The following is a 51,342-nucleotide window of genomic DNA, read 5'->3' on the forward strand; positions in this document are numbered from 1 at the left end:
CACCGTGGTCCGGGTGCTCTGCGGCCGCCCTCGTGCCCGTACGGTGACCACATGGTGACCTCGAGAGGGCCGCGCGGGGCGTACGCGGCCTGCGCCCTGAGTGAAGGCGCAGTGATCGCGTAGCAAATGGCCTAGAGCCGCTCTCGGCGCCGACGTTGGTGCCCGTCTGCGATGCCATAGTTGTGCATATCTATGGTCGCCAGATGCTCTCTCGCAGACCTTCCCGCAGCTGCAGTACTGCGGCCGGTGTACGGTCGCGCGCATGAATGTGCTCGTGCTCTGGGACGTCGACCACACGCTCATCGAGAACTCCGGAGTCAGCAAGGAGACGTACGCCGGCGCGTTCGAACTCCTCGTCGGCGACCCAGCACAGCACCGAGCCAAGACCGGCGGGCGCACCGATCCGGAGATCCTCGGTGACCTGCTCGCCGACCACGGGTACGACCCCTCCACCTTTAGCCATGCCCAGATGGCCGAGGCCCTGACCGAATCACTGAAGGCGCGGCGCTCGGCCCTCGTCGAGCGTGGCTACGCGCTGCCCGGCGGGCGGGCCGCGATCGACGCGCTCGCCAAGGTCACCGGCGTGACACAGTCGGTACTGACTGGGAACGTGAAGGCGAACGCCGTCGGCAAGCTCGAACCCTTCGGCCTGGACCGCGGCCTCGACTGGGACTGTGGCGGGTTCGGCTTCGATGCGCCCAGGCGCTGGGATCTCGTCGGAGTCGCTCAGCAGCGCGCGTCGGCGAAGTATGACGTCGACTTCATCGAGCTCAACACAGTCCTGATCGGTGACACCATCAACGACGTCCTCGCCGGCCAGCGAGGCGGGGCGAGAGTCATCGCGGTGGCCACCGGCAGCGACAGCATGGACGAGCTGCGCGACGCCGGCGCCGCCATGGTCCTGCCCGGCCTCGAGGACACGGCGGCCGTCGTCGAGGCGCTCACGAAGGTGGTCACGCCTGACGCCCTATGACATCGGGCGGGAGGTCTCCCAGACGCGCTCGAAGCTGCGCTCGTAGGTCTCGAACATGTCGTGACCTGGCATGCGGCGGAGGTGAAGGATTGGCGCGATGTAGCCGTACGCGCCGTAGATGTGCTGGTTGATGAGCATCTGGTCGTCGAAGACGAAGATGCTGTTGTAGAGCGTCGTGGTGTGCTGGCGGAAGTCGATTCCCGGCTCGCCGAGCAGCGGCCGGTAGTAGGCGATGGCCATCCGGATCCGGCCGGGGATCGCGTCGTAGAGTCGTTCCTCCACACCGCGAAGCTCGGCCTCGGGGCTGTCGGGGTCGCCGAGGAGGATCCGCACCCGCACGCCGGCGGCCGCCTTCTTCCGCAGGATCTCGATCGCGACGGGGTTCTCCTCGGGCAGGAACAGGCTCGCGTTGGCCAGCAGCCAGATATCGCGCTGCGCCGACGTGAGCAGGTTCAGCCAGAGCTCCTTCGGCGTGTCGGCGCGGTGGGCGTAGAGCGCGACGACCTCCGGGGCGATCGCGTCGGAGTGCTCGACCTGGACATCCCATAGCTGACTCTGCTCGCAGCCGAGCAGCGCCGCGACGGCCGCGCGGCGGCGTGGGTGCGGCGTTCGCCCCTGAGCGATCCATCGCTCAACGGTCTTGGGGTCGACGTCGATCTCGTAGGCCAGTCGAACCTGGCTGACGCCGGCGCTTCTCATGGCGGCCGCCAGCCGCTCGTTGCGCATGGGGACGTTTGTAGCACGAAAATGTCCCCGGTTATGCCGATGTCGCGTCCCCGTGTGTCCAGTGAAGTCGGGGGTGGCCCTGGTCGAGGCGACCGAACGCGTTTCGGTTGGGGCCGTCAATCTTCCGACGACGAGGGCCGAGCGATGAACATAGCGCGGGACACCGCATCACGACCTGGCCGGCCGCGGCATACCCCGGACCGCTCCGAGTTGGCCCCTCGTGAGCAGATCCTCGACGCGGCCGCCCGCCTGTTCACCGGCAGTGGTTTCGCGGCAACGTCGACGCGCGAGATCGCAGACGAGGTCGGGATCCGGCAGGCATCGCTCTACTACCACTTCGCCGGGAAGGACGAGATCCTCGGCGAGCTCCTGGAGAAGACCGTCCGTCCGACGCTCGACAGCCTCGACGACCTCGCCCAGGTCGCGGGGCCCGAGGCGCGGCTCTACACGCTGGCGTACCGCGACGCCCAGGTGCTCGCGGAACTGCCCCACAACATCGGGGCACTGCCGACACATCCGGACGTCACCAGCACTGACGTCTGCGACGAGTACCAGGCAGCCCGCCAGCAGTTGCGACGGGCCTACGGAGCGCTCGCAGCCGCGTGCGCCTCCGACGCTGTGAATGGCTCGATCAGCCAGAGACAGCTCGGCGAGCTCATCATCCAGCAGGTCGAGGGCGTGGTTCGCACTCGGGCGGCCGACAACGACGTCACACCCATGGAACTGCACGCCGTGGCCGCGACTTGCCTTCGCATCTGCGGGGTCCCCGAGGACCGGGCCAAGGAGGCTACTCGAACATGTGTTCTATGATCGCTGAGTGGAGAACTGGTACCCGATCGAGCCACGTCTCGTCTGGATCCTGCGCCGCGGAGTCACCCCTCTCCCCGCCTGGCCCGGCCTCCTGGTCGGCTGGCAGCACATCGACGGCAAGCCGTCTGCGTTGTCGTGGAAGGGGCTGGTCACCTTCTCTCGCTACGCCGACCAGCCTCCGGAACTGAAGTGGTTTTTTCCCTGCGACCTGCGCAAGGTCGCCGAGGAGCCGCCGATGTGCGGCGGAGGGAACTATCCCGAGCCAGGGCCGTGGACGTTCCGGTAGCTCAGGCTTCCTCTGGCGTAGATCTGCCCCGGCGTGGGCAGGTGCCGCCAGATTGGAAGAGGCGGCCCCTCCCAGTCACTTGATGGGAGGGGCCGCCGCATCTAGACGGTCTGGATCGTCACGCCGTCGAAGTAGCGCAGGGTCGGCATCAACGACGTCTCGGTCGTCAGGTGCGGGACCGTGACGTCGACCGTGTCCTCGAGGGCGGTCGTCGTGTCGGTGACCGTGACGCGCCACACCGCGTCGGTGTCGGCTGGCTGAGGAACCCACCACTTCCCCTCGCTGATCAGAGTCGGAACCCCCGAGTCGGGCGGACCGGACAGCAACTCGATGGCGAAGTCGAGGGCCGATCCAGTAGAGGCGGAGGCGTCGATGATCGCGGTGCCAGCGGTGGCCGCGGCGGACGCGTTGGGCGGGGTGGCCGGGTTGAACGGGCCGAGCCAGTCGGTATCCGCGGATGCGAGCGCGGCACGGCAGTTGTCGATGTCGAGCCCAGATGCCCACCCGGACGTGCTCAGGGGTGCATCGATACGGGCCTGCGCGATCGGCTGGTCCCCGGAGTTGACGGCCGAGGACGACCAGGTGTGGAAGACCGACCCATCCGCGTTGTAGATGGTCATCGCCAGGTACCCGTTGGTGGTTGTCGTCCCTGGCGCGGAGGACAACTCGAACGTGTAGGACGCCCCCGGGGTGAGCGCAGGGGACGTGGAGGCGGTGATGCCGGCGTTGGTGCGGTCGTTGATCCGCACGGTGCCGTCGGTGCGGATCGTGAGGAACGCGGAGGCCAGGGACGCCGAGCGCAGCTCGAGGATCGGCACCGCTGCCGAGGGGTTTCCCGGGAACGACTTGATCCGGGCTGAGACAAACGCGTACGGCCCAGTGCCGCTCATGTCCCAGCGCAGGTAGGAGGCGCTGGTGCCGCTGGAGTTGAAGTGGCATCCGAGGGTGCCGAGCACAGCGGCGGAGGCGAGATAGGTGATCGCGCTGTTGCCGGCCGCCCCGACGGAGGCGTTGTTGAAGAGGATGAAGGAGAACGCGTCACCAGACGTGCCACCAGAGTTTGCGACGGTGATGTTCCCGCCGGCGGTGCCGCCCTCGAAGGTGTTGAGCCTGCTCAGCTCGACGGTCATGTCGTCTCCTAGCCGTTGGTGAACGGGACAGCTGCGCCGGTGTCGCCGGCCTCGGGGTCCCAGAGGGTGTTGTCGGCGAAGGTCGCCAGGGTGTTGGCTGCGGACCGGATGATGTAGGGCCCGGTGCCTGCACCGGTGAGGACGTTGTCCCAGAGGTAGACGCCGTCGCTGACGCCGCGGATAAAGAACCGATTGCGGCGTACGGCGAAGGACGCGAACTGCTGGGTGGGCCTGGCGGAGTTGTAGGCCATGTTGAGGGAGGCGGCGCCGCCCGCGATGAAGTTGTCCTCGATGGTCCAGTTCTCCAGCCGGTTGTCGGCGCTGTCGTCGACCTCCTGCTTGAGCATCAGACCGGCGTTTGCGAAGTCTTCGCCGGCGTTCCTGCCGAGCCCGTCAGCGGTGGTCGGTCGGCCGCCGAGGTTGCCGGCGTTGTCGGGTCCGTCGAAGCCCCAGTCGAGGTAGCCGGCGGTGTTGCGGATCCCGCCGATCATGCTGCCGCGGATGGTGACGTTCTTGCCCGTGTGCGCCTGGATGGCGTCGGCGTGCGGCTGGCCCCCGGACATCCCGGTCCAGTTGTTGACGAACGCGGCGCGGTGGATCCAGCAGCGGTCGATGTCGGTGAACTGTGCCGCCCGGGCGGTGATGGTGGGCGCGACGTGGCTGACTCCATCGGCGACGTTGGTGATCTCGCACCAGCGAGCCTCGAAGTCGCCTCCGTGGATGCCGACCGCGTCGACGTACCGGTAGGTGCGGCCGCGCTGGGTGAGCCAGGCGTCTGGGTCGATGCGGCAGTTCTCCAGGACAAAGTGCCTCGAGTTGCCATACGCGCGGATGATGCCGCGCGGGTTGTTCTGCTCGAGCGTGGTGGAGGTCGAGGACGGATCGGCTCCACGGAAGATGCAGTTGCGGAACGTGACGCCGGTCGCGATGACGTAGACCTGTCCCCAGAACTCGTACCCGTCGAACGTGGCATTGGCCTCGCTGATGGTGATGCGGCCTGATGCGCCGGCCTCGACCTGGGCGAACTGGGTTCCCGGCAGGGGGCCGGTGGTGGCCGCGCCTGGGATGTAGGCGCCGCGCACGAGCTGGTTGCGGTCGGGGACGACGTCGGCGCCGCCTGCCCCGTAGAAAGGGCTGATGACGCCGGAGGTGAAGCGGTAGCCGGTGATCGTCATGTCAGGCCTCGATCAGGAACCACCAGTCGCCCTCGACGAGGTCGACGAGCGGCGGGTTGGCGGTCAGGAACCCTCGGAACCGGCCAACCGGTGCGCCCGAGAGGATCGGCTGCAGCTGCTCCGCTGCGGCGGCGACGGAGGCGGCCACGCCTGCGGGGGTGACGGCGCGGGTGGCGTCGGTGCCGGCCGTGGTCTCAGCGGTGGTTGCGAGCTCCACGGTTCCGGCCGCGGCGGTTGTCGCGTCCGCGAGGGCTGCAGTCACCTCCTCGGCGGTGCGGTCCGTGGAGAGGTCCAGGCCGGCGAAGATCTGGGTCTTCAGGACCGCCGCAGTGGTGTCCACCTTCTCGCCGAGCGCGGCGGCCAGTCCCTCGACCTCCGCGACGTCAGGGACCCAGTCGCCCGCCTTGGCGTCATCCGGCCCGGTGCCGACGGCCAGATCGGTCGCGCCGATCGCGTTACGCGCTGCCAACGCATCGGTGGCGGTGACCAGGGCTACACCGACAGCGGTCGCGTCGGTGATGTCGCCAGCGGACACCGGGCCACCGGTGCCGCCACCCGTGATAGCGCCGATCGGGATCAGGGTTGCCATGCGAGCCTCCTAGGGCGCGATCTTGTAGAGGAACCAGGGGTCAGCGGCGACGTCGAGTAGGAACTCGTTCGGACGCGCGGCGGGCGGGATCGCGGTCCCTTCCACGATCCACGTCACGGGCTGGGCCGCGGCGTTGACGGCGGTCTGCTGCATCGCTGCCTGGGCGAGAGTGATCGAGTCGCCGGGGACGCCGGTGAACGCGATCGTGAACGGCCGCCACTTGGCCGCCGGGTCGCCAGATGGCGACAGGTTCGCGACCCACCGCCACCCGGTGTAGTCGAGGGCGGCCTGGTTCGGGGCGATGAGTCGCACCCCAGGTGCGGCCGGTGTCGGCTCGCCTGGAACCGGCTGAGAGCCGTCATCGGGGCCGTAGAGCACGCCGTTGATGAGCCTGCACACGACCGAGCGGGGGTAGACGATGGTCTCCGAGATCGGCGCGACGACGTACGGTCGCTGGGGCGGCAACCCCTCAGGGGTGATGACGATGGTCGCCTCGGCGACGACCGCATCGGGCTGGTTGCCGAAATCGACCGAGTCGGCGAGGCCCTCGACGACCGATCCGGTCAGGGTGAGGAACCCGACCTCTGCGGGAAGGTCCGCCATCTACACGTCACCTCGGCGAACGTCGTCGTTGCCCAGCTTGGCGCTGAGTTCCGCGGCCGCGTCGGCCGCTCTGGTGAGGGTGCTGGAGAAGTTGTCGTCCACGTGCACCGTGACCTGGCTGTTCTTCCGAGCCGGCCGTGCCTCCCGCTGTGCGGCCGCGAGGGCGTCAACCTTGGTGTGCAGATCCTTCAGGTCGGTGACAGCTGCGAGCGGGATGCGTACGACGCCCTGGGGGTCGTCGTCCTTGAGCCAGGCGGGGATCAGGCCGCGGTCCTCGAGGAGGTTCCACGCCCGGGTGATGCCGGCACAGACGGCGAGGATCTCCACGATCTGGGCCGAGGTCGCCTGGTCGGCCGGAAGCAGCCCGAGCACGATGGGGGCGCCGATCGCGAACCCGAGCACGAGCTGTACGACCGTGCGGATGGTGCGCTTGTTGAAGATGAGGACGAGCTTGTGGATGAAGGCGATGAGCTTCTGCATGGGTGCAGTCCTCCCGTTACGGGCGCGGCCGGTGGTCGCCGGCCGCGCGAGAGAGCCGGCCACGGGATCGTGGACGGCGGAACGGCTTGAGCGCCGTGTAGAGCCAGAGCACATCGCGCCAGATCTCGCGGGCGCGGTTCATCAGATCTCGAAGTCGAAGATCTTGAAGTCGTGTGTGTCCGAGCCCTGGCGGTCCAGGTTTGCGGAACCGACCTTCTTGGCTCCCTTAAACGCGACCATGTCGGGCGCCTTGCCGTCGACCACGGCACCAGCGGGGCCCGCGACCCGGTCCATGACCGTGGCGAACGTCTCGTTGTAGTCACCGCCGGCGACGGCAGGGTTCGAGGATGCCTTGATCCAGGCGGCGACGGCCGCGTTGAACTCCGCCACGGCGTCGCGGCCGAACGGGCCGTGGACGTCGAGGAGGTCCAGGTCCTTGCCCTCTACCGAGATCGTGACCGCCAGCGGTGCGCGGGGGTCGTGCATGGCCCCGACCTTGGGGCCCTTCCACGTCTCGGACAGGTCAAGGAGCTCTCGGAGCCCCACTGCGACATCGTTGCGGACGAGCACGGTGTTGCTCGACGTCTCGATGACGTGGTCCTCGTGCAGGCGCTTCGGGCGGAACTGGATGGCGCGGTAGCCGGGGATGCTCCATTTGCCGTACATCTGGGCGGTCTCCTGGAGCAGGACCGCGTGCGGCCGGTGCTTCGCGAGCAGCGCAGAGTAGGTGCGGTTGACCTCGGAGACGGCGCGCCTGACGTAGACGTTGTGGATCCCGATCCGGGCCTTGACCTTGGCGGGCGGCTGCGGTGGCGCCGGGTCGGTCGCCTGCGGGCCGACGAAGTTCCCAGCGAGGCCGAGCGCCTTCAGGGACTTCATGTCCGGCGTGGTCGTCCGGCCAGTGCCGCCCTTCTTGCGCTCGTGCGCGGCCCAGGCGTTCATAGTCTTCTCGCCGCAGTAGCCGTCGATCGTGATGCCGAGCGCCTTCTGGATCAGGCCAATGCCGTTGTAGCGGGCGATCTTCCCCTCGCGCAGTCCGGCGACGATCTGGAACTGCTGCTGGATGATGTCCAGGTCGGACTTGACCGCGGGGTTCGGCTTCCAGGCCGGAGCGGCCGGACGGGTGAGCGTGCCGTTGCGGATCTTGTCAGCGACGCGCTTGACGGTCGCCGCGTTGGCGATGATCTCGAAGTGCATCTCATCGGCCCGGTTCCTGAAGTCACCTCCCCAGCGGACGACGCCCTCCAGGTCCCTGAGGATCGCGCGAATCCGCTCGGCCTGCTTGCTGCTGAAGGTGCCGCGCTTGCCCAGTACGTGGGCCGGAGCGTTGAAGTCCTGGGCCGTGGCCGAGGCGTGGTTGCTGATCGTGGACGTTGAGCCGCGTACGTTCCGCTTTGCCCAGCCCCAGGACCAGTCCTTACGGATACGCTCGACCTCGGTGTCGAAACGCTTGCCAAGGTAGGTGAAGATGACGTCGACGTCGCCCGGACGCACGCGGCCGGTGATGTACGGGGTTGTGGCGGCCGGCGCGGAGTCGAAGACCGTCCAGCCGTTCTGCGAGCGGGCCATCACTCGTCACCCGCGTCTGGCTGCTGGTCACCCTCCGGCTCGACGCCGTCCCAGTCGGGCATCTCGGGAGCGTCTGGGTCGGCAATCGGGTAGAAGGGTGGGTCCAGGTTCTCGCGCTCGATCTGCTCTTCGGTCATGGATCCTCCTGGGGATGCTCGGGATGCAGCTCGACCCCCGCGCGCATCCCTTCGCGTGGGGGTCGAGATCGGGGGTAGGCTGGGGAATCCAGTCGGAGGGTCGCGAACCTCTGGCAAGGCCCGAGTCCACGCACACCTGCGCGGACAGCGGAACCGGCGTCCCAGAGCGGCGCCCTGCAACGACCAGGCGACGGCGTCGGGCCGCCACTAACTCTCAGGTGGGGTTAGCCGACGCCACCGGCCGGGAAGCACTCGATGGTCTGCGTCGAGCCGTCGGAGTAGGTGAAGGTGAAGCGGCCGGTGCCCTGCTCGCAGGCGACGGACTCGACGGAGCGGCCGTCCTGGCCTCGGCAGTTCCCGGCTCCGCAGTACGCGGCGAGCCGGTCGTCGATCTGCTGGTCGGTCGGCCCAGGCCCCCGGCATCCGTCCTCGCCGCAGTGCCGCGCGATCGCCGCGTCGATCTGCCGTGCGACCGCGGCGTCGATCTGCTCGGGCGTAGCATCCTCGCCGTCTTCGCCGTCCTTCGGGGGCTTGGCGTCCTCGCCTCGGCAGTCGCCGCAGATCGCCCTGAGCGTGGTCTTGACCTGCGCGTCGGTCGGACGGCAGGCGGACCGTGAGCCTGCACAGATCACCGACACCGCGGTGTTCACCTGGGCCTGCGTCGGGCCGAGGGGAGGGATCGGGGCGGCTGGTTCGCCCGGTTCGACGACAGGCTTGCCGCCGAGCCTCTTGACCTGCTCGGCAAGTGCGATCGAGGCCCTCATCTGCTCGGCGGAGGTCTGCTGCTGTTCGTCGAGCCGCTTGCTCAGTTTGGCGCGGTCTGCCTCGAGGTTGGCGATGGCACGATCGTCGGCTTCGCTGTCGCTAGAGAGTCTCCATAGCCAGACCAGCATGCCGACAACCACAGCGCCGGCCAGGATCCCGACGAAGATCCAGGCCCAGCGGACGGTGCGGTCGCTGATGTTGGGCGGGGTCGCGGGGAACAGTCTCATCGGTTCACTTCCAGACGAGTGCGGCGATAGCGAGAGCGATAGTGAGGACCCAGCCGATGACTGCGATCGCGACGGCCACCGACGTCGAGCGTCGCCAGGACTGGTCGGTCTCGTTCTTCCGCTTCAGGTCGACGATGTCACCCTTGATCTCGTCGAGCTCGACGCGGGTCACCTCGCGATGGGCGTCGTAGGTCTCTTTGCGCACGAAGTCGTTGCGCAGCTGAATGGTGATGTCGGTCAGCTGGGTGGTGATGTCTGCGAGCCGGCGGACCAGTTCACCCAGGGTCGGAGCATCGGTCATGGCGGACCTTCCGGGCATGGGCCCCGACGGGTCGCGACGGGGTCGTGTGGATCCGCGGCAGGGTGTCTGGGCATCAGGCCCAGACACCCCACCAGCGGATGGGGTAAGTGCCGTCCGGCGCGTTCGCGCCATTGGTCACCTGGCGCAGCGAGACGGTCAGCGTCGTGGCGGTGTACTCCGGCACGAACGCGACGTAGAACGACGAGGTGTAGACAGCGGCGGCCGCGAACAGGGGCGCGGTGCTCTTGCCGTGCGTGATCGTCCCCGACCCGTTCGAGATCGTGACGGTCGCCGATCCTGCGATGGGTCCGCCGCTTCGCCCGTCCCAGCTCATGCCGCGGCTCCCGCCTGCTCGATGATGGACTCGAGGTCGCGCTGCGGTGCCCCGACCGGCGTGATCAGCACCTTGCCCTCGTCGACCGTCCAGCGGGACTGGTCGCCAGTGATCACCGGCGAGGCGTTGAGCCCGGCCGGGTCGTGCTGGCCGCGGAGACGGAACCGGTGGGACGCGGTCACCATGGCCAGGTTGGGGTGGCCGATGATCTGGTTCCGGGTGACCTCGAAGGACCCCAGGAGCCCGACCTGCGCCGCGGCCTCGTCGAGGATGATCTGGGCGGTCGCGGTCGCCTTGGCGGCGGTGATGGGCCCGCGGTTGGTCAGGTCGACCTTCTTCACAGGCCGTGCAGAGCCGACGACGACGGTCTTGCGCACCCCGCCTGCGTTCTTGTCGACGTAGCGCGCGACGATCGTTCCGGCGAGCTTCTCCTCGGAGGTGCCGATGCGGTCTCCATCGGCGAGCACAACGTCCCAGAATCCAGCGGCCGGCGTCATTCCCTTGCGGTGCAGCGGCTCATGGATGATGGCGCGCGGGTCGATGGTCCAGTAGCGGCCGGTGTCCTCGCCGTGGGCGGCGAGGAGATCGTCGAGGGAGTTGAGATTGTCGGTCGTGTCACCCTCCACCAGCGGCGCAGACGAGATGGAGAACGCTCGGGCCCAGTTGAGCCAGCCCCTGGTGATGCCGTTGTCGATGGCAACGTTCGGAGTGCTGGTCGTTTCGCCGGCCGCGGTCAGGCATGGGACCGTCTCGGCCTGCCTGCACAGGCCCTCGGCGACGAAGTCGCCGGAGCCAGGGTCGGGCTCAAGGAGGGTGCCCCGCCAGATGGGGCGAGGCCCCAGCCATGCTGCGACGGGAGCGCCGGCGATGAGGTCACGGTGGCGCCGCTTGGAGGTCATGCCCCACGTCATCTCCCAGGATCCGCCCCACAGGCGGTGGTCGATCACGAGATCGCCCCAGGGCCCGAGCCCGGAGAGCCAGGTGGTTCCGACGCGAATCTGCGGGGTCACGCCGCCTCCTCCTGGATCTCGATCGGGGCGGCGTACACATCCCATCTCGGGAAGTACTCGAGCTCTGCGGACAGGTTGGGGCTGCTGGTCAGGGTGGCGATGTAGATCGTCAGGTCTCCGTCACGCGGGTCGACCTTGTGGGCCGACCAGCCGATGACGTCGCCGCTGACGTCGCGGGCGGTGATGTCGCCCGGGCTCGGCTCATGCTCGGCCAGGTAGGTCTGCACCGGACGATCAGCGGACGCCGGCGTGACAGTGAGGCGGTGGAGCGGCGAGACGGGCTCGACCACGGTGAGGTCGCCCTTGTCGGTGTCGAAGATCCAGCTTTCGTCGAGGTTCCAGGCGCCGCCACCGGTGACCCACAGCTGCAGCCGCACCTTCGCGGAGGCGTCTCCGGAAGTGAGCACGTTCATGGTCGGCAAGCTCAGCAGCCCGATCTCCGTGATGCGCTCTCCCGTGCCGCTGCCGTACGTCGTCGCTGCGGCCTTGATGACCCGGCTGCCGGTGTGGATGGTCGTCTCGGTGGCCCCGTCGAGCACCGTGACCGCGCGCCAGTTCAACGTGTAGCCGCTGCCCGACGTCAGCCCAGCAGCCGTCAGGCGTGCCGCCAGGAGATAGGAGGCGGCGGGCAGATCGGCGGCGTCGAGCTCCCACGTGACCGCCGCGTCCTGTGTTGTGGCGAGCGCCTCGGTGAAGCCCGAGATGTTCGATGCCGCCGCGTTCACAGCAGACGTTCCGGCGGTGCGCCGCGAACGTAGCGCCGGGTCGAACGCGAGCGCGGACGGGCGGGTGTAGAGCAGGACCATGCGACCGAGATCGGCCGTGTTCTCCACCGTGATCGCAGCCTCAGCAGGCATCGTGCCGTACGCCTTGGCCTGGAAATCTCCGCTGCGGCCGGTTCCGGTCAGCGGCAGCCCGGTGGAGGTGTCGACCTGGTCGACCTCGAGCGTCGCCGACTGGCTCGACGCCGAGCCTGCGTTGGTCGAGAGCGAGAATGCGGTGATCGAGTCGGCCTGGACCGGGAAGTAGGCGTCGAACGCGGAGCCGGAGCGGATGACCAGCCGGGGCGCGATCGCCGGGGCGAACCCAACGCCGGGGACCGTCACGTTCAGGCTCAGCGAGCCCGCCCACGTGCCCCGCAGCCGCAGGTAGTCGGCCGTCGACAGGTCGATCCCGCCCGCGCGAGACACCGACAGCGGGCGGCCGCCATACCCGGTGACGCGGATCTTGCCGCCCGAGGTCGTCACCGGTGCCGGGGTGAGGGCGTAGGAGATCGAGCGACCGACAGCGCCAGACCACACGTACTCGGTGGTCGACTCGAGCACCTCGAGGTCGCCGTCGAAGACCGATCCCGTCCAGGTCGACTCCAGCTCGACGTGGACGTCCCTCAGGCTGGAGTACGCCGATCCCGACGAGCCGCTGTACTGAGCGAACGGGAAGACGTTCATCGTGACCGCACCAGCTGGGGCGGTCCGCGCCGTCGACAGGGTCCGCCAGGAGCCGTCGACGCCCAGGCCGACCGTGAGGACGTTGCTGGCGTCCGACCCGATCTGTGCGCCGGCGGCGTTGTACCAGCGGATCAGCACCCCGAGCGCGGTCGTCGGGATCGCCTGGTAGATCCGCATGTGGATCCGGTAGGACGAGCCGGCGACGACCTGCATCGGGGTCAGGTAGTTCACGTGCGAGCGGCCGGCGTCACGGTCGCTGACCGCCCACCGCATGCCGTTGGAGTCCCACACGACGCGGTCCGTGTTTGCGCCCTTGCCCCAGCCCTGGATGCCGTACCTGAACGATCCGTTGGTGATCAGGTTGATCCGGGAGACCCGCTTGGTTCCCGTCGTCCAGCCGGTGGTCGCCGAGCAGTTGTCGATGCCGTTGACCGTGGGTGCGACGGCCGCGATCGCGACCGCAGGCATGGACACCAGCTCAGCCGACCGGGAGAACGGCTTGCACCACAGCGACACCAGGTAGGAGCGACGCGGCCGGTTCTCCTCGAAGTCGTCGAACTGGTGGTCCCAGGTCGCGACCAGCACGTCCCACACCGTCGGCGGGGCGGTGCCGTCCGGCGGGATGTACGTGAGCGACTTCATCGTCTCCCGCCGCAGCACCTTCACAAGCTCTGCGGCGCCGATGGCAAGCGCCGCCGAGTCGACGCCGGTGATCCGCAGGTGCAGCTGGACCTCATTGCCCTCCCACCCGGTCACCTCGTAGCTGGCGCCGTTGTACTGGGCGGCCGTCACCGCGGCGAGGATCGCCTCAGCGTTGCTCCAGGTCGTGCCATCCGCCGACGCCTCGAGGTAGTAGCCGTCACGGGCCAGGGCGCCGCGGGTGTCGAGCGGAAGACAGTTCAGCTCGTCGAGGGTGATCTGCGCGTTCATCGCTTCTTGCTGCTCCTCGATCCTCGGGCCGCCGACTTCGACGCGCTGTTTCGGTCTCGGGTCTCCTCGGCCTCCTTGTGCTGCTTCTTGAGCAGCCCGTTGAGGTCCTTGATGTCGTCGCGGATGCCCTGGATCTGCCGGGTCGCCGCGCGGATCTCGTCGCTGTAGATCGCGCCCCCGGCGGCAGCGGCGGCGTTGGTGTAGCGGGTGGCGTCGGTGAACAGCTTCTGGCTGCTCATGAGAGACGTCTTCGACTCGGCGGCGAACGCTTTGGCTGCGGCGAGGGGGTCCGGGCTCGAGAGGATCTCGGCGATGAACGCGTCGCCCGCGCCCTTGTCCCGGAGCTGCTCGATCGCCTTGGCCAGCTCCTTGGCGTCAGACTTCTGCTGCTGCCACTGCTGGTTCGCGTACGCGACCGTGCCCTCTTGTGCGCCGACTGCCCAGACGTCCTGGTTGCCGCTGCCCTGCCAGTCGCGGGTGAGCGAGGACCGGACCGAGTCCTGCAGCTGGTCGCGCCTGTTGGTCCAGAGGTCGAGGGTCTCCTTGGACCGGTCGAGCTCCTTCTCCTTGAGGCTGATGGCCCGCTCGATGCTGCGACCGAACCGAGTCAGCGCCTTGAGCGAGATGTTGTCGAATTCCTTGCCCAGGCGGATCAGCTGCTTCTCGGTCATCCCGGCGATGAGCGAGGCCTTGGGGGTGTAGCGGCTGGACTGCCACAGCGCGGTGTAGACCGGGCCGTCTTCCCAGCTACGCCGTGGGCCGGCGTTGCCGGTCGTGCCGCCGGCGGCATAGGCGGTGATCCGGCCGACCGCAGCCGGGATGACCAGCGCTCCGAGGCGATCGGCCGCCATGGAGAGGATCTGGAGGTTGCGCTCCCGCTCGCTGGGCTTGCCCGAGATGTAGGCCTCCCAGCCGGTCTCCTTCTCGCCCCACAGGATGTTCGCGCCGCCCGTGATGAGCATCGGCTCGCGGGCGTAGTAGCGGCCGTCCGATCCGTAGCCGCCGTCGGCGAAGGCGAGGCGGCCGTTCTCCTGAAAGCCGCCGTTAGCTCGCTCGCGGTTGATCGCGGCCGTCTGCTCGACGGTGCGCATGACGTGAGTCGTGGTTACGGTGACCGACTTATCCTGGATGCCCCGGATCAGGTTGATGATGTTCCCAAGACCCAGCGAGGCCGAGTCCTTGAGAGTCACCAGGGCGCGGCGTTCCTTCTCGGTCAGCTTGTACTTGGCCACCAGGGCGTCGATCTGGGCGTTGGTCGTCGGTACGCCCGCCGTACGCAGGTGGGTCCGCACCTCGCTCGGGAGGCCGTTGTAGCTGTCGCGGGCCGCCCTGATCGCGGCCTGTGCCTCGGCGGTGTTGACCCGCAGGGCGGCGGGCTTCTCGAGGCCGGCCTGCAGCTCGCGGATCCGTCCGCTGGTGAGGCCCATGCCGCGGCCGAGCTCGGCGATCTCGCGGCGGGCGTCCTGGTAGCCCTTGACGCTGTTCTTCGTCGCCTGGTCCTGCGCGTTGTAGGCGCTCACGAGCTGGGTCATCGCGGTGCGGTTGTTGCGGCCGGCCTCGGTGAACTTGTTGAAGCCCTGCTCGGAGGTCTCGGCCTGCTTGCCGGCCTTGGCGAGCGCGCCACCGTACGCGGTGCCCGCGTCGATGCCGGCGAGGGACGCCTGAGTCTGCGCCTGCTGGGCGGCCGTGAGCTCCTGGAGGGAGGAGACGGCCGCGCCGGCCGAGTCGGCGGTGCTGTCGATCTCAGGCCCGAGGAGCTCGAACGCGGTCTGTCCGTCGTCGACCGCGGTGGCCAGCTTGTACATGTTGATCGACGCCTCGTCGGCGCCGTCGCGGGTGAGCCAGCCGATGCCGTTCGTGGTCGTCTGCAGGTTGTTCGCGTCGGCGAACTTCTTGTAGGCGTCGGTGCCGCCGAGCACGGCGGTGGTGAGCTCGTTGACGCCGATTCCGGCCTCGTCGAGGGCGGCGAGGTCGGCGGGCTTGAACTGGTCGCGGATCCAGCTGGTCGACGAGTCGGTCAGGGCGCCGGACTGGGCGTCGAGGGTGGCTGAGAACTCCTTGGCCGAGGCGGCCGCGGCGTCCTGGGCGGCCTTGAAGTCCAGGATGAGGCCGACGCCGGCGCCAGCTGCGGCGCCCCACGGCCCGGCCATGGTGCCCGCGAGCCCGAGCATTGCGGTGTTCTGCAGACCAACCCCGGCCGCGGCGCCCGAGGCGGCCACACCGACGGCACCGAGGACGCCCGCGCCCTTGCCGATGGTGGCCATGTTGGACTTGAGCCGGTCGGTGGCGGCAGCCATCTTCTTGGACTCGGCGTCGGTCGCCGAGGACGCGAGGACCCACCCGCTCGCGACGGTCCCGAGGTCGGCGCGCATCTGCCCGATCGAGGCGCGTGCGCTGCCGAATGCGGGGCCGACGCGGCCCATGATGGCCTGCCCTGCGGTGGCTGCCTTGTTGAAGGCCAGCATGGCCAGGGTGGCCGTGGTCAGGGCGGGTCCGATCGGGGAGCCGGCGACCGCGGTGAACAGGTCCAGGAGGACGGTCACGGCAGGCAGTACGGTCGAGCCCCAGGGGGCGACGGCCTGCGCGACCGCGACGCCCGACGCTGCGAGCGAGTCGAGGAAGTCGACAGCCTGGGGGCCGACCTCGCGGACGTAGTCGATGAAGTCCTCGAAGTTCTCGCTCTCGGCGGTCCAACCGGCGAAGGAGCGGGAGGCCTCGAGCATGCCGCCGGCGAAGTCGCGCGACAGCGGAGCGAGCGCAACGGTGATGTTGGCGAGCCCGAGGGCGACGTTGCCGGAGGCGCGAGCGAGCTGGTCGAAGACCGGGGCGGCGTCGGTCTCGAGGAAGCCGAAGAACTCCTCCCAGTCGTCGCCAGCCAGGGACGCGCCACCGTCGGCCGCGAGATCGCCGATCCGGGTCGCGAACTCAGCGGCCACGCTCTGAGCACGCGGCATCAGAGTGAGGATCTCGTCGAGCCCCTCGGTCACCCCAGGGAATGCATTGTTGCCGGAGATTCGCTGCAGGGTCTCGATCTCTCCGCTGATGGAGTCGAGGTGGCGGACGAGGTTCTCACCGGAGGGCCCGAGCTCGTCCATAGCCTGCTGGAGCACCAGGAAGTTGTCGGCGGTCGGCTGCAGCTGGAACTGGTTGAGCGCGTCGAGCGCGGTGCCGACACCAGAGAACGCGAGCGCGGTGACGGCGGCCGCGGCCGCGGCGCCGGCCATCCCCGTGGCGAGACCGGACGCGGCGGGGACGAGTGCACCGATCACGGGCAGGATGGACGGCCCCAGGCCGAGCCCGGCCTCCGCGACCAGCCGCAGCCGGCCGGAGTAAAGGTCGATGTTGGGTGTGGCGCGCTTGAAGGCCGAGTCCGCCTTATCGACATCGCGGCCCAGCTGGCTGGTAGACGCCGACGCGCGCGTCGAGGTGCCGTTCAGCCCGTCGAGCTCGCGACGCAGCAGAGCCGTCTTCGACGCGGCCAGAGCCATCGGGGTCGACAGCCGGTCGTCCATCTCCAGCACGACCCGCTCGAGGCGAGTGCCCATCTACCCCTCCTTCGGTGGTTCGGCGGCCCGACGCGGCCCATTGGATGCGGCCGGAGGCGCCGGTGATGCAGCGGGAACGGGTGCGGCAGCACGTTCCGCGACGAGCCGGGCCGCCTCCTCCGGGGTGACCTCTCGGAGGTAGAGCTTTCGGCCGTCCGCGTCCCGGCGGATCGAGGCCCGCTCGTCCTCGGGCCGCGCCTTGAGCGCCTCCTCCTCCTTGCTGTCCGCCAGGCCGTACTGCCGGTGGCGTACAGCGAGGCCGGCGCAGACCAGGCAATGCTCGGCGGTGACGTCGTAGATGTGGTCCGTGGTCGCCCGAGAGGGATGCACTCCGCAGGTGCCGCAAAGCTGCGCCTCGTAGAGCTCGAGGCCGAGCATCTTGTCGCGCTCCGCGTCGTCCCACTCAGGCTCGACGGTAGATGCGATCAGACGCCCGGAATCGTCGTAGTGGTACGTGGTGGTCGGGGCCCAGCCGTTGAAGGCCTTCTCGGATATCCCGAGGGAACGAGCGAGGGTCAGTCGCCGCCGAAAGTCGACGTCGACGACGCAGCGCTCAGCAATTTTGGGGCATCGCTCAGCCCCTGCTCCTGCAGCAAGACGACGGCGCGGACCGTAGACGCCAGCTCGGCGGACAGGGGCGCGAACATCTCCCAGTCACCGGCTGCGAGCGGCTCGTCTTCCCAGGAAACGACCCACTTGTCGAGGTCCTCGAGGAGCGCCGTGGTGTCGACGAGGTTGAGACCGTAGATTGCGTCAGCGGGCGCGTTGTCGCGCGGCGGGTGGTTGTCCTTCCACCGCGCCCAGTCGCCGCCGGGGATCGCCTCGATCTTGAGCTTGCCCAGCGAAGCCTTGACGCGCTCGCGGGCCTCGGCGAGATCGGCGCGGAGCTTCTCCCGCCGCTCGACGTTCTCCGGGTCGGGGTCGTCGCCTTCCGCGACGCGGCGGGGGCCGTCGGAGCGCCTCTGCGCATCGAGCCTCATCCGATCGTCGAGCTCGTTGAGCTCGTCGGTGAGCCGAGCCATATCGGCGAACGCTTCGGGGTCGGTACAGATCTCGACCACGTCGGACAGTGGCGCGATCGCCCTGCCGGTCTTAGCCTTGCGCGCACGCATGTCAGCCAGTGATGCCATGGGAACCTCCGCCGTGATGCCGTGATGGGTCCCCGGCCCGCCTCACGGCAGGGCGGACCGGGGACGACGGGTCACGCGGCGAAGACGTGGTCTTCCTTGATCGGGCCCTCGCCCTGGACGACCATCTGCAGCATGGTGCTGAGGTGGTCGAACTCGCCGTCGCCGGTGCGGCCCTTGCCCTTGACGTCGCCGATCTCCATGAGGAAGACGTCGCCGACGGCGTTGGCGGGCACGGTGGCGGTGCGGCCGTCGATGCCGTAGAACACGACCACGGTCACCTCGCTGCCAATCTCGAGGGCCTCGTAGGCCTCGTTGCCGTCGGCTCCCGGCGTGCCGAGCTCCTGCGGCTTGAACGAGATCTGTACGTCGACGGGCGGGTAGGTGACGGTGCCGAACTCGGTCGGGACCGCCTTGGCCGCCACGCGGCGCGGGCCCTCGCCGGTGTTCTGGTTGGGGCGCAGCGACGGGTCGCCGTACATGTAGAGACCCGCGGAGAGGCCAGCGTTGACCTCGACCAGGGTCGGGATCCCGGAGGCGGCGGCCGGTGCGGCCGTCAGGATCTTGTAAAGGACGTTGCCGTAGGCCTTCTCCGCCGGCGGCATCGGGAGCAGGGTCATCTCACTTCTCCTCAGGAGTCGTCGAGCCCGGCGCCGGGGTGGCGTCGGTCTTCTTCGCCGCGGTGGCGGCGGAGGTCTTGGGAGCCTTCCCCTTGGGCGCGGGGGCGGCCTGGGCGGCGGTCTCAGCGTCGACCTGAGCGGCCGACTGGGCGTCGCCCTGGTCCTCACCCTGGTCGCCGGTCTCGGCCGTCTCGACGCCCTCCGAGGGCTTCTCGACGGGGATCCGCTCGACGGGCTTGAGGCGGCCGGAAGGCAGGTAAGCCGACTCGTCGAGGACCTTGAGACGGCGGGTCTCGGCCTCGCGGCGCCCGATGGGCTGGATCACGACGACGTCGCCGTAGTCGATGCGCACGAGCACGTGTCGCGGCTCGATCTGCGGCTCGGTCGAGGCCTGGTCGGGCTGGGTGGTCTGTTCGGACATCGTGGCGCTCCTTTGGGGCGTACGGGTGGGTGGATCAGAGCGAGCAGGTCCAGCTGCTCAGCCCCTGCGCGGGGCTGCCGACTGCGTCGCCCTTGGTGGCGGCCTGCGATCCGGCAGACCGCAGCGGCGTGGTCCGCACGCCGTTGACGGTGAGGCAGATGCCCTCGAGCGCGGCCGACACCCAGTCGTTGACATCGCGTACGTTCGAGGTCGTCTGGGCGACCACCTCGGCGTCGATCAGCCACCCGGAGGCGGCGTCGCGCCCGGCACGGGCCGGGCCGGGCGCCTGCTCACGAGAGACGGACACCGTGACGTACGTCGGCGGCAGGTCGCCCGACGCGCGGTCGCCGGGGACCTTGTCGACGTCGAAGACGAGCCCGGCCAGGTTGCCGGTGTTCATCGCGGCGATCGCCGCGGTGGCGACTGCGGATTCGTCGGTCATGCCGGCCAGAACCAGTCGTCCATGGCGCTTCGCAGCTCGCCGGCCATCGCGGGCCCGACCAGGCGCGCGGACTTCGCCAGATCCCAGTGGGGAGGCTGGTTTCGGCTGCCGTCCTCGAACGACATGCCGCCCTGCCGGCGGCCGGTCTCCGGGCCATACTCGGCCGTGATCGCGCCGCCTCCGAACCCGTAGTAGGACCGCGCGGAACGGTCCCACGTGATCGCACTGGGGTAGTGCCGGCCGTGGTCGGCCGCCGTCCGCTTCGCGTTCGCGCGAGCCTCCAGGCCGCCGATCCGAGCCCCGTCCTTGACGATGCCGTGCATGTCCTTGACCGCGATCGGCCCGACCTGGCTCATGTCGGAGACCAGGTCGCCGAGGTTGTGAGAAACACGGATGCTCATCGGCCTGACCTCCTCACGCCGCCCACTCGACAGGGCGCTCGGCCTGGATGACGGGGACGCGGCACGCGGTGCGGTGATCGCCCTGGTCGGCTTCGACGACCCGGAGCACCAGGCCGGCGGACTCGCCGGCGTCGACGTCGATCAGGTCGCCGTCGCGCAGCTCCGTGTCGTGGGGGAACTTGGCGACCATAGAGCTGCGGGAGATGTCGAGCCTTGCGGTCCTCTCGGTCGTCGCCGGCGTGCCGCCGGAAGACTTCCCGCCGCCGGTCTTGATGCCGCACTTCCCGCTGTAGACGACGATCCACTCCGGGACCTCGAGGCCGTTGGCGCCGGTCGTGAACGTGCCGGTGCGACGGCGGACGACGGCATGCGACAGCATGATCGCCTCCGCTGCCGCGCGGCCCCGCGCGAGACGAGCGGCCAACCGGCTCGGGAGCCCCTCGACGTCCATCAGCAGTACTTCGCCGATCCGGAGAACCCGCCGACCCACTGGCCGACGGGCTTGAGCCGGCGCAGCTCGGCGCTGGTGAAGTAGACGTCCTCGGTGGAGTCGGCCTTCTTCCAGGACTCCTGGAAGTCGTCGATGCTGCCCGCCTCGGCCTGGTTCCCATCCGGGTTCCGAAGAACGCGGCGGGCAGCAGCGGTGACGACGTCGACGACCGTGGCCACGTCGACCTCGTCGGCCTGGATGCGGGCCTCGAGGTCGCCGAGCCCCTCCTCAGCGAGCAGCGAGCGCCACGCCACGTCGAGCCAGTACTGCTGGTCCTCGGTGGACGCGGGCCCGCTGTACGCCGGGAGGGGTGCGGTCGCCGGGTTGTCCATCAGGACTCCGCGGCCTCATCGTCGGACCGCAGCGCGGCGACGAGGGTGTCCTTGCCGCCACGCTTGGAGACCTTTGCCTCGTCGTCACGGCCCTCGTTGCGCCGGTCGATCTCGGCCTTGAGGGCGTCGACGTCGAGAGCGTCGTAGTCGACCGTCGCGGACCGCTCGTCGCTCTCGTCGGCACCGTTGCTGGACAGGGCGGCGACCTGGCTTCGCAGGTCGTCGTTGTCCGCCTTGAGGGCGTCGATCTGGGCGTTGAGACCCTCGATCGTCTCCTCGTACGCGGCGAACTGGGCCGCGGCCATCTGCCGGACCTCCGCCAGGTCCCCGCCGTCGTCGCCGGTGGGTGCCGGGTCGATGTCGTCCCAGAACTTGGCAGGGATCGCCTTCCTGAGCGCGGCAGTGGCCTCGGTGCCGGCGTGGTAGACCTTCCCGCCGCTGATGACCGACTGCTTGAGCTTCGCGCTCATCAGGGGGCCACCAGGCCGTCGAGGATGACGATGTCCTTGTCCTGGAGGACAGGGAGACCGACGGCGGCGGCCTTGACCGCGCGCTCGACCGGGTCCTCGTTGCCGAGGGTCACGATCGTCATGCCCGGCACCTCGGCCGCGGACAGCGCCGGGCGGCCGTTGGGCTGCTGCCGGGTCGTCTGCTGCACGGCCTCCTGGGTGATACCCATCTCCGTGCGGCCGACCGGGTCCTCGTTGCCCGGCAGGAACGTGAGGGTCCCGTCCGGGAACACCCGCGTGCGGGCGCCCGAGGCGTCCTCGAGCCGACGGTCGTAGGAGACCGGGATCGGCAGGCGGCGGTTGGTCAGGTACGCGCCGAGCTGGTCGGTCCCGACCGGCTGCTGCGGGTACATGATCTGCAGGGCCGAGGTGAGGATCGTGATGAGACCCTCGCTGGTCAGGGCGATACCGGCGCGGTCGCCGGCGACGTCCATGTAGACCTCGTGCGCGGCCGCGTAGTCGTTGAACACCGCGGCCGCGGCAGCAGCGCTGCCGACCTCCCAGGGCGCGCCGGCGGTGATCTTCTGCTCCGCCGGGATCTGGAAGTCCACCGAGTGCTCGGTGCCGTCCTCGGCCACCAGGGCGACGGTGCCCGTGGAGAGCACCTGGCCGCGCATCAGCTCGAGGGTGTTGTCCACGGTCACGGCCACCGCGGCGGCACCGGAGGTGAGGGCCGGCTGCCAGTCGACCTGGAGGCCAGCGAGCTGCTGGGCGAGCACCAGCTCGTTGTTCAGGTCGACCTCGTTGAGGTTGACGATCGGGGTGATCGCCGGGAGCTCCCCGCGGACGTCGACGACGCCGGGGCGGCGGATCGGCACCGCGGGCGAGCCGAAGGCGCGCACGGCGACGGTCTGGTCGAGCCGCTTGCGGCGGCCCAGCCGGTAGGTGATCGCCGGCACGTTGACGTAGGGCAGGAACCGCGCCAGCGAGTTCCGCGCGTCCCGGAGCTCGCGGGCCGCCAGGATGGTCGGACGCAGGTCCGGGACCAGGTCGATGATCTGCATGCTCAGGCCTCCTAAGCCGGGACGGTGCCGTTGATGAAGACGACGCCCTTGAGCGAGGTCTCCTCAGCGGCGGTGAGAGCGGCCGGCAGGTAGCGCCGGTCGCAGGTGGTCTCGTGCACGACCGAGACGAGGTGCTTCTCGCCGGCCTTGATCACGAGGTCGGACTTGAGCAGGCCCTTGCCGGAGGCGGCGGTGACGAGCGAGCCGGACTTGACCAGTCCGTCAGCGGCGATGTCGGCGGGCTTGAACGAGGCCGTGGTGACCGTGACGCCGTGCGCGCGCGCACGGATCCCGTCCCGGTTCCACCGGTTGTCACCGGTGTCGTAGGTGGTGCGCTTGGGCGCGAAGTTGGACACGAGAATCTCCTTCGGTCGATGTCCAGAGGTGGTCCGGTGGTCGTGGCCTCGCGCCTACGCCCGTTCCGGGGGTCAGTTGGTGGAGCTGGGGAGCCGAACGCCGGAGACCTTCTGCATGTCGGCCAGGACGTTCTTCACCTTGTCGGCGTCGGAGGTCTGCGCAGGGGCGCCGCCGCCGATGCCTGGAGGGGCGAACCGCTGGGTGCTCTTGGCGAGGTACGGCTTCGCCTTGATGAGGCCGTCGAGCTCGGTCTGGATCTTGGCCGGGTCGGCCTGTCCCTGCTCGTTGACGACCTTGGTGAGGTCGATGCCGGTGAGGGCGTCGGCCGGGTCGTGGAGCAGGTCCTTCGCGGCCTTGGTGACCTCGTCGGCCACCTTCTGGGCGGCGGCCTGGAGCCCACGCTGTTCCTCGGCGTCCTGGAAGGGCTTGATCGCCGCGGCGACGGCCTGCTGGACGATCGCGGCGATGTCCGGCTGCTGGGGCTGCCCGCCAGCCGGCGGAGTGGGAGCAGGCGGGGCAGGCGGAGTGGGAGCAGGCGGAGTGGGAGCAGGCGGGGCCGGCGGCGGGGTCGGACGGGCGCGGGCGGCGGCGAGCTGGCGCTCGGCCTCCTGCCGTGCCGTGCGCTCACGCACGATCGCGGCCTTCCCTGGGTCGCCCAGGGCGTTCCACTCCTCCTCCGAGACGCCCTCGGGGCGCTCCGGCGGGTCGTTGCTGGGGTCGCCGCCCATCATGGGCCAGACGATGCGGCCGGACGGCAGTACGCCGACGGCCTCGAGCGGCTTCCCGGTGAGGGGATGCCGCAGGGTCGGGTGGAGGATCCGTTCCGAGGTGGTGTTGGACATCGCGTCTCCTGTGTTGGGGTCCCGGTGACTTCGCGTCATCGGAGGCCTGCCGCGCGGGGTGGCAGGAAATCAGAGGATGTAGCCGTGCAGCGCCAGCAGCCGGGTCGCGTCGTCGCGGTCCCGGGCCTGAGCGAGGATGGTCTCCGGCATGAGCCGGATCGGGGCCGCGCCGGCTTCTCGGGTGCCGCCGGTGTTGCGGCGGCGGGTGGTCAGCGCTTGGTTCGCGAGCCCGCGGCGGGTTGTGCCCTCGAGGGTGATCGCGACGTCCTTGTCGAAGACCTGCGCGACCTGCATGCCGCGGTGGGCGTTGACGACCTGGCTGATGTCGGCGCCGAGCCGGATCGCCTCGGCGTCCGCGCGGCCGAAGATCAGGTCCTGGTCCTCACGGCTCAGGGAGTGGAAGTAGGCGTCGGCGTCGAGGGTGAGGTCGCCGGCGATCGCCTCGGAGGCCGGGATGTGCTTGCAGTCGCACAGTGGGTGACGCTCGAACCCGTCGTTCCATCGGAAGAACTGGCCGGCCTGCACGATGCACCGGGGACAGGACGGCAGGTTCAGCATCCGCACCCAACCCTCGGCCTCGTTGCGGGTGGCGAGGGCGGCCTTCTCGGCGGCCCGAGCCGTGTCGGCGAGGATGGTGCTGGCGACGTGTTCCAGGAAGGTCTCGGCCTCGTCGAGCGCGGCCTGCGCGTTCTCCTCGGTCGTGCGGGCATTGACCAGCTCGAGGTCGGTGATGCGTCGCTGCGCCTGCCGCACGGCGTCGTCCGCGAGGTCGCGGCGGTCGGCGGGGGCCCGGCCGGCCGCCTCCTCTGCCTCGCTGAGTGCGCGTCGTGCCTGCTCCAGCTCGACGTCGGCCCGTCGTGCAGTGGTAGCCCGGAGCCGGTTGAAGGCCTGCCCTGCACGCGGGACGGTGATCCCGAGGACGTCCTCGATCGCGACACCGGAGCCAGCCACCCCTGCGAACGCCGCCGGCGCGAGGACCTTGGAATCGCTAGCCTCGGCGAGCGCGAGTTCGGCGAGCACAGCGTTGAGGTAGGCGTCGGCCTCCGTCGCCGCGGCGACCTGGGCCGAGGAGACCAGCAGCGCGATCTGGGCAGCGATGCCGTCCTCGGCATACTGCTCGGGCCACTTGGCCTTGGGGTCCATCTGTCGCCAGGCGAGACGCAGGGCGAGGAGGAGTCGGAAGAGGATGTTCTGCTGGCGCCGGTAGTAGTCGACCGAGGCCTTAGGCGACATTGAGGAACTCCCGGGTTGCCCGCTCCATCGGCGAGAGGGTGTCCTCGCGCTTCTCCTGGCGGATCTTCTGGCGCATCGCCTCGGCCTCGGCCACGGCCCGCTGGATGGTCTCCGGGTCCCAGCCGAGCACCTTCTCGGCGGTCTCCGCGATGCCCAGGCCGGCGGCGGTCAGCTTCTGGAACTGGTCGACCGACTGGGACTCGATCCGGGTCTCCGGGTCCTCCCAGATGGGCTTGATCCGGGTCTTCACGCTGGGGTCCTCGATCGCGAGGATGTACTGGCCGAGCCGTCGCCACGACTGGTTGAGGGATCCGAACTGACCCATGCGGCGTACGCGCCGGGTCATCGGAGCCTCGTCGGTCTTCAGCAGCTCGGCCGACATGTGCGACTTGAGGTCCAGCGAGAAGTAGGTGGACGCGAGCGCCGTCTTCGCGCGGACCTTGGCCGAGGCGTGCTCGGCCCAGGTCACGAATGAGGCGAGGCCGGCGGGCTCGAGCTGTCCGAACTTGGTGTCTTTGTTGGTGCTGACCCAGGTGTGGTCTGCCCGGGGGTTGAACCCGATCGCCGGCTTCCCGTCGGGGCCGAGCAGCGGCTTGGAGGGATCCTTGGGGTCACGGGGGACCTCGATCCCGGATGCCCAGCGGATCGGGACGACGCCGAAGTGTCCGGCGAACACCATCAGGCCCTCGACCAGGTCGACGGTGTCGACCTGGGTCGTGATCGGGGCGATCTCCGAGATCGGCTCCTTGAGGAGGCGAGAGTGCGGGGCGAACTCAACCACCGGCACGAAGTCGAGCCCGGTGTCGGTGCCGTCCTCGTCGACCACGTACCAGCGCGAGACGACGTCGGAGCCGTTCGGGTCCTGGCGCATCTCGTCGCTCTCGGCGAGGGTGTAGTCCTTCCCCACCAGGCGAAGCAGCCCAGCACCATCGCCGGTCCACTCGTCGGTCCAGGTCTTGAGGTACGCGATGACGTCGTAGGGCGCCGACTGGCGGCGGATGACGGCGGCCTGGCTGGCGTGCTCGATCCCGACGACGGCGCGGCCGCCGCTTCCCGTCTCCCGGGCGATCGAGCCGAACGATCGCGCCGCGATGAGGGCTTCGCGGTGCGCCTCGTGGTGCATGACGTCGAGGTCGTTGTCCTCCCACGCCGCCTGCAGCTTCTTGGTGGCCGCGTCGTTGTCGGTGGCCGAGATGCCGCCCAGCATCATCCGCTCGCCGAGTGCGTCGACCACGATGCCCGCGGTGCCCGACTTCGGCACCTCGAGCTGGGACAGCGTCCCGTTGATGAGGGTGTCGACCGTGCGGCCGTCTGCCGAGGCGATGATGAGGCCGGGGTAGACCTCGGCGTACTCCTTCTGCAGGAACGGCAGAACGTACTCGTTGCTGTACCGCTTCTCGAACGGCGCGGCGTACGCCGCCTGGTCGTCGATCTTGTCGAGGAGGCGCTTCACATACTGCATCAGCGTCGGCATGCTGCTCACCTCCTGGGGTTAGAGTCCGAAGACGAGCGGAGGTAGATCCTCGACTGGGCGGTCTTCCCAGCCCTTCGTGAGCGCGTCGGCGCGGGCCTCGAGGGCGAGCGCGTCGCCGACGACGGTGTCGATCTTGCGGGAGGAGTTGGGGTTCTCCTTGCGGATCAGCCGGAGCTTGCCCTTCCACCACACGTACGCGTTGCCGTAGTGCTCGGAGGCAACCGCGCCGCCGTCGTGCCAAATCTCGCCGTTCGTGAGGTCGGTGTGGAGCCGGTTGAGGGCGCCGGCCATGGCTGAGTCGCGGCTGGTTGGCCAGGCGATCACCCGGGGCGTCTCGATGACGGGGTCTTCGCCGAGCGGTTCGTAGAGCCAGGATCCGTCGGGGTTCTTGACGCCGGTGTCGAGCGCCTCGATGTCTGAGCGCCACTCGTGCGGGTCGTAGTAGCCGCGTACGACGCGGTACAGGCGGTGCACTTCGCGGATCCGGGCGAGCACCTCGCTACGGGGCACCGACCAGCCCGCCCCAGCCGAGCCGACGGGCTTGGCCCATGTGCCGAGCTCGAAGAGGAACCCGTCGGACATCCGGCAGCCGCGGAGCACCGTGGTGTCGTCGTTGAGGGAGCCATCGAACCCGATCGCGATCGGGGTCCCGCGCTCGACCTGGACCGGCGGCCGCGGCCGTGGGTCCTCCGTGGTCGCCGGCTGGGTGGCGTCCTGCTTGTCGTGCACCGACTTCGCGATCCAGGCGTCCGAGCCAGCCATCGACCTGTTCAGGTAGTAGCGGGCGGCCTCGGCCTCGTCGCGGCAGATCGTCGGGTCCAGCATCAGGCTGTAGACGTCTTCGGCGACCATCCAGCCGGTCTCGGGGTCCATCGCCACGCCGTAGACCTCGCGCAGCTGCCGGAGCGTGCGGGGCCGGTCGTTGATGTCGATCTTGCCCTTGGCCTCGCGGTGGAAGACGTGCCATCTCTCGTCGAGTTGGCCCTTGCGCCACATCCGCTCGAGGACTTCCCAGACCGACTCTTCGCCGAGCCGGCAGGCGGTGGTCGTGAGGAGCGCGAGCGGCTCGGCGAGCTTTCGCTTGCCGGTGTTCCGCATCGCGGTGGCGTACATGTCGCGGAGCTCTTTGGTGTTGTAGAGGTGCACCTCGTCGGGGACGAGGAACGTCTCCTTGCCGCCGTCCTTCGACGCCGCGCCGGCCGTGGAGAGGACCGCCTCGCCACCGTCGGGTAGCGAGATGTTGGTGGCGCGCATGTAGTCCCGGACTCCACGGATCCCGCCGTAGATCTCGGGGTGCATGTCCGGGCCCCATTCGCCCATGACGTACGCGATGTTCTGGAAGGTGTTGCCGGCCTGCTTCTCCTCGGTGGCCAGACACCGGATGAACGGCGAGCGCACCGGGCGACCAACGGGCTGACCATTGGCGTCGAAGCCATCGAACCGCACCGGGCCGAGGGCCTCGCCGACGCCGATCAGGCCGGCGTTCTCTGACTTCGCTCGGCCCTTGGGGGCTGAGAGGACGCCGATGCTCTTCTTCCGGCGACCGGTCTCGGGGTCGAGCTCGTAGAGATCGATGATGAACTCTTCGATCTCGGGGTCGGCCGCGAAGTCCAGCGGCTCGCCCATGACGTCGCCGGGGCCGTGACAGGCGTACTCCTGGAGCCAGTCGACGATCTCGTAGCCGAGGGAGCAGCGCTGGCCCTCGAATGCCGGAACGAACGGCATCGAGATCAGCTCGACTTGCGCGCGGCGCGCTCCCGGGCTCGGTCAATCGAGGAGACCTTGCCGCCGGACGGGGCGCCACCTGGCTGGCTCGGCTTCTGCGCACCGCGGGGCGGTCGCTGCTGCGGCCGCCTGCCGTCGGTGTCGGGCAGGCGGAGCGCGGCGATCAGCTGCTTCATGCTGTTCGCTGTCTCGTTGGCCTTGCTCAGCGCGTTGGTGATGCGCAGCTCGTAGATGTCACCGTCGGACTGGATGTCGACGACGAGCTTCATCCACGTGTCGGCGTCGCCGCGGAGGACCTCGTCGAGCTTGTCGCAGCGGTCCTTCATCCGGCATGCCTCGGTCAGCTGCACGATCTGCGCGCCGTCGAGCTCGTGGTCAGCGACGATCGCCTTCCACAGCGCCTTGCCGCCCGTGCCGAGGCCGGCGGGCATGCGGGGTTTGGTCATCTCGGCCACCTCTTCGGGCGTCGCGCCCCTGGCGCGGGCTCGGCGTCGCGCCGAGTCCGCTGGTGATGTCGTCCTGAGGAAAACTCAGGTCTGGGAACTGCGAGCGACCTCTCCCACGGTCCTCAGGCCCCTCGGAAAGCAAAGGGGTACCGGGTGGGGGTCAGCGCCGACCGGCCGTCGCCTGGTTGCACGGCGGGCACTCCGGCCCGCGGTAGCGGGACCGGTCGTGGTCGTCGTGACCGAGGTGCCAGTTGGTCGGGTCGATCGGCTTGCCGCAACCAGGACGCCAGCAGGTGAAGCGTTCGCCGTCTTCATCCATGCGTCGCTGGTAGTGCGCTCGCAGCCTGTCGTGTGCCGCGTCGTAGCCACGCTCCTGACGTCGGCCTCGCGCCGCGTCATGTTCGCGTGTGTGCTTCGGGCACCTGGTCGTGTAGCCAGGATCGGGACAGCCAGTCTCGATGCACGGCCTGAGTGTCGGCATAGTCCCTACCTCAAACTAGGTATGCCACCGTCCGTTGCCAGGACGCAGGGCCATCGGCAGAGTCACGCTTCACCGGTGAGTGAGTCAGCACCATCGCGCCGACGTACGTCACCGAGCAGCACCGCCTTGCTCGGCCTGATCATCGCCTTCATCGGCGGCATGATGACCCGCGACGGGATGGGGATCGGTGTGCCGATCGCCATCATCGGCGGGGCCATTGCCCTGTTCGGGATCATCGCGTGGGCGGTGGCGGTCGGCATCGCTATCCAACGGGACCGCTGACCCCGGATACGCATCGAGGCCATGCCCATTTGGGCATGACCTCTCGCGGGCAAATGCTCGCACACAGAACCGTGGTTCTTCAAGGAGGGACGCGCCCGGCGTGTCACGAGCCTGCCGACTCGGGCAGCAGGCCGACCTCGAGGATGCACGCCGCGAGCACCTCTCGCGGGATCTACCGGAGGGTTCTACGCCTCTTCGATGTTGCCGGTCAGCGTGTAGCGCGTGATGCTCGCACTGCCGGTTGCGTCCTCGTCGAGCCACCACACGTGGCTGAGACCGTCCGGGCCGTGGTCCTCCCGGATCGTCTTTGGCTCGCCGACCTTCTCTCGGTACACGTCGAGTGCGTCCTCGTAGGTGGGGCAGACCTTGTACACGTCCACGGTCGCCCGAGGGGTTCCCATGTTGCGGACTTCGAGCAGCAGGTACACGTTGATAGCCATGCGGTCACAGTAGTCCGCGTGTCGTGTCCTCAGGCCAGCTTTGCGCGCTGGATGACGTACTCGCGGCCGACCTTGGTGGCGGGCAAGGTCTTGCGGTTGATCCTGTCCATCACAGCCTGGCGGGAGACGCCGAGGATCTCGGCAGCCTGGGTGACCGAGACGAGCTCGGGCATGGGCTCGAGGCCCTGGCGCTTGTCCCACTCGTCGGTGGTCATCGCCTGGATGCTGATGAGGTCGGCGTCGGTGGCGGAGTCGATGAGGACTGCTGCCGTGTGGACGGCCTGGCGCAGGTGGTCGGCTGCAATCGTGAGGGTGATCTCCATCCAGCCGTGCTCGGACTGCGCGATGACGGCGGAGTAGCCGGGCAGGGCGTCGATGATGGTGTCGGTGGCGTCGCTGTTGTCGAAGTCGCGCCGGTTGATCTCGGCGGTGATGTTGTAGTGCTGCATGGTGGTCCCTCTCGTGTGATGCTGGCGGAGTGGGACCGGAGCGATTGCAGCGCTCCGGTCCCACCCCTTGTGGCTACCGTGGCGGCCAGCGGAACCCTGCCCGTCGGAGCGCCGCGATGGCGTTGTTCCATCCGCGACGGTCGCTCGGGGTCTGGGCGATCTTGGTCACGAAGGTGCCATCCGCCTTGTAGATGAGCGGGTAGCCCTTGCGGCTGACCTTGACCTCGAAGCCCTGGCGCTGAATCTCCTTCAGCAGGTTCCGCGTGTCCTTGTTCATGTTCTCACCTCCCCTCGTTGTTCGACAAGGTCTATTCTACGTTAGACCTTGTCATTTGACAAGGGGAAGGGAGAAGGCCGATCAGCCTAGTTCGACGATGTGTCCGGCCGCTCGACGTACTCGACGGTCACGTTGACCTCGCGGCGACTGGCCTTCGCGGTCTTGCGGATGTGCTCGGCTCGTTCCTCGGCGAGCTCCTTCGATCGGAAGGACGTTGCGCCGCTGATGCCGTCCTTCCACGCCCACTGGACCCACCAAGGACCAGGGGCATCTGGGCTCGTCACCCTGTCATCTTCTCAGCCTTCGTGCCGTCGCGCAGGGCGAGGACGTCCGCGACGCGGTAGACCTTCCGGCCGTTCACTCTGCTGACGTGTCGCAGCCTGGCCGGGTAGGTCTTCATGACGCCGCCGACCTCGCGCCGCTGCTCGGCCGCCCAGCGCCGCAGCGTGCCTCCGGGGATCGAATAGGCCTGCTCGATCTCCTTGAGGGTGAGGCGGTCTGAGTGGGCGAGATGTTGCTGGGCGACGTTGCGCCGGTAGTCCTCGGGACTTCGGAAGTCCCCGCACTTCGGGCAGCGCCACCCGTCGTCCTCCTCTCTCTCACCCCACACCCGCTCGAGGGACGAACCGCACCGGAAACACGGCGCGCCGCGGTCGATCTGCTCGCCGGAGTGGATCACTGCCTCGATGTGGTCGCGGCAACGGCGTACGTCTCTGGCGAAGTCCTCGAACGGGACATGGGGCCAGGCCGATGCGCGCATGAGGTTGCGGTCGAGATACTCGCGCTCGTCGGCCACCGTCACGACCCCGGTGTCGTCGTGCTCGAACGCCTCCCGGTACACCGATGCCCATCCGCCGAGGACGGTGAGCGGGTGGAGCTCGTCGCCGGCGCAGCCGGTGCACGGGTCGCCGTAGCCCGGCTCGCCCTTCTTGGCCAGGAGCGGGCAGTCGCGGCCGTGGTTGGCCTCTATCCATCCCTCGGGGAGTCGGCCGCCGAGGTATGAGGCCTCGACGTGTCGCCGGGCGTCAGGATCGGCGGCCGGGCCGAGGAGGTTCATCGCCTCGGAGTCCTGACCCCGGTGCTCGGCCTCCTCTGGCAGCACCTCGCACGCACGCACGATGCCGGTCAGGGCCTCACGGGTCTCGTCGAGACACTCCGGGCACGTCTGCACGGCGTGCTCGACGCCGCAGACGCGGCAGTGGTCCGCGGTGCATGGCTGGCAGCCGGTGCACTCGTACGGCTCAGCTGCGAGCGTCAGCGGGTTGATGCTGGGGCACTCCTCGGTGTGCCGCCCCGGGACGATCCGGGGCTGATCGCGGCCGGCGAATCTGCAGCTGCTCACGCCTGGTCTCCCTCCCACAGCAGCGGATCCCCGGTGCCGGTTGTTGCTGGTTGCTTGAAGCCCACGTAGCGCCGCGGCGCGGGCTCGGGGTCGTCCTCGAATCGAGCCTCGACGGGCCCGCCGGAGAGCACGACATTGACGTATGGCGGGTCCCACGCGTCGTCGATTCGGACGGGGGTCGTCATTGACCGTCACCGCCTGCGGGCTCCTTCAGAGCGCGGATGGTCGAGCACGGCACCGGGTCGCCGCACGCCGGGCACCACTCGCCGGGAAGCAGGAGGCTTGTGTCCTGGCTGTGCAGGCTCCGCACCCGGTCAATCGCTGCGTGCGCTTCGTCCCGCTCAGCCTTCAGGCACTTGGCCGTCTCGGCGGCGAGGGTCCCGGTGATGCGGGTTCCCAGCGGCAGACCCAGGGCCTTCCCGAGGTCCTGCATTCCGAGCAGGACCTCCGTCGCCTCCTCCTTCCATCGGCGAAGGCGCTCGAGCTCGCCGGCCATCACTGGTCACCTTCCGTCGCTGGCGTTGGGTTGTGCTCGAAGAACGAGAGCGGGCGGACCGCGAGGACTTCAAGCACCTCGAGCTCGATGCCGAGGAGTGTGGCGATGCAGGCCGCCACGCAGTTGCCCTTCCGCTTCGGGTCGGTGACGAAGATGGTCTGGTCGACGCTCATCGGCCCGGCCTCCTGGTCCTTCGGTTCGCTCACGGGGCCTCCTCGGTGGAACGGAGGGCGTCGCGCTTGACCGCCGCGACGAGGTCGAGCAGGGCGCTCTCGGACGGGCCGCCCGCGACGTTGGCCAACGCCCGGGCTCGCTCAGCCTCGGCGTAGGTGAGCCCGCCGGGGTCGCGGCTGACGCGCGAGGCTGCGTGCCACGACTGGGTGCCGTCGGAGAACTTGACGCAGACCATGGGGTCAGTGCTGTACCCGATCACGTGGCCGGTGCGCTCTCCGTGCGGACCGACGACGACGGCAGCGCAGTCGTTCAGGGCCGCTTCCAGGTCGACTTCTCTCACGCCACACCTCCGAACAGGGTGTCCTGGGCGAGGCGCTTGGCGATGACCTCGCAGTACGCCTCTTCGCGCTCGACGCCGATCCAGCGATAGCCCTCGTCCTTCGCGGCTCGGAGGGTGGTGCCTGACCCAGCGAACGGGTCTAGCACCGTCCCGCCCGCGGCGGTGATGCGCACCAGCTTGGCCATGACGTCGAGCGGCTTCTGGGTCTGGTGGTCGCGCTCGCGGGGCGGGTTTGCTTGGTAGAAGCCCGGGAGCGTCTTAGCCCCGGCCACCATCTCGACGGGCATCGGCCCGCGACTCCCCCAGACCACGTACTCACACGAGGCGGTGAATCGGTCGGGCATCGGACGCGCGATCGGCTTGTACCAAGGGACGATGCCGCGCCAGATCCAGCCACCGGCCTGGAGGGCATCCGAGGTCGCTGGGAGCTGACGCCAGTCGGTGAACAGCAATGCCACGCCGCCGGGCCGGACGACTCGCAGGGCCTCGGCGAGCCACAAGGCGCACCAGTACCCGTAGGAGCGCTGGTCGCGGCTGTCCCCGGAGAAGTCCGGGAGAGCCTGGTTTCCGCTGTCGCTGCTGATGTACTTCTTTCCGGTTGAGCCCGCGCGGTCACCGCGAACCATGCCGCCGCTCGAGTAGGGCGGGTCCGTGATGAGCGCGTCGACCGATGCGTCTGGGAGGTTGGCCAGAACGGACAACGCTTCGCCCTTATGCAGCTGGCCGCTCTCGTCCTCGTAGAAGGGCTTGGCGGTCATGCGATACCTCCGAAAAGGGTGTCCTGGGCGAGGCGGCGGGCCGCGATCTCGCAGTAGCGCTCCTCCAGCTCGACGCCGATTGCGCGCAGGCCGAGCGACTTTGCGGCGACGAGCGTGGAACCGGAGCCGACAGACGGGTCTGCGATCACGGACCCCTCGGTGAGGGCGATCAGATCGCTGAGCACGTCCTGTGGCTTCGTGTGAGGGTGACCGCCCGCCTTGGCGACGATGCCGTTGAGAGTGCCGACCAGCGCGGCGGCAGTCGTGAAGAGTGAGGATCGGCCGCCGATGCCACTTGGCCAGGGCCCGAGTAGGTAGATGGCCTCGAGGTCGCGCCTGACGCCACCCATGGCTCCGCGCAGTCCGGCGTCGGCAGGCTTGCGATATGCGCCCACCAGTTTCGCCCCGGGCGGCGGGGGCAGCATGAGATCGCCGAATACGACGGCCCTGCGGTCAGTGCCCCAGAGGGCGAGGATGTCGTCTCGCACGGTCGTGTCGTTGTCGTTGGCGATGCCAGTCTGTGACGCCGCGTTGCGGGCGTGACCTCTGGCGCTGCCCTGATCCTTGATCTCGCCCTGTCGCCATGCGCGGCCGTATGGCGGGTCGACCACCATCGCGTCGGCCTCGAGCCAGGCGGTCAGCTCGCGGCAGTCTCCGTGGAACAGCTGCACCAGGTCGTCGGAGTAGTAGGGCTCGGTCACGCGTCGATCCCCCCGGCTTCGGGCGCCGCGTCTCTCACCTCCGCGGCCGCCTTCCGATCGGCGTTTCTCAAGTCGGCGGTCACCTTGCGGAATGCGTCACGCTCCTGGGGGTTGAGCCACACCGCGGCTCCCGGCTCGAACTTGCCGAAGGGCTGGCCCAGGTCGGCGGGGTTGAACTTGCCGAACATGGCCTCGGCGTCGACGACAAACTGGATGAAGCACGGCCCGTCAGCCTGGTGGACGAGCCGCTGTCCAGGGGTCATCGCGTAGGCGTTCCGACTGCCACACGAGCAGGGCTTCCCCTCGGCGGCCGCCTCGCGGAGCTTCGCCTTCGCCTGGTCGAGCGCGCTGGCCGTCTCGAGGTCGGCCTGGGTGGCTGCATCGAAGAGCTTCTCGGCCTCCGACAGGGCGGTTTCGGCCTGGTCCAGGTCGTCGTCCGCAGCGTCGAGGCGGAGGAGCGTGGCGATGCGCTCGTCTGCTGCCTCGATGACGTGCTCGAACAGGGCGGCCTCGGCCTCCAGCTTCCGGACGCGCGCGGCCAGCTCGTCGGCGCGCTGGTTCGCGTCGTTGGTCCGGTCGACCTCCAGGGCGACGGCGTGCTTGAGGTCGGCGACCTCGGCGGCGTGGAGCTCACGGTTGCGCTTCGCGTCGGCACGGTCCTCGTCGATGACGGTCTGCTTGTTCGCGGCGAGCGCCGTCAGCCGCGAGACCTCGGCCTCCAGCTCCGCGATCTTCTTGCGTCGCGTATCGAGCAGGGAGTCGAGGGCGTGTCCGGCGTACAGCGCACGGATGACCTCGGCGACGTGGGCGTTGTGGGCGTCTCGAAGGTCGATCCCCTTCAGATCGCTCGCCCATGTGCATTCCGGCGCGACGCAGCTGGCGGGCAGGGTGGTGGGTGCTTCGGGCACGTGAAGGCCGTGGAGGTAAATCACGCGGGCGATCTCCTCGACGCTCGGCGCCGTCGTCCCGTCCTCGGGCTTCGACGCGCACGCGGGGCACGCGACCTCGAGGGCCTCGAACGAGGCCGTCGAGGGTGCCGTCGCTGTGAAGTTCCACTCGTCGTGCAGGAAGGCCGAGCGGGCGCCGTCGCTCGTCTCCAGGAGGAGCGCGACGCCGCCGGCGTCGGCGAGTCGGCCACGGATGACGACGGCGGGGTTGCGGCGGCTGGTCGCTACCAGTTCGTCCCCGATGTTCGCGCCCTCGATAGTCGTGAGCACGTTGATGGTGTTGCTGGTCATGCTGTTCCCCCTAGAGGTCTGTTGCGTCTGCGAGCTTGCGTCCGGCCTCGGGGGCGGCCTTGGCATAGATCAGGGTTGTGGCTGGGTTGGTGTGGCCGAGGTGTCGGCGTACGGCGTCGAGATCCTTTCCGGCGTTCTGGTAGGCGGTCACGCCGTGGAAGTGGCGTAGCCCATGGAGTGTGAAGTTCAGGCCGGCGGCCCGGATGACCCGGCTGGCCCGCTTCGAGACGGCGTTCGGGGTCAGGTAGTTGACACCGCGGGTGAGGACGGACCACTCCGGCGGGCAGGGCTCGCCGAGGCGCTCGAGGGATGCCTTGCCGAAGTCGACGGCGCGCTCTTTGTTGCCCTTGCCGATGACGCGGATGATCTGGCCGATGGTGTCGATGCGGGCCCAGCTGAGGATGGCGGTCTCGGCGGCGCGCAGTCCGCCGGCGGCCGCGAGCACGAACGCGCGGTACATCACCGGGTCGTGCTCCTCGGCGTAGGCGTAGAGCTGCAGCACCTCGGCACGCGGTGGCGCGTCGTAGAGCCGTTCGGGGATCTTCACCGATGGCACCCGTCGGGCGGGTGACACCTTGATCCGGTCGTAGGCGACCGCCCAGGCGAAGAACGCCCGCAGCTCGGCGCGGTAGGTCGACATCGTCTTGGGTGCCAGACCCTCGCGTGCGAGTGCCAGCCACCAGGCGTCGATCTGGTCAGCCGTGGCAGTCAGGGGGTTGATCCCGGCCTCGATGAGCCGGCGGAGCACGGTGGCGCGTACGCGGAGTGTGTTCTCTGGCGTCCGCAGATCGCGGCCGGCCTTTAGCCACTCCAATGGGGCGCCCGAGATACCCCGAAAGGACGCGTCAGGCACCAGATAGACCCCTGACGTATTCACGTATTGACATACGTGAATAGTACCAGGTCAGGTTAGATTTGACGGATAACCTAAGTTATCTGACGCGCTCTTTCGACCTGGGGTCTGACCTGGGAAAACTGCCCCTCGATCCGGACCCCGGATAGGGCCATTTCAGGGGTGTCCTCGCCTCGCGGTAGCGGGTAGCGGGGTGGCCGCACCTCCGCGAGGCACGATAGAGCCCGAATCGGGCCGATGCCGCCACCGCGCTACCCCGGCGTTTCCGCAGGTCGCGGCTTGAATACGCCGGTAGCGGTCCCGCTACCGGTAGCGGGACCGCTCGGCGCAGACGCTACCTCTGGATGCTGGTCGAGCTCGCCCGCAGCTCGAGGCAGTCGGGGCAGAAGTTCTGCCCGCCCTGGGGCTTGGTTTCGACCCGCCAGCCACGTCGTCTGGCGACGGACTCGGAGTCTCGGCGGGTATCTTGCACTGTGGCCTGATCCCATCGACCACAACCGTCGCAGTGCACGGTCCAGATCGCAGAGGCGCTCATCGCGAAGCCTGCAAGGCACTGATGTCGCGGCGTACGGTCCGCAGGCTCGCGCCCACCGCCTCGGCGATCTCCTCGCCCGTCTTGCCCTGCTCCAGGAGCTCCGCGACCTTGGCCCGGCGGGTGCCCGCGTCGCTCGAGGTGACGGCGCCAGCGCTGGCCTTCTTGGGTGCCGTGGCACGGGTGCCAGCGGTGACAGCCGGGCGGGTGTCAGGGGTGACAGCCGTGACAGTCGCCTGGGTGACAGGCCGGGTGACACTGGCACTCTTGCTGACACCCCGGGCGGGTGCCACGTCGGTGGCACTCTTGCCAGCCGTCGCGGTGCCACGGGTGACAGCGTCCAAGGCGCTGGACCACTCGGCGACTCGGCGCTCCATGTCGACCGGATCGACCGTACGCAGCACCACCGACCGGGCCCGCAGGCGGCGCCGGTTCGCCTCCTCCAGGCGCCGGCCGTTCAGCCTGGTCGGGTTGGCGTCGTACTCGGCCCGTGCGCGGTGCCAGGCCTCGGCGGTGAGCATCATGGCGTGCATCCGGTCGGTGATGCGCTTCTCGGTCCAGCTGCGGCCGGTGGCCAGGTGCCGGTCGCCGACGAGCGCCAGGTGCCACATCAGCGCGGCCAGCAGCGGCACGACGAACCGGAACGCGGCCGCGGTGGCGCCGTGCTCGAGGTGGATCTCGTGCCACCCGGCGAAGTAGCCCGACGCGGCCGACAGGATCCAGGTCAGGGTCAGCAACGTCTGTGCCGGCCGGTCCTGCTGGGCGGCCTCGCGTGCCATCAGTGCCACGGTGACGAGCGAGAGCTCGAAGACGCCGGCGAAGGCGTAGGCGTTGACGGCGCCCATGGCGAGCACGTCGCGGCCGAAGCCGACCATCGCGACGTACGCCGCCACGGTGGACAGCAGCGCCACCGCGGTGGCGCCGCCGATGACAGGTCGGCGCGACGTCGACGACTGGGGCCGGCGCGGCTGGGAGGCGGCCGGGCCGAGGACCCGCTCGGGGTCAGGACGCCGGCCCCGGTTGGAGATGGGGGCGGCCGCGGCTCGCAGGATCGGCCGCGTCGGGTTCAGGGTCGAGATCGTCACGACTTGTCACCGCCGTTCGCGTAGGCGACGGCACCGACGCAGATGGCGAGCAGGAGCGCGGCCAGCGCGCCGAGCAGCCACCCGGTGGCGTTGAGCGTGATCCAGGCGACGATCTCGAGGATCCCGAGGCCGAGGAACCCGGCCATGGCGCCCTTCTGCTTCTTCGTGCCCGCCTTCCAGGCGCGGCCGAGGTTGCTCATGCCGCGGCGGGCCAGGCTGCGGTTCGCGCGGCGGTGGGCGTGGACCTTGACGGTTCGGCCGTTGACGTTGCGGGTGTGCGTGCGGACCTTGCTCGTGGTGCGGCTCGTGGTGCTCATCGGGTGGTCTCCTCGTCAGTGTGGCCCAGGGCGTCGGTGACGTCTCGGCGGACCAGGCCGCGGCGGTTGACGCCAGCGACCTTGACCTGCTTCGAGGCCACGCCGTGGGGGCGGGCAGCGGCGTGGACCTGCTCGGCGGTCCACTCCTTGTAAAGCTCGGGCTTGAAGTTGCCGAGACGATCGGCGAGGGTCTCGCCGTGCAGCTGCGGCTCGGTCTCGGGCCAGACCGCCAGGAGGTGGTCCAACAGCGTGCTGGAGTCGTCGTCGGCCTCGATCTCGCCGGCCGCCATGCCGGTCAGCCGGTTCTGGGCGACACGGGCCGCGCGGGCGCGGGCCACGATCGGCTTCGCGTCGACGGAGTCGACCTTTGCGCCGCGCATGATGATCGGGTCGTCGGTCTCACCGGCGAGGTAGGCGACGCCGAGGTCCTTGGTGGAGAACATCGTGGCCCGCCAGCCGGACTTGTACATGGACGAGCCGAGCACCATGTCGTTGGCCTGGTGGGTCATCACGCGCAGACAGATCCGCAGAGTCGCGTTGCTCGAGATAGCGGTGGGGATCGACCTGTCGTCGGGCCGCTGGGTGGCGAGCCAGACCATGATGCCGGCGGCCGGGCCGCGGCGTACGAGGTCCTCGACGACCTCGCGCAGCTGCGGGCCGTGCGCCTTGTTCTCGAACCCGAGCTGGGTCTCGTCGATGGCCAGGAAGATCGGGTGGAGGTCGAGGTCGCGGCGAGACGCGAGCTCGTCGGTGACCTTCGACTCGGGGCACACCTCCGGCGGCAGGTTCTTCATGACCTTGTAGCGACGACGCATCTCACGCTGGAGCCCGGCGAGGTCGGCCGCCATCGCTTCGATGTCCTCGGGGTCGTCACCGGACCGGATCGCGTGACCCACGGGCTTCAAAACGTCGAACTCGGCGCCCTTGAGGCCGTACAGGTGCAGCTCGACGCGCGGGTCGAGGGAGGCGGCGAGCGCCAGGAGCCGCAGGTAGAACGTCTTTCCCATGCGCGGCAGGGACCCGATGATCCCGGACACGAACATGAGGGTGATCGACACGGTGCGGCCCCGCGGGTCGCGCCCGATCGGGATCGGCTCGAACACGTTGACCTTGCCGGCCTTGGCCAGGTCCCACTCCACCGGGTCGGAGGTCGACAGGGCCTTGTCTGCGACGAACAGGATCAGGCGGCCGGCGTGGACGTCGGCGTCGACCTCGGGCCACAGGCAGCCCAGCGGCCGGCGCAGGCCGGAGGCGAGCTCCTCGCGCCGGTCGATGATCTGGGCAGCCGTGACACCGGTGGGAAGGTCGATGTCGGCTCGCCAGCCGGGGCCGTCGCGGGTGATCGGGGCGGGAAACCCGATCGCGGCCGGGCCGTCCTTCGCGAGGGCCTTGTTCAGCTCGCCGATGCCCAGAGCGCCGAGGGCGGTCACGATCAGCTCCGAGGTCAGCGGTGGCGTCTTGGCGGTGTCGATCGCGCGGCCGAGCAGCGGCCGGGTGCGGCTGCGGCCGACGTACGCGAGCACGACTAGCACGGACGTCACACCTACGATCTGGAAGGCCGGGCCGGCGAGGTAGACCACGACGGCGGCGACCGCGGCCAGGAGCGCGATGAGCGCGGCGGTGACCATGCGGCCCTTGACCTGGCCGCGGTGGTCGTTCTTGAGCGCCAGGAACGTGCGCTCGTCGGCGCCGGCGATCAGGTTGCGCCGCTGCTCGCGGTTCTCGAAGTCGAAGATCCAGGCCGCCGTGGCGTGGATGGACCGGACCAGCCCGACCGGGATCTGGGCGAGGATCCGGGCTCCATACTTCGGGGACTGGAACGCATGGAACGCGGCGACGTGCGCCGCGTAGCCGATGGACCAGCGGATCGTGGCGAGCAGGGTGACGCGGTCCTTGGCCCAGGTCGGCAGGATCGGCTTGACCTCGCGGCGGGTGACCGGCGCGGCCGTGGCGGGCTCGGCGTCGACGAGCTCGGGCTCGTCGAGCGTTGCCTCGAGGCCGGCGAGGATCTCCTCGTCGGTGGCGCCGTCAGCAAACGCGGGCTCGGGAAGCGCCCGGTCGGCCCGATCGCGTCGGGCCTGGTCGAGATCGACCACCGACGAGTCGGGGTGGTGCGTGTCGGGCATAGAGCCCTGGGTAGCCTTCATGGCTAGCCCCCCTTCGGTTATGGCGAAGTGGTGGGTTAGAGGCCGCCTCGGAGTTCCCGCTCCGGGGCGGCTTCGCTCGTCTATCATGACAGACCGGTTAAGGTTCCGCCTTCGGTCAACGGCGACGGGTGCCACCGAACCCCGACTTGGTGGAGCTGCGGGGCCTGCTGAACGTGGACTTACCCTTCTTCGGCTTGGTCGCCTTGTGCTTCTTGGTCGAGTGCCCGTCGTCGTAGCTGGCGCAGTCCGAGTCGCCCTCGAGCATGTCGTCGACGTCGCAGTCCTCGACCTCGTACGTCGATTCGTCGTAGGTGGTGGTCGAGCTGCACGCGGTGAGCGTGAGCGCCAGGGCGGCGCCGGCGACGGCGGTGCGGATCAGGGTCGGGTCGAGCATGGGTTCTCCTCGTTGGTGGTGTCGTGCTGGGTGGTCACGGTGCGTGAGGCGAGAGCCCGTGCCCGGGCCTCGATGTCGGCCAGGATCAGCCGCCACGCCTCGCAGTAGTTCGAGCGGCCGGTGTCACAGCCGTGCCGCATCCCGACCCCGTGGGTCGCAATGCGCTGGCGGATGGCGGCAGCCTGGCGGTTGAGCTCGGCGGCGGCGTGTGCGTTCAGATCGTCAGCGGAGACCAGCCACACGGGCACCGACGCCATGTCCCAGTTGTGGCGCACCGACTCAGCGGCGTAGCCGGTGTAGGTCGCCATGGGTGTGCCGTCGTGGTGGAGCCGACGCTCCCCGTCCGGGTCGCGGTCGGTGATGCTGGTGTCGGTCACACCGGTCATCGGGTCACCACCGTCAGCGGGAAGGCGTTCGGAGTGGCCTCGGTGACGTCCTGCCAGGGCAGGGAGAACACCTTCGGCCCATGGGCAGTGGCGAGGGAGAACGTGAGCCCGGACGGGCCGCCGTCCTGGTAGTCCGTCGCGATACGGGAGGCCCCGTGCGTGGCGAGCATCGCCTGGATCTCGCCGACGGTCTTCGACGCGGCGATCTTGGTGGTGTAGTTCAGCACGGTCACGAGCTCTCACCACCGGCCAGCGCCGCCTGTGCCTGCTTGGCGGCGTCGTACTGCTCGATGCCGGTGACGATCGCGTGGCACGCCCAGAGGAAGTGGAAGGTCCAGGCGGTGGTGTCCCACTCCCATGTGTCGCGGAACTCATACCGGTAGACGGGCTCGGCGGTGAGCGCGTCGTAGTCGTGCTCGAACCGGAACTCGTCCAGGAGGGCGCGGTCGGTGTCCTCGTGGTCTGCCAACTCGTCAACGAGCTCGGTCTGGACCTGCTCGCGGAGCTCCTGCGCGACACTCTCGGGCCACGAAACGCGCTCAAGGAGGTCGTTGACGTTCTCCCAGATGTTGCGGGTCATCGTGTCGACGTCGTAGGCCTCGCAGCTGCGGCCGCCGTTGGGCGTCTTCTCGGCCCAGTAGCCAGGGTTGATGCGGTGCTCGTCGTCGACCGGCCACCCCTTCTTGCTGCGGAAGAACTCGAACATGTCCTCGCAGCGGGAGAAGGTGAAGGTGCCCATGTCGCCATGGAAGGTGAGGGTGCCCGGCCAGGTGATCAGGTCGTACCAGTAGATGCTGCTGGCCTCGGCCCTGAAGCGAAGGTGCCGATAGATCCCGTCGTCGTGGAGGATCGTGAGGCGGTGGCCCTCGGTGTCCGAGCGGAACCGGGTGCCAGCCTCGACGTTGGCGATGCCTGCCGGCGAGAGCGGCCGCACCTCGGGGGCGGTAGTGGTCACGGGGTGGTCTCCTTGCTGGGAATGAGCGCGCGCAGCTGCGCGACGCGCTCGGATGGGTTGGGGGCTTTCTCCCCGGTGTTGACCTCGATCGGGGCGAGGGCCGGGAGTGGCTCGCGCCATCCGGCCTGGATCAGGCCGCGCACGATCTGCTCGGCGAGCTCATCGGCGGGGCCGGTGTAGCCGGCTGCGTTGAGCTCCTCGCTGATCTGGGTCAGCGCCCGCGCGAAGTGGTTCACGCTGCACCCCCGAAGAGGGTGTCCTGGGCGAGCCGACGAGCGGCGAGTTCTGCGTACTTCTCGTCGGCCTCAATCCCGATCGCTCGTCGACCGGTGGCTTTCGCGGCCGCCAGGGTCGAGCCAGATCCAGCGAACATGTCCAGCACGAGGCCGCCCTCCGGGCAGCCGTAGCCGAGGAGTACCTCGAGGAGGCCGGTTGGCTTCTCGGTCGGATGGCCTGTGCCGCGCATGCGCATGGTGTCGAAAGTCAGCACCGACGACATGGCGCGTGACCCGTCGTCGGTCCACGAGTGAGCGCGGCGTGCACCGTTCCATGCCGGGCCAGTCTCACCGCGGTGGATGGTTCCCTTGCCGGGGCCGTGGTGCTCTGCCCGCGGCTGCTCGTGGTGGATCTGGGACCACTTGCCCTGATACCAGTGGGTGACGATCTCGTGGGTGCGAACGGTGGCTCGGTCGGCGTAGGCGACCCCGCCGACGTTCTTGGCCCAGATCACGTCCTGCGAGAGGCGCCAGCCGGCGAACTCGTCGCGTCGGTCCAGGAACATCCGCATAGACCCGAAGCACCACATCGACCGCGTGTGCTGGGCGGCAAGCGCAGGCCATCCATCCGGCCAGCGGTCCCAGTCAAGGGACGTCTCACCATAGGGCGGATCGGTGACCACGAGGTCGGCCTGCACGCCGAGCTCGGGCAGGAGCTCCTGGCAGTCGCCATGGTAGAGCGTGACGAGCGGGTCCTCGTAGTACGGCGTCAGCTGGTTCACGCTGCACCTCGTCGACCCAGGTTGGCCTTCGCCTGCTCGTAGTGGGCGCGGCGTACGTCATTGGGCAGGGTGTTGGTCCGGCCGGCGGCGACGACGAGCGCAGCGACGGGTCGGGTTCGGAGCACGCCGCGGTCGCCCTGGACGTCGTCGAGCGGTTCGCCGTCACCGAGGCGAGCCTTGGCTGCGGCGAGCCATCGGCGGGCGCCCTCGACGTCGTCATCGAGCTCGGCGGGAGGAACGAGCCAGCGCTCGGTGTCGCCGATGCGGCGGTTGCGGATCCGGGCGACCTCGGCGCGGATCTCGGCGGGACTGATGAAGGTCTGGCGCTTCCCGAGGGTGACGACAGCCTCCTGGGCGTCGGCCAGGCGGACGTCGTCGAGCACCAGCGCCCACGCGTCGGGCGTGTGCTCGTCGAACTTCTGGCTCGGGCACATCGCGGCGACGACGCGGCACACGGTGACGGCTTCGGTGTGGTTCACGAGAGCTCTCCTCGAGGCGGGTTGGCGTTGTCGGCGTCGCGGGCCCGGGCTCGCGACGCGGCGGCGTCCCAGTCGACGCCGGACGGGTTCCCGGTGTGCCGGGCCGGGCCGGGCCGGGAGAACGTCCTGGCGTTGCGAATCCAGGTCCGCAGTGCGGCGTCCCAGTCCTTGAAGGTCGAGCCCTTGGCGTCGTGGAAGTCGCAGAACTTCGGCCACTCGTCCCGGAGGTCGATGCCCTGCTCGGCCGCCAGGGCGACGTGGCTGTCGCTCGGCCGGAAGTCCGCCGGTCGAGCGGTCGCCCGCTTCGCCTTCGGCTTGACCGGCGGCGGCGAGGACGCGGACTGCTGGTCGAGCTCGACGTCGACGGGCGTCGTCGCCGTGGGCGTGGCGGAGCCGCGACCCGATGACGGTTCATCCCTGATGGTTCCTGATGGTTCATTACGATTCGGGTGACGTGGGCGTCGCCCTTCTGCGACGTGGGCGTCACCCTGGGGCGACGTCGGCGTCAGGGGTGGGGGTGACGTGGGCGTCAGGGTGGCGCTTTTGTCAGGGGTGACGTGGGCGTCAGGGGTAGGACGGACCGGAGCACCCGCCGAAGGCATGGCCGGCTGGCCAGAGAGTTCCGGGTCGAGGCGGTCGAGACGCAGCTGGTAGACGTTGGTCCGGTTCGTGCCGCCAGAGCGCGTCTCGATCCAGCCGTCGGCCTCCAGGTTCGCGAGGGTCCGCTGGGCCGTACGCGGCACGACGGAGCACTTCTCCGCCAGGGTTGCCACCGATGGCCAGGTGACCCCCTGGTCGTTGGCCGAGTCGGCCAGGGCCAGCATCATCAGCCGTTGCGCCGGGTGCTGTGGTCCCCGGGCGAATACGGCAGTCATCAGTCGGATGCTCACGCGGCAGCCTCTTCTCGTCGGTCGTCAGCTAGCGCGACGAGAACGCCGCGAAGCGTGGGTGGTGAATGGAGCTCGGCGAACTCGGCGTCGCTCAGCTGGTAGCAGGCCGCATCGGACCCCGCTGCGCCGGCGACGCCGTACGCAGGCGCCGAGGACTCCCGCAGCGCCTCCCAGGCGACGCGGGCGGATCGGAAGGTGACGGTGACCAGGTCACGCCACCAGTGGGGCCGGTAGCCCTCCTCTGCGGCATAGCGGCGCTTCCGGTGCTCGAGGCAGTCGGGGCACCGACACCCGGCGTCGTAGCCGCCGTGAGTGCCGTGTGAGGTGTCGGCGGGCGCCTGCTCGAGCCGGGCGCGGCGGGCAGCTCGAACAGCGCGCACATGCGCGGTGTTCGCGGCCTGACACGTCGGGCATCGGCAGCCGTGCCGGTCGTAACCGGAGCGCCCGTGGACGATCTGCGTCATGAGTTGGCTACCGCCTCCTTGAGCGGGCCGCCCTGGACCTGCAGCGCGCTGAAGGTGCTCACGGGGGTCACCGCCAGCAGCGGCTCGACGCCGTCAGACCAGTCGGTGTACTCGTCGTCGGCCACCTCGTCGCAGTAGGTGTGCGCGTCAGCGAAGCCGTCGAGGTGGTCGTGCGGGTCGCGGCTGAACGCGCGTGCCCCGCAGGAGCAGACAGCGATGATGCTCGCCGACGCGGGGAACGTCCCGTCCTGGAAGAACCGACGATCCTCAGCACGGTGACGCCGAGCGACCATGGCCCGCTTGTGGCGGGCCTGACGACGCCGCCGCTTCATCTTGGCGCTCATGCCGCCACCGCCTCGTCCTGGTCGCCCTTGTAGCGCTCGGGCTTCCAGCCGGTGCGGCGGGCGAGATCGTTGGCCTTGCGGCCGCGTGCGAGCCACTGCTGGGTGACGGCGACCCGTTCGGGGCCGCGGGCTGCTCGAGCCGCGACGCGGGCCTCGATCTCGGGGCCGTCGAGGATGAGGGCGACCAGGGTGTCGTCGACAACGGGGCGACTCTTTGGCCGGAGCTTAGGACGGGGCTGGTTGGAGTAGACCGTGACCCTGTCGCGGCCGCGGCACCAAGAGTGCAGGCCGGCCTTTCCTCGCGCCAGGACGACGTCGTGGCGCTTGAGGCCGCGTAAGGCGCCGGCGGCGATGACCTCGCTTGCCGGCACGGTGCCGCCGTGCTGGTCGACGAAGTCCTGAATCCACTGGATGGCGCTCGGTGACCGACGACGACGCGCGGCGAGATCGTGCAGCTTCCGCGGGCTCTCGATGCGGCCCTCGATGAACAGCATGCCGCCGTAGGTGCCGGTGGCGTTCTTGTCACCTTGTGCCAGCGAGGCGCACTCCGTGCGGAAGTAGCAGTCGCCACACAGAGGCGCGGCTTCCTCGTGATCCATCAGGATCGAGTCGAGCTGCTGGTTGTGCTTGGTGGTGAACAGGCTGGAGCCACTGCAAGGCACGGTGGGGGTGCCAGCTTCGTACTGAATCGTCATGCCGCCGCCCCCTGGGCCTGGGTCGGGACGTGCCAGTCGGTGGCCCCGCCCTCGCGGCACACCAGCTCGAGGTCGTCATCGGGCCAGTCGCGGATCATCTGCTCGGCCTCGTCGCGGGATCCGAACGCGAAAGCACCGCCGTGACCATCGGCGTCGTCGACGCGGCCGGTCTTCCTGTCGCGCACCTGCCACTCGATCTGAAACTGGGTGAATGCGGGCAGCGTGCAGGCGGCGAGGATCTTGTCGGCGATGTGTCCGACCATCCCGGCGAGGTCGCGCTCGGTGTGGCCGCAGATGCAGTGGTAGCCGTAGTCGTAGCTGGTGTACGCGTGGGACTGCAGCGCGGCAGTGATGGTTTCGCGGGCGGTCGTCATGCCGTCACCGCCTGCAGGCCGAGGGTGTCAGCGCGGACCGCGTCGTACAGCGGCGTCCCGACGCCCTCAAGGTTGACGGAGTCGGCCGGGTCGGGCGCGACCTGGACGGGGTATGCCTGCCGGGCCACGGCGGCCACCGCCGCGCGGGCGTTCGCCAGCTCCTGGTCGAGGCGCGCGATCGTGCGCCTCTGCTCGGCGATGACGGCGGTGGCTACCGCGAGCCGACGACGGGTCTTGGTGTGGATCATCGGGCGATCTCCTGGGGCTCGGCGCGCTCGCCGGTCGGCGAAGGGGCGGAGGGCTCGGCGGCGGGAACGTCGCGGTGGGTGACGGTGTACATCCCGCATCCGAGCAGCGTCATGAAGAGGACCGCAGCCAGGACCGTCGCAACGGCGGCCGGGACACTGGATCGCGGCGTGGCCTCGACAAGGGCGAGGCACTCGGGGCAGACCTGGGCGGCGGGAGCAGACGACGCGAGCAGCCGCAGCTGGCCGGCGGTCGCGCAGGCGTCGGTGGCGTTGTCGCAGGAGATCCCGCAGCCGGCGAGGTGGCCGTCGTAGGTCCACCGCAGGTGCCACACGGGCATCTGGGCGCTCACCACGCCTTCACCTCGCCGTGTCGCTCGCGAACGGCCTGGACCTCGGCAGCAGTGATGGCTGCCTCGGCCTTCTCACGCGCCTCTCTCTCGATGCGCTCGTGCCACTTGGCGTGGTCCTTACGCATCTCCTCGATGGTGACCTTGACCTGCGGGACGACGGTCGTGAGCTCGCGGTCGCAGGTCTCGCAGTAGATCCGGTAGGTGAACAGCGGCTTGGGCATCAGACACCGGCCTTCCGGAGAGCGCGGCCGATGCGCTCCCACAGCTCGAGCTGGTTGACGTCGTCGAGGTCTGTGCCGCCCCACTCGATGTGGACCTGGTCGATCTCCTTGAGGCCGATCAGGCGAGCGGCGGAAGCCTCGGCGGCCTGACCCTTGCACCACTCGGCGTAACGCATCTGCTCGATGGACGCGGCGCGGTCAGCCTGCGGGGCGAGCGCCTCGAGGCGCGCGGCGTAGGCCTGCTCGTCACCGGGCAGGTTCAGCTGGAGGACCTTCTCGGCTCGGTCGGCGAGGTACACGAGCTGGGCGGCGACGGCAGACGCGGACTCGGGCTGGCCGGTGTACAGCTCGCCGGACAGGATGAAGCGGGTGAGCTTCGCGACGGCGTCGGCCTCGGTGATCGTCATAGCCATCAGGCGCTCGCCTTCTTTGCGGGCATGTGGGCGGCGATGAGGCAGGCCGGGCAGACCTTGACGCCGGCTCCCGGGATCAGATGCATGCCACGCACGACAGCGGCGGGCTGGTCGGTGTGCCGGACGCCGTCGGGCCATACGCCGCAGTGGGTCCAGTTGGTCTCGCCCTGCAGGTGGTAGGTCGTGCTGACCGCAGGCGCCGGCAACGGCGTGGATGCGGTGCGTACGAGGGTGAACATGGGATGATGTCCTTTCGGTCGGGCCATCCGCGGATCTCTTGCTGGGAGTGCGGGTGGCCTGGTCTTTTCTGACTGGTCGTGCTGGTGTTGCGGGTTGATCCCCCCGGCCGCGACGGCGCCCCCGCACTGCCGCGGCCGAGGTGGTCTAGGGGTTCCCCCGTCCGGCGCGCCCCCGGGCTCCGCGCCGGACAGGGAAGAACTTGCGGCGGATGTCGGCGAGCACGCTGGGCGGTCGCACGGGAGCCACGAGGGCAGGGAGAGCATTGACGGCCTCGGCATCGGTCGACTCGAGGAGCTCGTCGATGACGGTGACCGTGGCGCTGTGGCCGAGAGCCCGAGGGGCCGGCTCCTGTGCGAGGAGCGCAGCGGCGCGGGATCGCACTCGACCCTCGACGTCGGCGACCAATTCGCCCAGTGTGATCGGTCGAGGATGCCGCCACTGGATCTCCGTAGCCGGGTCCGACATGTCCTTGTGCATGTCGCCGAGGTGGCCGGGCGTGAGGGTGCAGATGAGGCCTTCGTCGGAGACCTGAGGGCAGGTCATCAGGCCGCGCTCGACTCGCGCATCTCGGCGCTCGACTCGCTCAGCTCGGCCGCGAGCTGCTCGACGTCCGACCGCTTGAACAGGAACGTGCCGACGTGGCCGCCGGGCACGACCTGGGCCGGCTTGATGCGACCGGCCTTGATCCAGCGATACAGGGTCTTCTGGGACCGGCCGACGAGCCTTGCGGTCTCCCCGCTGCCGATCAGGTCACTAGCGCTCATGGCGCCGAGTATGTCCCATTGTCCGGTTACTGCGCAACCGGATCTATGGCCCTCTTTCGTTTCGGTGTCCTATTGACCCTCGACGGGACAGTGGTGCACTCTGGACTCAGTGAGACGCGCGCGGCGACGCACGCGACACACCCCGGGGAGCGAAAACCGGGCGACCACCAGCACAAGGAGCACCCAATGAGCACGCAGACTCACGAAGAGCTGATCCCGCGCCTCACCCTGCGGTGGCGCCTGGCGATGGCGCTGGACAAGAGCGGACTCTCGGTCGAAGCGATGGCCCAGCAGCTCGGCGTCAATCGCCGCACGGTTAGCCGCTGGATCAACGACGACGAGGCGCCCATGCGACGCGTTTACAAGCTGCAGTGGGCGCTTATCACGGGCGTCCCGATCGAATGGCTCGAGAGCGGCGAGATGCCGACTAATGGCGGCGGCGGTGACGACGGCGAGCGGGTTATTTCATCGCGCGGATCGGTTACCAACCGCTAACTGAGACGCGCACCGGCGCTGCCAGGCCACCGCAGCAGGGGCAGGCCGGTGTAGACGAGCACCCAGACCGGCCAGAAGAACCCGCGACCGGTGAGGTGCCAGGCCATGATCGCGATCGCGCCGCAGACCAGGAACACCAGGAGATCGCGTACGAAGCCAGCGGCTGCCCTGCCAGACGGAGCCGGCTCCTCGCCGAGATCGTCGACCACGGCAGCGAGGTCGGCGGCCCGGGACGCGCCCCAGACCGCCTCGGCGCGGGATTCCAGCTCGGGCGCGTCGATCCTCCCCGCGGCGTACGCCTCGACGAGCCGCGCCCGCGCGGCCTCGCGCTCGACGTCGCCGACCCTCATCACAGGCCCTCGAGGTCGATGGCCCGGCCGGCGGCGTACAGATCCTTCGGGCAGGTCGAGGCAGCACAGTCCTCGTAGCGGGAAGCCAGCCGAGCCAGGGCCTTCACGGTCTCCGCGGCGGACGGGTCCGAGGCGAGGTTGTGCTGTTCGTAGGGGTCGGTGGAGCGGTCGTAGACCTCGATCTGACCGGTGTGGAGGCGGGCGTAGGTCCAGGAGCCGACCCGGATGCCGGACCACAGCTGCCTGCTCCCGTCGGCGACCCGCCAGCCGGCGACCGGGATCGCGCGGACCTGTTCCGGCGCGCGCAGCCACGGCATGATGTCGATCCCGTCGGACGCCCGCGGCGGCCGAGCACCGGCGGCCGCGAGCAGGGTCGCGGCAAGATCCGGGTTGGTGACCGGGGTCCGCACCGCCCGGCCGCGAGGCACCCCGGGACCGCTCATCAGCACCGGGATCCGCAGCGACTCCTCGTAGTACCAGAGCTTGCCGTTGAGGTTGTGGTAGCCGTTGGAGAAGCCGTTGTCGGAGGTGAAGACGACCAGCGTGCGCTTCAGCTCACCGCTCCTCCTCAGCCCCACCAGGAGTGAGGCGATGTTGCGGTCCAGGCTGCGGATCGCCTCGAGACGACGCTGGTAGGCGATCCGGAGAGCGTCCTTCTTCCTCGGGTTGAACCTCCCGCGCCCGGGCGACCCCTTCGCGTAGCCGGAGGTGTCCTCGGGGAAGAGGTTGGGCCGCGCGGGGATCCGGACGTTGTCGTAGAACCCGCGGTCCTGGGCATCGGGCACGGTCACGGACAGAGCGGCATCGGTGCCAGGGTAGATCTTCTTCGGGTCATCGGGCCCCGAGGGCCCGCCGTGGTGCGGCGCCACGTAGTTGACCCAGGTGAACCACGGCTTCCCCGACCGACGCTCGGCCGCGATCGCGGCCTTCGCGTGCTCGGTGATGACGGTCGAGGAGTAGCCCTTCGACTTGATGACCTCGCCGTTGACGTTGAACTTCGGCGAGCGGAAGTTGTAGGTTGACGGGTCGACGGTCGCGCGCCACTGGTCCCAGCCGGGCGGCACGTCGCCTCGGGTCTCGCCCTCGCCGTAGCCGTTGAGGTACTTCCCCGCCAGGATCGTCGAGTAGCCCGCGTCCTGCAGCGACGTCGCGACCGTCGAGGAGTCGTCGAAGGCCCGATAACCGCCGTAGGGCCCCTCGATCGTGCGCGCACCGTGGTTGTGGGCGTACTGCCCGGTCAGCAGCGATGCCCGCGCCGGCACACAGATCGGCGTCGGCGCGATCCCCTCGGCGAAGGAGACCCCCGTCCGCTCGACCAGCTTCCGCACCTGCGGCAGGTGGTCCATGTCGAGATAGGAGAGGTCGTCGACCGTCACCAGCAGCAGGTTCGGCTTCCCCTCGGGCCGTTCCAGAGCAGGCGTACGCGTCGGGGCAGCCGCCACGGCGGCCGGCTCGTGCACGAGGCCGGTCACGGCGAGGGCGCTCATCGCGGCCGTCGCCACGGCTGCCCGCCTGCGGCGGGTGAACAGGTTGCCGACGGACATGACCAAACACTCCCAAGTAATCTGAGTTATTTAGTCCATTTTAACGCGAAGCGGGCTCCCCGCGAACCCGCACCCGCCCACCGGACGAGCGTTCAGTCGGCCGGGCTGGAGCTGGTCACCAGCGAGAGCGACACGACGCCGGGGAGATAGCGGTCGTCGCTGAGCTCGAACGAGCGCCCGTCGGCGAAGCGCGCGGTGCGTACGACCCTGAGCAGTGGGCTGCCCCGAGGAACCCCGAGCAGGCGACCGTCCATGGCCGAGGCCGCGAAGGCCTCGATCCGGTGCTCGGCATGGGCGAGGCGGACCCCGAGCTCGGCCTCGACCACGTCGACGATCGAGGGGGCGTCGACGGGCAGCGACTCGATG

At 69.3% G+C, this 51,342-nt stretch carries 74 protein-coding genes (1 of these 74 only partly in view); 5 read left to right on the forward strand and 69 right to left on the reverse strand.

From position 1 onward, the window contains the following. Positions 1-262: 262 nt before the first annotated feature. The gene (locus tag ACFVJS_RS03700) at positions 263-973 is read left to right on the forward strand and encodes an HAD family hydrolase (RefSeq protein ID WP_378877588.1); all 711 of its coding nucleotides are present in this window, start codon (positions 263-265) and stop codon (positions 971-973) included. Here ACFVJS_RS03700 and ACFVJS_RS03705 read toward each other — a convergent pair. After that, positions 968-1,699, reverse strand: a complete 732-nt coding sequence (locus ACFVJS_RS03705) for an XRE family transcriptional regulator (protein ID WP_378877589.1) — start codon at positions 1,697-1,699, stop codon at positions 968-970. The genes ACFVJS_RS03700 and ACFVJS_RS03705 overlap by 6 nt on opposite strands. 210 nt (positions 1,700-1,909) lie before the next feature. Between ACFVJS_RS03705 and ACFVJS_RS03710 the strand changes: the two genes are divergently transcribed. Together ACFVJS_RS03710 and ACFVJS_RS03715 are read left to right on the forward strand one after the other, a co-directional pair. Beyond that, the gene (locus tag ACFVJS_RS03710) at positions 1,910-2,509 is read left to right on the forward strand and encodes a TetR/AcrR family transcriptional regulator (RefSeq protein WP_378877590.1); all 600 of its coding nucleotides are present in this window, start codon (positions 1,910-1,912) and stop codon (positions 2,507-2,509) included. Positions 2,510-2,516: 7 nt separating this feature from the next. After that, positions 2,517-2,795, forward strand: coding sequence for a hypothetical protein (locus tag ACFVJS_RS03715; protein ID WP_378877591.1), 279 nt, complete (start codon positions 2,517-2,519; stop codon positions 2,793-2,795). Positions 2,796-2,896: 101 nt separating this feature from the next. On the opposite strand, the gene ACFVJS_RS03720 is transcribed toward ACFVJS_RS03715, so the two are convergent. The 30 genes from ACFVJS_RS03720 to ACFVJS_RS03865 form a co-directional block, all read right to left on the reverse strand. Beyond that, positions 2,897-3,925 (reverse strand): hypothetical protein, encoded by a 1,029-nt coding sequence (locus tag ACFVJS_RS03720; protein WP_378877592.1) that lies wholly within the window; start codon positions 3,923-3,925, stop codon positions 2,897-2,899. A gap of 8 nt (positions 3,926-3,933) precedes the next feature. Next, positions 3,934-5,100, reverse strand: coding sequence for a hypothetical protein (locus ACFVJS_RS03725; RefSeq protein WP_378877593.1), 1,167 nt, complete (start codon positions 5,098-5,100; stop codon positions 3,934-3,936). 1 nt (position 5,101) lies between these two features. After that, on the reverse strand, positions 5,102-5,689 hold the full coding sequence (locus tag ACFVJS_RS03730; protein ID WP_378877594.1) for a hypothetical protein: 588 nt from the start codon (positions 5,687-5,689) through the stop codon (positions 5,102-5,104). A gap of 9 nt (positions 5,690-5,698) precedes the next feature. Continuing rightward, positions 5,699-6,292: a hypothetical protein gene (locus ACFVJS_RS03735; RefSeq protein WP_378877595.1), complete on the reverse strand. Its 594-nt coding sequence runs from the start codon at positions 6,290-6,292 to the stop codon at positions 5,699-5,701. Then, positions 6,293-6,772 (reverse strand): hypothetical protein, encoded by a 480-nt coding sequence (locus tag ACFVJS_RS03740; RefSeq protein WP_378877596.1) that lies wholly within the window; start codon positions 6,770-6,772, stop codon positions 6,293-6,295. Positions 6,773-6,913: 141 nt separating this feature from the next. Then, the gene (locus ACFVJS_RS03745) at positions 6,914-8,341 is read right to left on the reverse strand and encodes a M15 family metallopeptidase (protein WP_378877597.1); all 1,428 of its coding nucleotides are present in this window, start codon (positions 8,339-8,341) and stop codon (positions 6,914-6,916) included. Next, the gene (locus ACFVJS_RS03750; protein ID WP_378877598.1) at positions 8,341-8,478 is read right to left on the reverse strand and encodes a hypothetical protein; all 138 of its coding nucleotides are present in this window, start codon (positions 8,476-8,478) and stop codon (positions 8,341-8,343) included. Before ACFVJS_RS03750 ends, ACFVJS_RS03745 begins: the two co-directional genes overlap by 1 nt. 224 nt (positions 8,479-8,702) lie before the next feature. Then, positions 8,703-9,470 carry a hypothetical protein gene (locus tag ACFVJS_RS03755; protein ID WP_378877599.1) on the reverse strand — a complete coding sequence of 256 codons (768 nt, stop codon included), beginning with the start codon at positions 9,468-9,470 and terminating at the stop codon, positions 8,703-8,705. 4 nt (positions 9,471-9,474) lie between these two features. Further along, the gene (locus tag ACFVJS_RS03760; RefSeq protein WP_378877600.1) at positions 9,475-9,771 is read right to left on the reverse strand and encodes a hypothetical protein; all 297 of its coding nucleotides are present in this window, start codon (positions 9,769-9,771) and stop codon (positions 9,475-9,477) included. A gap of 73 nt (positions 9,772-9,844) precedes the next feature. After that, positions 9,845-10,105 (reverse strand): hypothetical protein, encoded by a 261-nt coding sequence (locus ACFVJS_RS03765; RefSeq protein WP_378877601.1) that lies wholly within the window; start codon positions 10,103-10,105, stop codon positions 9,845-9,847. Continuing rightward, entirely contained in the window at positions 10,102-11,115 is a 1,014-nt protein-coding gene (locus tag ACFVJS_RS03770; protein ID WP_378877602.1) for a hypothetical protein, read from the reverse strand. Before ACFVJS_RS03770 ends, ACFVJS_RS03765 begins: the two co-directional genes overlap by 4 nt. After that, positions 11,112-13,493: a hypothetical protein gene (locus ACFVJS_RS03775; RefSeq protein WP_378877603.1), complete on the reverse strand. Its 2,382-nt coding sequence runs from the start codon at positions 13,491-13,493 to the stop codon at positions 11,112-11,114. Before ACFVJS_RS03775 ends, ACFVJS_RS03770 begins: the two co-directional genes overlap by 4 nt. Beyond that, positions 13,490-17,038, reverse strand: coding sequence for a hypothetical protein (locus ACFVJS_RS03780; RefSeq protein WP_378877604.1), 3,549 nt, complete (start codon positions 17,036-17,038; stop codon positions 13,490-13,492). Before ACFVJS_RS03780 ends, ACFVJS_RS03775 begins: the two co-directional genes overlap by 4 nt. Further along, complete coding sequence (locus tag ACFVJS_RS03785; protein WP_378877605.1) at positions 17,039-17,416, reverse strand: hypothetical protein; 378 nt, start codon at positions 17,414-17,416, stop codon at positions 17,039-17,041. A gap of 137 nt (positions 17,417-17,553) precedes the next feature. Next, the gene (locus ACFVJS_RS03790; RefSeq protein WP_378877606.1) at positions 17,554-18,168 is read right to left on the reverse strand and encodes a hypothetical protein; all 615 of its coding nucleotides are present in this window, start codon (positions 18,166-18,168) and stop codon (positions 17,554-17,556) included. Positions 18,169-18,239: 71 nt separating this feature from the next. Next, entirely contained in the window at positions 18,240-18,785 is a 546-nt protein-coding gene (locus ACFVJS_RS03795; RefSeq protein WP_378877607.1) for a hypothetical protein, read from the reverse strand. Between the two features lies 1 nt (position 18,786). Further along, positions 18,787-19,206, reverse strand: a complete 420-nt coding sequence (locus ACFVJS_RS03800; RefSeq protein WP_378877608.1) for a hypothetical protein — start codon at positions 19,204-19,206, stop codon at positions 18,787-18,789. 34 nt (positions 19,207-19,240) lie between these two features. Further along, positions 19,241-19,648, reverse strand: a complete 408-nt coding sequence (locus ACFVJS_RS03805; protein WP_378877609.1) for a hypothetical protein — start codon at positions 19,646-19,648, stop codon at positions 19,241-19,243. Further along, positions 19,645-20,049: a hypothetical protein gene (locus ACFVJS_RS03810; protein ID WP_378877610.1), complete on the reverse strand. Its 405-nt coding sequence runs from the start codon at positions 20,047-20,049 to the stop codon at positions 19,645-19,647. The genes ACFVJS_RS03805 and ACFVJS_RS03810 overlap by 4 nt, the downstream gene beginning before the upstream one ends. A gap of 13 nt (positions 20,050-20,062) precedes the next feature. Further along, on the reverse strand, positions 20,063-20,500 hold the full coding sequence (locus tag ACFVJS_RS03815) for a DUF6093 family protein (RefSeq protein WP_378877611.1): 438 nt from the start codon (positions 20,498-20,500) through the stop codon (positions 20,063-20,065). Next, positions 20,500-20,871 carry a hypothetical protein gene (locus tag ACFVJS_RS03820; protein ID WP_378877612.1) on the reverse strand — a complete coding sequence of 124 codons (372 nt, stop codon included), beginning with the start codon at positions 20,869-20,871 and terminating at the stop codon, positions 20,500-20,502. Before ACFVJS_RS03820 ends, ACFVJS_RS03815 begins: the two co-directional genes overlap by 1 nt. After that, on the reverse strand, positions 20,871-21,341 hold the full coding sequence (locus tag ACFVJS_RS03825) for a hypothetical protein (RefSeq protein WP_378877613.1): 471 nt from the start codon (positions 21,339-21,341) through the stop codon (positions 20,871-20,873). Before ACFVJS_RS03825 ends, ACFVJS_RS03820 begins: the two co-directional genes overlap by 1 nt. Further along, positions 21,341-22,384 (reverse strand): major capsid protein, encoded by a 1,044-nt coding sequence (locus tag ACFVJS_RS03830; protein ID WP_378877614.1) that lies wholly within the window; start codon positions 22,382-22,384, stop codon positions 21,341-21,343. The genes ACFVJS_RS03825 and ACFVJS_RS03830 overlap by 1 nt, the downstream gene beginning before the upstream one ends. Before the next feature lie 11 nt (positions 22,385-22,395). After that, complete coding sequence (locus ACFVJS_RS03835; RefSeq protein WP_378877615.1) at positions 22,396-22,740, reverse strand: hypothetical protein; 345 nt, start codon at positions 22,738-22,740, stop codon at positions 22,396-22,398. Between the two features lie 72 nt (positions 22,741-22,812). After that, complete coding sequence (locus ACFVJS_RS03840; RefSeq protein WP_378877616.1) at positions 22,813-23,583, reverse strand: hypothetical protein; 771 nt, start codon at positions 23,581-23,583, stop codon at positions 22,813-22,815. A gap of 69 nt (positions 23,584-23,652) precedes the next feature. After that, entirely contained in the window at positions 23,653-24,816 is a 1,164-nt protein-coding gene (locus tag ACFVJS_RS03845; protein WP_378877617.1) for a hypothetical protein, read from the reverse strand. Then, entirely contained in the window at positions 24,806-26,290 is a 1,485-nt protein-coding gene (locus ACFVJS_RS03850; RefSeq protein ID WP_378877618.1) for a phage portal protein, read from the reverse strand. Before ACFVJS_RS03850 ends, ACFVJS_RS03845 begins: the two co-directional genes overlap by 11 nt. An 18-nt stretch (positions 26,291-26,308) precedes the next feature. Further along, positions 26,309-28,015 carry a hypothetical protein gene (locus ACFVJS_RS03855; protein WP_378877619.1) on the reverse strand — a complete coding sequence of 569 codons (1,707 nt, stop codon included), beginning with the start codon at positions 28,013-28,015 and terminating at the stop codon, positions 26,309-26,311. 5 nt (positions 28,016-28,020) lie between these two features. Beyond that, entirely contained in the window at positions 28,021-28,461 is a 441-nt protein-coding gene (locus ACFVJS_RS03860) for a hypothetical protein (protein WP_378877620.1), read from the reverse strand. A 160-nt stretch (positions 28,462-28,621) separates the two neighbouring features. After that, a complete protein-coding gene (locus tag ACFVJS_RS03865; RefSeq protein WP_378877621.1) occupies positions 28,622-28,780 on the reverse strand; it encodes a hypothetical protein in 159 nt (52 codons plus the stop codon). Between the two features lie 237 nt (positions 28,781-29,017). On the opposite strand from ACFVJS_RS03865, the gene ACFVJS_RS03870 reads away from it, so the two are divergent. Next, positions 29,018-29,224, forward strand: coding sequence for a hypothetical protein (locus tag ACFVJS_RS03870; RefSeq protein WP_378877622.1), 207 nt, complete (start codon positions 29,018-29,020; stop codon positions 29,222-29,224). 185 nt (positions 29,225-29,409) lie between these two features. Here ACFVJS_RS03870 and ACFVJS_RS03875 read toward each other — a convergent pair whose 3' ends face one another. The 35 genes from ACFVJS_RS03875 to ACFVJS_RS04045 form a co-directional block, all read right to left on the reverse strand. Further along, positions 29,410-29,664: a hypothetical protein gene (locus ACFVJS_RS03875; protein WP_378877623.1), complete on the reverse strand. Its 255-nt coding sequence runs from the start codon at positions 29,662-29,664 to the stop codon at positions 29,410-29,412. 29 nt (positions 29,665-29,693) lie between these two features. After that, positions 29,694-30,113 (reverse strand): helix-turn-helix domain-containing protein, encoded by a 420-nt coding sequence (locus ACFVJS_RS03880; protein WP_378877624.1) that lies wholly within the window; start codon positions 30,111-30,113, stop codon positions 29,694-29,696. Between the two features lie 73 nt (positions 30,114-30,186). Further along, on the reverse strand, positions 30,187-30,390 hold the full coding sequence (locus ACFVJS_RS03885; RefSeq protein WP_378877625.1) for a hypothetical protein: 204 nt from the start codon (positions 30,388-30,390) through the stop codon (positions 30,187-30,189). Between the two features lie 86 nt (positions 30,391-30,476). Next, positions 30,477-30,674 carry a hypothetical protein gene (locus ACFVJS_RS03890; RefSeq protein WP_378877626.1) on the reverse strand — a complete coding sequence of 66 codons (198 nt, stop codon included), beginning with the start codon at positions 30,672-30,674 and terminating at the stop codon, positions 30,477-30,479. Continuing rightward, complete coding sequence (locus ACFVJS_RS03895) at positions 30,671-31,732, reverse strand: hypothetical protein (RefSeq protein ID WP_378877627.1); 1,062 nt, start codon at positions 31,730-31,732, stop codon at positions 30,671-30,673. Before ACFVJS_RS03895 ends, ACFVJS_RS03890 begins: the two co-directional genes overlap by 4 nt. Further along, positions 31,729-31,917: a hypothetical protein gene (locus tag ACFVJS_RS03900; protein ID WP_378877628.1), complete on the reverse strand. Its 189-nt coding sequence runs from the start codon at positions 31,915-31,917 to the stop codon at positions 31,729-31,731. The genes ACFVJS_RS03895 and ACFVJS_RS03900 overlap by 4 nt, the downstream gene beginning before the upstream one ends. Beyond that, positions 31,914-32,228 carry a hypothetical protein gene (locus ACFVJS_RS03905; RefSeq protein ID WP_378877629.1) on the reverse strand — a complete coding sequence of 105 codons (315 nt, stop codon included), beginning with the start codon at positions 32,226-32,228 and terminating at the stop codon, positions 31,914-31,916. Before ACFVJS_RS03905 ends, ACFVJS_RS03900 begins: the two co-directional genes overlap by 4 nt. Then, positions 32,228-32,434 (reverse strand): hypothetical protein, encoded by a 207-nt coding sequence (locus ACFVJS_RS03910; RefSeq protein WP_378877630.1) that lies wholly within the window; start codon positions 32,432-32,434, stop codon positions 32,228-32,230. The genes ACFVJS_RS03905 and ACFVJS_RS03910 overlap by 1 nt, the downstream gene beginning before the upstream one ends. Beyond that, the gene (locus ACFVJS_RS03915) at positions 32,431-32,742 is read right to left on the reverse strand and encodes a hypothetical protein (protein WP_378877631.1); all 312 of its coding nucleotides are present in this window, start codon (positions 32,740-32,742) and stop codon (positions 32,431-32,433) included. The genes ACFVJS_RS03910 and ACFVJS_RS03915 overlap by 4 nt, the downstream gene beginning before the upstream one ends. After that, complete coding sequence (locus tag ACFVJS_RS03920; protein ID WP_378877632.1) at positions 32,739-33,500, reverse strand: DNA-methyltransferase; 762 nt, start codon at positions 33,498-33,500, stop codon at positions 32,739-32,741. Before ACFVJS_RS03920 ends, ACFVJS_RS03915 begins: the two co-directional genes overlap by 4 nt. Beyond that, on the reverse strand, positions 33,497-34,201 hold the full coding sequence (locus tag ACFVJS_RS03925; protein WP_378877633.1) for a DNA methyltransferase: 705 nt from the start codon (positions 34,199-34,201) through the stop codon (positions 33,497-33,499). The genes ACFVJS_RS03920 and ACFVJS_RS03925 overlap by 4 nt, the downstream gene beginning before the upstream one ends. Then, complete coding sequence (locus ACFVJS_RS03930) at positions 34,198-35,439, reverse strand: hypothetical protein (RefSeq protein ID WP_378877634.1); 1,242 nt, start codon at positions 35,437-35,439, stop codon at positions 34,198-34,200. The genes ACFVJS_RS03925 and ACFVJS_RS03930 overlap by 4 nt, the downstream gene beginning before the upstream one ends. 10 nt (positions 35,440-35,449) lie before the next feature. Beyond that, the gene (locus ACFVJS_RS03935) at positions 35,450-36,187 is read right to left on the reverse strand and encodes a tyrosine-type recombinase/integrase (RefSeq protein ID WP_378877635.1); all 738 of its coding nucleotides are present in this window, start codon (positions 36,185-36,187) and stop codon (positions 35,450-35,452) included. A 636-nt stretch (positions 36,188-36,823) separates the two neighbouring features. Continuing rightward, the gene (locus tag ACFVJS_RS03940; protein ID WP_378877636.1) at positions 36,824-37,909 is read right to left on the reverse strand and encodes a helix-turn-helix domain-containing protein; all 1,086 of its coding nucleotides are present in this window, start codon (positions 37,907-37,909) and stop codon (positions 36,824-36,826) included. Then, positions 37,906-38,226: a hypothetical protein gene (locus tag ACFVJS_RS03945; RefSeq protein ID WP_378877637.1), complete on the reverse strand. Its 321-nt coding sequence runs from the start codon at positions 38,224-38,226 to the stop codon at positions 37,906-37,908. The genes ACFVJS_RS03940 and ACFVJS_RS03945 overlap by 4 nt, the downstream gene beginning before the upstream one ends. Then, positions 38,223-40,352, reverse strand: coding sequence for a cell division protein FtsK (locus ACFVJS_RS03950; RefSeq protein ID WP_378877638.1), 2,130 nt, complete (start codon positions 40,350-40,352; stop codon positions 38,223-38,225). The genes ACFVJS_RS03945 and ACFVJS_RS03950 overlap by 4 nt, the downstream gene beginning before the upstream one ends. A gap of 136 nt (positions 40,353-40,488) precedes the next feature. Then, on the reverse strand, positions 40,489-40,767 hold the full coding sequence (locus tag ACFVJS_RS03955; RefSeq protein WP_378877639.1) for a hypothetical protein: 279 nt from the start codon (positions 40,765-40,767) through the stop codon (positions 40,489-40,491). Continuing rightward, positions 40,749-41,153 carry a hypothetical protein gene (locus ACFVJS_RS03960; protein ID WP_378877640.1) on the reverse strand — a complete coding sequence of 135 codons (405 nt, stop codon included), beginning with the start codon at positions 41,151-41,153 and terminating at the stop codon, positions 40,749-40,751. The genes ACFVJS_RS03955 and ACFVJS_RS03960 overlap by 19 nt, the downstream gene beginning before the upstream one ends. Further along, positions 41,150-41,386, reverse strand: coding sequence for a hypothetical protein (locus ACFVJS_RS03965; RefSeq protein ID WP_378877641.1), 237 nt, complete (start codon positions 41,384-41,386; stop codon positions 41,150-41,152). Before ACFVJS_RS03965 ends, ACFVJS_RS03960 begins: the two co-directional genes overlap by 4 nt. Continuing rightward, entirely contained in the window at positions 41,383-42,108 is a 726-nt protein-coding gene (locus tag ACFVJS_RS03970; protein ID WP_378877642.1) for a hypothetical protein, read from the reverse strand. Before ACFVJS_RS03970 ends, ACFVJS_RS03965 begins: the two co-directional genes overlap by 4 nt. After that, on the reverse strand, positions 42,105-42,344 hold the full coding sequence (locus ACFVJS_RS03975; protein WP_378877643.1) for a hypothetical protein: 240 nt from the start codon (positions 42,342-42,344) through the stop codon (positions 42,105-42,107). Before ACFVJS_RS03975 ends, ACFVJS_RS03970 begins: the two co-directional genes overlap by 4 nt. Further along, complete coding sequence (locus ACFVJS_RS03980) at positions 42,341-43,105, reverse strand: DNA-methyltransferase (RefSeq protein ID WP_378877644.1); 765 nt, start codon at positions 43,103-43,105, stop codon at positions 42,341-42,343. The genes ACFVJS_RS03975 and ACFVJS_RS03980 overlap by 4 nt, the downstream gene beginning before the upstream one ends. Further along, complete coding sequence (locus ACFVJS_RS03985) at positions 43,102-43,584, reverse strand: hypothetical protein (protein ID WP_378877645.1); 483 nt, start codon at positions 43,582-43,584, stop codon at positions 43,102-43,104. Before ACFVJS_RS03985 ends, ACFVJS_RS03980 begins: the two co-directional genes overlap by 4 nt. Further along, positions 43,581-44,459 carry a helix-turn-helix domain-containing protein gene (locus tag ACFVJS_RS03990; RefSeq protein WP_378877646.1) on the reverse strand — a complete coding sequence of 293 codons (879 nt, stop codon included), beginning with the start codon at positions 44,457-44,459 and terminating at the stop codon, positions 43,581-43,583. Before ACFVJS_RS03990 ends, ACFVJS_RS03985 begins: the two co-directional genes overlap by 4 nt. Before the next feature lie 11 nt (positions 44,460-44,470). Further along, positions 44,471-44,938, reverse strand: a complete 468-nt coding sequence (locus ACFVJS_RS03995; RefSeq protein ID WP_378877647.1) for a hypothetical protein — start codon at positions 44,936-44,938, stop codon at positions 44,471-44,473. Further along, positions 44,935-45,282, reverse strand: a complete 348-nt coding sequence (locus ACFVJS_RS04000; RefSeq protein WP_378877648.1) for a hypothetical protein — start codon at positions 45,280-45,282, stop codon at positions 44,935-44,937. The genes ACFVJS_RS03995 and ACFVJS_RS04000 overlap by 4 nt, the downstream gene beginning before the upstream one ends. After that, positions 45,279-45,977, reverse strand: a complete 699-nt coding sequence (locus ACFVJS_RS04005) for a hypothetical protein (protein ID WP_378877649.1) — start codon at positions 45,975-45,977, stop codon at positions 45,279-45,281. Before ACFVJS_RS04005 ends, ACFVJS_RS04000 begins: the two co-directional genes overlap by 4 nt. Further along, positions 45,974-46,351 carry a hypothetical protein gene (locus tag ACFVJS_RS04010; RefSeq protein ID WP_378877650.1) on the reverse strand — a complete coding sequence of 126 codons (378 nt, stop codon included), beginning with the start codon at positions 46,349-46,351 and terminating at the stop codon, positions 45,974-45,976. The genes ACFVJS_RS04005 and ACFVJS_RS04010 overlap by 4 nt, the downstream gene beginning before the upstream one ends. After that, positions 46,348-46,599: a hypothetical protein gene (locus ACFVJS_RS04015; RefSeq protein WP_378877651.1), complete on the reverse strand. Its 252-nt coding sequence runs from the start codon at positions 46,597-46,599 to the stop codon at positions 46,348-46,350. The genes ACFVJS_RS04010 and ACFVJS_RS04015 overlap by 4 nt, the downstream gene beginning before the upstream one ends. Next, positions 46,596-46,949 carry a hypothetical protein gene (locus ACFVJS_RS04020; RefSeq protein WP_378877652.1) on the reverse strand — a complete coding sequence of 118 codons (354 nt, stop codon included), beginning with the start codon at positions 46,947-46,949 and terminating at the stop codon, positions 46,596-46,598. Before ACFVJS_RS04020 ends, ACFVJS_RS04015 begins: the two co-directional genes overlap by 4 nt. Next, complete coding sequence (locus tag ACFVJS_RS04025) at positions 46,946-47,170, reverse strand: hypothetical protein (protein ID WP_378877653.1); 225 nt, start codon at positions 47,168-47,170, stop codon at positions 46,946-46,948. The genes ACFVJS_RS04020 and ACFVJS_RS04025 overlap by 4 nt, the downstream gene beginning before the upstream one ends. Continuing rightward, entirely contained in the window at positions 47,170-47,583 is a 414-nt protein-coding gene (locus ACFVJS_RS04030) for a hypothetical protein (protein ID WP_378877654.1), read from the reverse strand. Before ACFVJS_RS04030 ends, ACFVJS_RS04025 begins: the two co-directional genes overlap by 1 nt. Next, positions 47,583-47,822, reverse strand: a complete 240-nt coding sequence (locus tag ACFVJS_RS04035; protein WP_378877655.1) for a hypothetical protein — start codon at positions 47,820-47,822, stop codon at positions 47,583-47,585. Before ACFVJS_RS04035 ends, ACFVJS_RS04030 begins: the two co-directional genes overlap by 1 nt. A gap of 145 nt (positions 47,823-47,967) precedes the next feature. Next, a complete protein-coding gene (locus tag ACFVJS_RS04040; RefSeq protein WP_378877656.1) occupies positions 47,968-48,366 on the reverse strand; it encodes a hypothetical protein in 399 nt (132 codons plus the stop codon). Then, entirely contained in the window at positions 48,366-48,587 is a 222-nt protein-coding gene (locus ACFVJS_RS04045; RefSeq protein ID WP_378877657.1) for a helix-turn-helix domain-containing protein, read from the reverse strand. Before ACFVJS_RS04045 ends, ACFVJS_RS04040 begins: the two co-directional genes overlap by 1 nt. A 186-nt stretch (positions 48,588-48,773) precedes the next feature. On the opposite strand from ACFVJS_RS04045, the gene ACFVJS_RS04050 reads away from it, so the two are divergent. Further along, entirely contained in the window at positions 48,774-49,082 is a 309-nt protein-coding gene (locus tag ACFVJS_RS04050; RefSeq protein ID WP_378877658.1) for a helix-turn-helix domain-containing protein, read from the forward strand. Here the strand turns inward: ACFVJS_RS04050 and ACFVJS_RS04055 are convergent. From ACFVJS_RS04055 to ACFVJS_RS04065, 3 genes are all read right to left on the reverse strand, one after another. After that, positions 49,079-49,432 carry a DUF1707 domain-containing protein gene (locus tag ACFVJS_RS04055; RefSeq protein WP_378877659.1) on the reverse strand — a complete coding sequence of 118 codons (354 nt, stop codon included), beginning with the start codon at positions 49,430-49,432 and terminating at the stop codon, positions 49,079-49,081. The two genes, ACFVJS_RS04050 and ACFVJS_RS04055, sit on opposite strands and share 4 nt — an antisense overlap. Next, complete coding sequence (locus ACFVJS_RS04060) at positions 49,432-50,976, reverse strand: sulfatase-like hydrolase/transferase (RefSeq protein WP_378877660.1); 1,545 nt, start codon at positions 50,974-50,976, stop codon at positions 49,432-49,434. The genes ACFVJS_RS04055 and ACFVJS_RS04060 overlap by 1 nt, the downstream gene beginning before the upstream one ends. Positions 50,977-51,068: 92 nt before the next feature. Further along, a protein-coding gene (locus ACFVJS_RS04065; RefSeq protein WP_378877661.1) for a GntR family transcriptional regulator crosses the window boundary here: on the reverse strand, positions 51,069-51,342 show its 3' portion. It continues 458 nt past the right edge of the window; the window shows 274 of its 732 coding nt (coding positions 459-732); its start codon lies beyond the right edge, outside the window; it ends in the stop codon at positions 51,069-51,071.

The sequence above is a fragment of the Nocardioides sp. NPDC057772 genome (genome assembly GCF_042798075.1).
Lineage (GTDB): Bacteria > Actinomycetota > Actinomycetes > Propionibacteriales > Nocardioidaceae > Nocardioides.

Excerpts from the sequence above, each read along its gene's own strand:
- ACFVJS_RS03700 (WP_378877588.1), top strand. The coding sequence starts at position 263 with ATGAATGTGCTCGTGCTCTGGGACGTCGACCACACGCTCATCGAGAAC.
- ACFVJS_RS03705 (WP_378877589.1), bottom strand. The coding sequence starts at position 1,699 with ATGCGCAACGAGCGGCTGGCGGCCGCCATGAGAAGCGCCGGCGTCAGC.
- ACFVJS_RS03720 (WP_378877592.1), bottom strand. The coding sequence starts at position 3,925 with ATGACCGTCGAGCTGAGCAGGCTCAACACCTTCGAGGGCGGCACCGCC.
- ACFVJS_RS03725 (WP_378877593.1), bottom strand. The coding sequence starts at position 5,100 with ATGACGATCACCGGCTACCGCTTCACCTCCGGCGTCATCAGCCCTTTC.
- ACFVJS_RS03730 (WP_378877594.1), bottom strand. The coding sequence starts at position 5,689 with ATGGCAACCCTGATCCCGATCGGCGCTATCACGGGTGGCGGCACCGGT.
- ACFVJS_RS03735 (WP_378877595.1), bottom strand. The coding sequence starts at position 6,292 with ATGGCGGACCTTCCCGCAGAGGTCGGGTTCCTCACCCTGACCGGATCG.
- ACFVJS_RS03740 (WP_378877596.1), bottom strand. The coding sequence starts at position 6,772 with ATGCAGAAGCTCATCGCCTTCATCCACAAGCTCGTCCTCATCTTCAAC.
- ACFVJS_RS03745 (WP_378877597.1), bottom strand. The coding sequence starts at position 8,341 with ATGGCCCGCTCGCAGAACGGCTGGACGGTCTTCGACTCCGCGCCGGCC.
- ACFVJS_RS03750 (WP_378877598.1), bottom strand. The coding sequence starts at position 8,478 with ATGACCGAAGAGCAGATCGAGCGCGAGAACCTGGACCCACCCTTCTAC.
- ACFVJS_RS03755 (WP_378877599.1), bottom strand. The coding sequence starts at position 9,470 with ATGAGACTGTTCCCCGCGACCCCGCCCAACATCAGCGACCGCACCGTC.
- ACFVJS_RS03760 (WP_378877600.1), bottom strand. The coding sequence starts at position 9,771 with ATGACCGATGCTCCGACCCTGGGTGAACTGGTCCGCCGGCTCGCAGAC.
- ACFVJS_RS03765 (WP_378877601.1), bottom strand. The coding sequence starts at position 10,105 with ATGAGCTGGGACGGGCGAAGCGGCGGACCCATCGCAGGATCGGCGACC.
- ACFVJS_RS03775 (WP_378877603.1), bottom strand. The coding sequence starts at position 13,493 with ATGAACGCGCAGATCACCCTCGACGAGCTGAACTGTCTTCCGCTCGAC.
- ACFVJS_RS03780 (WP_378877604.1), bottom strand. The coding sequence starts at position 17,038 with ATGGGCACTCGCCTCGAGCGGGTCGTGCTGGAGATGGACGACCGGCTG.
- ACFVJS_RS03785 (WP_378877605.1), bottom strand. The coding sequence starts at position 17,416 with ATGCTCGGCCTCGAGCTCTACGAGGCGCAGCTTTGCGGCACCTGCGGA.
- ACFVJS_RS03790 (WP_378877606.1), bottom strand. The coding sequence starts at position 18,168 with ATGGCATCACTGGCTGACATGCGTGCGCGCAAGGCTAAGACCGGCAGG.
- ACFVJS_RS03795 (WP_378877607.1), bottom strand. The coding sequence starts at position 18,785 with ATGACCCTGCTCCCGATGCCGCCGGCGGAGAAGGCCTACGGCAACGTC.
- ACFVJS_RS03800 (WP_378877608.1), bottom strand. The coding sequence starts at position 19,206 with ATGTCCGAACAGACCACCCAGCCCGACCAGGCCTCGACCGAGCCGCAG.
- ACFVJS_RS03805 (WP_378877609.1), bottom strand. The coding sequence starts at position 19,648 with ATGACCGACGAATCCGCAGTCGCCACCGCGGCGATCGCCGCGATGAAC.
- ACFVJS_RS03810 (WP_378877610.1), bottom strand. The coding sequence starts at position 20,049 with ATGAGCATCCGTGTTTCTCACAACCTCGGCGACCTGGTCTCCGACATG.
- ACFVJS_RS03815 (WP_378877611.1), bottom strand. The coding sequence starts at position 20,500 with ATGGACGTCGAGGGGCTCCCGAGCCGGTTGGCCGCTCGTCTCGCGCGG.
- ACFVJS_RS03820 (WP_378877612.1), bottom strand. The coding sequence starts at position 20,871 with ATGGACAACCCGGCGACCGCACCCCTCCCGGCGTACAGCGGGCCCGCG.
- ACFVJS_RS03825 (WP_378877613.1), bottom strand. The coding sequence starts at position 21,341 with ATGAGCGCGAAGCTCAAGCAGTCGGTCATCAGCGGCGGGAAGGTCTAC.
- ACFVJS_RS03830 (WP_378877614.1), bottom strand. The coding sequence starts at position 22,384 with ATGCAGATCATCGACCTGGTCCCGGACCTGCGTCCGACCATCCTGGCG.
- ACFVJS_RS03840 (WP_378877616.1), bottom strand. The coding sequence starts at position 23,583 with ATGTCCAACACCACCTCGGAACGGATCCTCCACCCGACCCTGCGGCAT.
- ACFVJS_RS03845 (WP_378877617.1), bottom strand. The coding sequence starts at position 24,816 with ATGTCGCCTAAGGCCTCGGTCGACTACTACCGGCGCCAGCAGAACATC.
- ACFVJS_RS03850 (WP_378877618.1), bottom strand. The coding sequence starts at position 26,290 with ATGCCGACGCTGATGCAGTATGTGAAGCGCCTCCTCGACAAGATCGAC.
- ACFVJS_RS03855 (WP_378877619.1), bottom strand. The coding sequence starts at position 28,015 with ATGCCGTTCGTTCCGGCATTCGAGGGCCAGCGCTGCTCCCTCGGCTAC.
- ACFVJS_RS03860 (WP_378877620.1), bottom strand. The coding sequence starts at position 28,461 with ATGACCAAACCCCGCATGCCCGCCGGCCTCGGCACGGGCGGCAAGGCG.
- ACFVJS_RS03865 (WP_378877621.1), bottom strand. The coding sequence starts at position 28,780 with ATGGATGAAGACGGCGAACGCTTCACCTGCTGGCGTCCTGGTTGCGGC.
- ACFVJS_RS03875 (WP_378877623.1), bottom strand. The coding sequence starts at position 29,664 with ATGGCTATCAACGTGTACCTGCTGCTCGAAGTCCGCAACATGGGAACC.
- ACFVJS_RS03880 (WP_378877624.1), bottom strand. The coding sequence starts at position 30,113 with ATGCAGCACTACAACATCACCGCCGAGATCAACCGGCGCGACTTCGAC.
- ACFVJS_RS03885 (WP_378877625.1), bottom strand. The coding sequence starts at position 30,390 with ATGAACAAGGACACGCGGAACCTGCTGAAGGAGATTCAGCGCCAGGGC.
- ACFVJS_RS03900 (WP_378877628.1), bottom strand. The coding sequence starts at position 31,917 with ATGACGACCCCCGTCCGAATCGACGACGCGTGGGACCCGCCATACGTC.
- ACFVJS_RS03905 (WP_378877629.1), bottom strand. The coding sequence starts at position 32,228 with ATGGCCGGCGAGCTCGAGCGCCTTCGCCGATGGAAGGAGGAGGCGACG.
- ACFVJS_RS03920 (WP_378877632.1), bottom strand. The coding sequence starts at position 33,500 with ATGACCGCCAAGCCCTTCTACGAGGACGAGAGCGGCCAGCTGCATAAG.
- ACFVJS_RS03930 (WP_378877634.1), bottom strand. The coding sequence starts at position 35,439 with ATGACCAGCAACACCATCAACGTGCTCACGACTATCGAGGGCGCGAAC.
- ACFVJS_RS03945 (WP_378877637.1), bottom strand. The coding sequence starts at position 38,226 with ATGAGCACCACGAGCCGCACCACGAGCAAGGTCCGCACGCACACCCGC.
- ACFVJS_RS03950 (WP_378877638.1), bottom strand. The coding sequence starts at position 40,352 with ATGCCCGACACGCACCACCCCGACTCGTCGGTGGTCGATCTCGACCAG.
- ACFVJS_RS03955 (WP_378877639.1), bottom strand. The coding sequence starts at position 40,767 with ATGCTCGACCCGACCCTGATCCGCACCGCCGTCGCCGGCGCCGCCCTG.
- ACFVJS_RS03960 (WP_378877640.1), bottom strand. The coding sequence starts at position 41,153 with ATGACCGGTGTGACCGACACCAGCATCACCGACCGCGACCCGGACGGG.
- ACFVJS_RS03990 (WP_378877646.1), bottom strand. The coding sequence starts at position 44,459 with ATGACTGCCGTATTCGCCCGGGGACCACAGCACCCGGCGCAACGGCTG.
- ACFVJS_RS03995 (WP_378877647.1), bottom strand. The coding sequence starts at position 44,938 with ATGACGCAGATCGTCCACGGGCGCTCCGGTTACGACCGGCACGGCTGC.
- ACFVJS_RS04000 (WP_378877648.1), bottom strand. The coding sequence starts at position 45,282 with ATGAGCGCCAAGATGAAGCGGCGGCGTCGTCAGGCCCGCCACAAGCGG.
- ACFVJS_RS04005 (WP_378877649.1), bottom strand. The coding sequence starts at position 45,977 with ATGACGATTCAGTACGAAGCTGGCACCCCCACCGTGCCTTGCAGTGGC.
- ACFVJS_RS04010 (WP_378877650.1), bottom strand. The coding sequence starts at position 46,351 with ATGACGACCGCCCGCGAAACCATCACTGCCGCGCTGCAGTCCCACGCG.
- ACFVJS_RS04015 (WP_378877651.1), bottom strand. The coding sequence starts at position 46,599 with ATGATCCACACCAAGACCCGTCGTCGGCTCGCGGTAGCCACCGCCGTC.
- ACFVJS_RS04025 (WP_378877653.1), bottom strand. The coding sequence starts at position 47,170 with ATGCCCAAGCCGCTGTTCACCTACCGGATCTACTGCGAGACCTGCGAC.
- ACFVJS_RS04030 (WP_378877654.1), bottom strand. The coding sequence starts at position 47,583 with ATGGCTATGACGATCACCGAGGCCGACGCCGTCGCGAAGCTCACCCGC.
- ACFVJS_RS04035 (WP_378877655.1), bottom strand. The coding sequence starts at position 47,822 with ATGTTCACCCTCGTACGCACCGCATCCACGCCGTTGCCGGCGCCTGCG.
- ACFVJS_RS04040 (WP_378877656.1), bottom strand. The coding sequence starts at position 48,366 with ATGACCTGCCCTCAGGTCTCCGACGAAGGCCTCATCTGCACCCTCACG.
- ACFVJS_RS04045 (WP_378877657.1), bottom strand. The coding sequence starts at position 48,587 with ATGAGCGCTAGTGACCTGATCGGCAGCGGGGAGACCGCAAGGCTCGTC.
- ACFVJS_RS04050 (WP_378877658.1), top strand. The coding sequence starts at position 48,774 with ATGAGCACGCAGACTCACGAAGAGCTGATCCCGCGCCTCACCCTGCGG.
- ACFVJS_RS04055 (WP_378877659.1), bottom strand. The coding sequence starts at position 49,432 with ATGAGGGTCGGCGACGTCGAGCGCGAGGCCGCGCGGGCGCGGCTCGTC.
- ACFVJS_RS04060 (WP_378877660.1), bottom strand. The coding sequence starts at position 50,976 with ATGTCCGTCGGCAACCTGTTCACCCGCCGCAGGCGGGCAGCCGTGGCG.